We start from the raw sequence: 57671 nt of genomic DNA, 5'->3' as shown, positions 1-57671 counted from the left end.
AGCGCCACGTACTCTCGCGCTATCAAAGGCACGGAACATACGCGAAACATGACTCCACCCGGCGCAGTAAACTCGAAGGATTCCACCTCCGGATCGGCCGTAACTTCAAGGCCATAGTTGATCAATCGTTCCGCAAGCTCCTTTATATTCCGCGTTACGAGGGTCATCACGAGATTAGGCGAGCTAACTGCTTCTACATCGTCCGAGTACTCAACCAATAGCTGACTTTGATAATTGAACGTATAGTAAACGGTCCGGGGACGCCGTACGCGATGGACCACACAACCGAGGACTTCCGTAAAGAACCGGTTGCATTTGCGGCGCAATTTAGCGTTCAAACGAAGTTTGTAAGGGGGGTACATGCCAAGGTTGAGAGGAACTTCACCCCACTTGTCGCGCACCTTGGGCCGCGAGTTCTGCTCCGATTCCTGCAATATCTCATCCATTGTCTTGCCAGGTGGTATAGGCTCGTCGCACTTGCCTGCCGGAAGAATTCTAATAGTCACTTCGTCCCCGGGTTGGAGGTCCGAACTCAAATAATCCCGATGTAAACTTGACGCACTATATCCCTCAACATCCTCAAGACGAGAAACGTGAAAACGCAAATGCCGCTCCTGGAAATCCGGATTTCTCTGCCGGTTGATCGCGAGCGCATCGGGGCTACAGTGGAAGTAGTTAACATCTGCAAAGAGCATACCCGGCACGTCCAAGTCCGCCGTGCACTTTCGCTCTCCGTTCAGAAACACCTCGAAACGCATCGTTCTTCTCCCGTGCTGCGATTCGCATGATAGCACGCCGTGTGCTTCCCCACTTTGCACGCGGCATCGATTATCCGGCATGATCGGGACGCACACCAATTACTACGGAGCCAGCCATGCCAAACCGAGCGGTGTCCCGCAGAACGTTTCTGGCCCATGCGACGATGACAGGCACCAGCCTCACCATCCTAACCATGCTTGGTCAGCGTGCCGGCGCACAGACAAAAAGCGCATTCCCAAAGGCCATCATCTGGGGCATGCTGCCGGAGGCGCTGTCCGACGAAGACAAAATCAAACTTGCCAAAGCGTGCGGCTTCGACGGTATCGAAATGCCGCCCTTGCCCCCGGACGACCACGCGAAGGAATTGGCCGGTCTCGCCAAAAAACACGGCATCAAAATGCACTCCGTCATTTACGGCGGTTGGAGCGCGCCGATGTCCCACCCCGACCCGGCGAAAGTCGACCAGGGCAAGGCAGAGATTGAGAACGCGTTGCAGCTCGCGAAGATTCTCGGTGCGGACAATATTCTCCTCGTGCCTGCCGTCGTGAACGAAGAAGTTCGCTACATCGAAGCCTACGAACGCTCGCAAAAAAACATCAGGACGTTGCTTCCCCTTGCGAAGGAATTGAATATCGTTATCGCCATCGAGGAAGTCTGGAATGAATTCCTCCTCAGCCCCATCGAATTCGCAAAGTATATCGATGAATTCAACGACGCCATCGTCCGCGCCTACTTCGACGTCGGCAACATCGTCGCCTTCGGTTATCCGCAGGACTGGATTCGTACGCTGGGCAAACGCATCGTCAAGGTCCACTTGAAGGACTTCAAGAAGAAAGAGCGCGAGTGGGTCAACCTCGGCGACGGCAGCGTAAACTGGCCGGAGGTGCGCAAGGCGTTCGGTGAGGTCGGTTTCAAAGACTTCTGCACCGCCGAACTCGCGAGCGGCGACGAGGCATACCACAAAGACCTCTCGGGCCGAATAGATCGATTACTCGCGTAAACTCGCCGCCGCATCCGCATTCGTGCGATGATGCTGCGGCGGCCCGAACCGGCCGCGCGATGTTTGGAGTCGTACTTCCCTTCTTTCGGGCAATGGGCAACTCGCAATGTGCGGCATTCTCGGCTATGTGGGCCATAGATTAGACAATGCGGCGCTCAACCGCGCCATTCAATCCATGCGCCACCGCGGGCCCGACGGCTCGGGTTCGTTTCGAGACGACGCCGCCGGTGTCGGCCTGGGCCACGCCCGCCTGTCCATCATTGACCTCGGAACGGGCGCGCAACCCCTCTTCTCCGAAGACCACGACATCGCCCTCGTGTGCAACGGCGAAATCTACGACTTCGAACGCATTCGCAATGACTTGAGCGCAAAAGGGCACACCTTTCGCACGGGAAGCGATTCCGAAGTCATCATCCACTTGTATCAGGAGTATGGCGATGCGTTCGTGGAACACTTGCGTGGCGAGTTTGCATTCCTCCTATACGACTCCGCCGGCCAGAAGCTCGTCGCGGTCCGCGACCGGTTCGGAATTAAACCTCTCTTTTTTCACGCGACCACGGGGAACTATCTCTTCGCGTCGGAAGCGAAAGCAATCTTCGCGACCGGCGTCGTAAAGCCGCGCATCGACGTGCTCGCCATTCGGGACTATTTCTGTGGCGTCATACCCGATTCGATCTTCGAGGGGATTGCCATAGTTCCGCCCGGTTGTATGATGACGGTCGATCTCAAAACGAAGTCTCATCGGATTGAACCGTACTGGGACCTCTATCTTCCTCGCGACGCCGAACTCGTCTCCGAGCGTTCGGTCCCAGAACATGCAGCCGCGGTCCGCACTGCGTTCGACGAGGCCGTGCGTCTGCGCCTGCGCGCGGACGTGCCGGTCGGCGTGTACCTCAGCGGGGGAATCGACTCCGCGATCGTCGCCGCCACGGCGGCCAGGCATTTCCCGGGAAGAGTCAAGGTTTTCAACATCGAATTTCCCGGCGACCACGCATGGAACGAGTATCAGGTCGCGAAGAACATGGCGGAGAAAATTGGCGCGGAGTTCCATTCGGTACGCTGCGATTCGGATACGCTCCTCCAAAACATGGTGGATTGCCTCTGGATTACGGAGCTTCCCTTCGCGAATTTTCACGGCGTGGGCAAGTACCTGTTGTCGCGCCTCGCGCGCGAACACGTTACGGTCGTCTTGACCGGCGAAGGATCGGACGAGTTATTCCTCGGCTACGTCTGCTTTCAGGAAAACAAGGGCGGCATGTCACACCACATCGCCGATCGCCTCAAAAGGCAGCCGGTCCGCTCCGCGCGCAAGCTGCAATACGTCATCGATGCTCTTGGCTTTATGCCGATGCCCGAACACAGTGAAACGCTTGCCCCTGCGCGGCTGCGGTTTCTCGCCAGAATGTTCGGCCGCGGCGTCCGCTCGAGACTTTCCGAGACCCACCCCGTGGACATGCTCAAGCGGCGCATCGACCGTAAACAGACAGACGGCAACAGCCACGCGCGCCAGGTGCAGTACTACTGGATAAAATCCATGTTGGCGCCATATCTATTGTGCATGCTCGGAGACCGTGCGGAGATGGGCCATTCCATTGAGGGGCGCACGCCATTCCTCGATCACCACCTCTTCGAGTTGACGCGGACAATTCCCGACGGCGTGAAAATTCACGATGGAATCGAGAAGCACGTCCTTCGCGAAGCGTTTCGCGACGATCTCACCAACGAACTGTATCATCGGGCAAAATGGCCGTACTCCGCGCCGCCAATGCGAATTCAAATGGGTCAGAACCCAATCCTCGACGCGCTGTTAAACAAATACTTGTCGAAGAAGTCGATTGAACTCGCCGGGATTTTTAGCTATACCGCGGTGCGCAGTATGCTTGCGATCGCACGGTGGTTGCCGTTCGAAGTCGAGGTCGTGCGCAACACCCATTCGGCGCTGCTGCTCATACTTACCGTGCAGATACTCGACGACCTGTTTGTCCAGAATTTCGAGGCATCCTATGAAACGTACCGGCGATCAGTCACACTCCCGGAACTCGAACCCGCACATGCATAGCATCTCGCGCAGATCGTTTCTTGGCGGCGCCATCGCCGCGGCCGCTGCAACGAACATTGCTGGCGGACAAGCCCCCACCCCTCCGAACATTGTATTTATTCTCGCGGACGACATCGGCTCCGGTGACTTGGGATGCTACGGCGCGGCAAAGGTGAAGACACCAAACCTGGACCGCATCGCGCACGAAGGCGTGAAATGCACCGACGCCCACTCCCCCGCCGCCGTGTGCACGCCGACGCGATACGGTTTCATCACCGGGCAGTACGCGTGGCGCAACCCGATGGGCGATCACATCCTCAGCGGTGTCGCGCCGCTGGCCGTGCCCACAAAGATGCCGACCATCGCATCGGTACTAAAGAACGCGGGCTACGCAACCGGCATCGTCGGTAAATGGCATCTGGGATTCGGCACCGAAACAGACCCCGTCGACTACAACAAGGAAGTTGCTCCCGGCCCGCTCGACATCGGATTCGACTACGCATTCGTGATTCCCGCTACGGGCGATCGCGTGCCCTGCGTATACGTCGAGAACCGGCGTGTCGCGGGTCTTGATCCCACCGATCCGATTCGAGTCAGCTACGGCGAGAAAATCGGTAACGATCCTACCGGACTCGACCATCCCGAACTGCTGAAAATCAAGGCCGACAAAAGCCACTCGCAAACCATCGTGAACGGCGTCAGCCGCATCGGCTACATGTCAGGCGGCAACGGCGCACGCTGGGTGGACGAAGACATGGCTGATACGATCACCGGCAAGGCCGTATCGTTTATCGAGCGCAACAAGGCCAAATCATTCTTCCTGTACTTCGCGACACACGACATTCACGAGCCGATGGTCCCGCACCCGCGGTTCCGCGGCACGAGCGAATGCGGGTGGCGTGGTGATGTAATCCACCAATTGGACTGGAGCGTCGGTCAAATCCTCGATACGCTCGACCGCCTCGGCCTCGCCGAAAATACACTCGTCGTCTTTTCCAGCGATAACGGCGGCGCGATAAAGGACACCTATGACGACGGCACCAATGCGTTGCACGCGCTCCAACCACCAAACGGCGCGTTGCGCGGGCAGAAGGGCGAGTTGTACGAAGGCGGGCATCGCGTGCCGTTTTTGGCCCGCTGGCCGGGACACATCAAACCCGAGTCGACGTCATCGGCAACCTTCGCCCTCGTCGACATGATTGCGACTTTTTCCGCCGTGGCCGGGCGCACGCTCCCACGGAACGCAGGCCCAGACAGCTTCAATGTGCTGCCCGCTCTCCTCGACGATCCGGCTGCCAACGCCGTACGCGATCATCTGGTAATGCAGTCGAACGCATCCCACACGCTTGCGATTCGCAAGGGGCCGTGGAAACTCATCGTCCATCGTCCGCCCAAAGCACCGGACAAACCGTCATTTGTATTGTTCAATCTGGATGACGACCCGTCTGAGTCGAACGATTTGGCGAAGATCAATCCAGAGAAAGTGTCCGAGTTAAACACATTATTGGAATCCATCAAAGCCAACGGCCACAGCCGGCCATCGTACTCAGGTTAGGACTCGGGGGAAGAATTCGTGGACAAAATCACACGCCGATCCTTTGTCGCACAGACCGCCGCGGGAGCGGCCACCGCCAGTGCCATCGCCCACGCACGGCCAGCGGAGCGACGCCCCAACGTCCTCTGGATTACCTGCGAAGACATGTCGCCCCATCTCGGCTGCTACGGTGATAGCTACGCCAATACGCCCAACCTCGACGCATTCGCGCGCGAAGGCCTTCGCTACACGCATGCGTTTTCCGTCTCCGGCGTGTGCGCTCCCAGCCGCTCGTGTCTCATCACCGGCATGTACCCCACCACCCTCGGCACCTGTCACATGCGATGCGACAACACGCCGCCGGACCATGTGCGATGTTTCCCGGCATACTTGCGCCGTGCGGGATATTACTGCACGAACAACGTCAAGACGGACTACAACTTCGCCGTGCCACGGGATGCGTGGGACGCAAACAGCAAAGATGCGCACTGGCGAAATCGGAAAGACCCGGACCAACCGTTCTTCGCGGTGTTTAACTCCACCGTCACGCACGAATCGCAGATCGGCAATCTGAACAGCATCCCGAAAGCGCTCGAAGCACGCATCCCAGGCGGCCTGCACGATCCCGCAAAGGCCGCGCTTCCCCCCTTCTATCCCGACACCGAACTCATCCGAAAACACTGGGCCCACATGTACGACTGCGTCTCCGCGATGGATGTGTGGGCGGGCGATCTATTGACGCAACTCAAAGAAGACGGCCTGGCCGAAAACACCGTCGTCTTCTTCTTCGGCGATCACGGCGACGGCATCCCGCGCGCAAAGCGGTGGATGTATGACTCGGGACTTCGCGTGCCGCTACTCGTGCGCTGGCCCAAACACCTCAGGCCGGAAACCACCACAGACCGCTTGGTCAGCTTCGTCGACTTCGCGCCAACCGTGCTGTCTCTTGCCGGCGTCAATCAGCCGGAACACATGCAAGGCAGCGCCTTCCTCGGCAAGCACGAAGGAAAGCCACGCAAGTACATCTACGCTGCGCGCGACCGCATGGACGAACGCTACGATATCATTCGCGCCGTGCGCGACAAGCGGTATAAGTACATTCGAAACTACGAACCCACCAAACCCTACGACCAATATCTCTCCTACTGCGAGAGCTGGCCGATCATGCAGGAATTGCGGCGCGTTGAGGCCGCGAACGGCCTTGACGAAAACCAGAAACTGTTCTTTCGCGATACCAAACCCGTCGAGGAGTTTTTCGACACCGAAAACGATCCATACGAACTTCACAACCTCGCAGACGACCCGACGCATGCGAGGAAACTTTCCGAACTGCGCAAAGCTATGGATGCTTGGCTCGACGAGGAAAGCGATCTGGGACTCGTCCCCGAATCGGAACTGCACCGCTTTCTGCCCGCGGCACAGCCAGACCTACGCGACAACAACCATCCCGAATACGACACACCGAACGGCGTGATCGTCTCTGTTTTCGGGAGCGAGTTGAACGACTACATTCACGATCTCAACGGTCCGAAGAAACTGCTACGCTATCGCGCCATTGCGTCCATCGCGATTGCCGGCCCCACTGCGGCGAACACGTTGCTCGCCGCGCTCACGGACTCGGACGTATGCGTCGCCTACTGGGCCGCCCTCGGGTTGGCGAATCTGCGAACGGCAAACGCCGCAACGCTCGACGCGTTAACCGCCGCGCTGGACCACGACTCCGTCACCGTGCGTGTCGCTGCGGCTCGCGCGCTCGCGGAACTTGGAGCGCCCGATCGGGCGATCCCGGTCGCACTGCGCGCCATGGACGAACCGAACGTATTTGTGCGCCTCGCCGCATGCCAGGTACTCGAGCGCATCGATCCCAAAACGGACACGATGCTCGCCGCATTACGTGCCGCTTCGGAAAACCCGGAAGACCCGCGCAACTACCCGTCGCGCGTCGCCCGTCACGCACTTGGGTTACCCGCTGTGCGGCGTTGATGCGCGATGCCGCACAGACAGACGTCGTGACGAAGAAGAACGTGTTCTTCCGCGCCGAAGGAAGGAAACGGCATATGGACTGTGGGCGAGACCCAAGAGGGCGACACTTCCTTACATGCGCCACCGTCATGAAGGGCGGACACGACGCGTGCATTCGGTTCTAGGTCAGTTCAAGCTTGGATGCGCCGCTCGGGGAGAGGACATTCCCCGGTTACGCGGGCCCGGCTCGCAGTCAATGCGTAGTCCCTCGACGCGAAATCGGCTACAGTCCCGTTACCTTCCCCCTGTTCTCGACCGGGTTACGAGCAAGGCAAGCGGTACGGACAGACTTGAACCGCCTTAGCGGTACTGGCGTCCGTCCGGAATAGGCGGCTCGATCTGCGGCGGCGGCGGCGTGTAATTGGCGTCCATGCACGCGCGCATCTTCTCCACCACATCCGGGTGGTCGGCAGATACATCGCGCGATTCGCCAATATCGGACTTCAAATCGTACAATTCCAACTTCGCGTCCCGCTTCGGTAAGACGAGTTTCCACTCGTCCATGCGCACGGCCCGGCTGCCGGAATCCAAATCCCAATACATGAACTCGCGCTTTTCCTGCACGCCACCGCGCCTCGCACCCAGCAATGCTGGCGCAACGGAAATCCCGTCAATATCGCTCGGCGGCAGGGAACGATCGCCTGCCAACTCGGCGAAGGTCGGCATGATGTCGGCGAAATGTATGGGCAAATCGTTGTCGACACCGGCAGTAATGGTTCCCGTCCACCGCGCTATGGCTGGTACCCGGATTCCGCCTTCGTAGAGCTCGTATTTGCGGCCACGCAATGGCCCGCTCGCCTCAAAGAACTCCCCATTCGTCATCGAGTAGGAATCGGGGCCGTTGTCCGACGTAAACAGTACAAGCGTATCGTCGCGCAGTTTCAACTCGTCGAGAAGCCCCACCAGCTTGCCAACGCTCTTGTCCAGATGCGATATCATCGCCGCCATCGTCGCCTTGGGTTCCTTCGGGAAGGCGTATCCCTCGCGCCAGCGGAACTCCGGCCGTTGTTCGTCGAATTTTCCTGCGTACTCCTTCAACGACGATTTTGGCACCGCCCACTCATGGTGTGGAATGGTGGACGAGACGAAACAGAAGAATGGCCCCTCGCGCGATTCGCGAATGAAGTCGAGCGCGCGATCGAGAATCACATCCGGCGTGTATTGTTCGCGCTTGCCGTCAACGTTGCCCGGCAAAGCAAACCGAGCATCGTTGTGCCAGAGGTAGTCCGTATAATAGAAATGCGCGTGCTTCTGGTGCAGATATCCGAAGAACTCGTCGAATCCTTGCTTGTTCGGGACCCCGGGCGTATCCGCATCGCCAAGCCCCCACTTTCCGAACAGCCCCGTTCGATACCCTGCGCGCTTCAACACTTCCGCGACGGTAACGTCCTCGTCGCGCAACGATATGCCGCCGCTATTCCCGCGCACGGGCGTATGCCCGGAGTGGTAGCCCGTCATTAACACGCTGCGCGACGGGGCGCACTGCGAGCACCCCGCGTACGCTTGCGTAAACCGCATTCCATCTTGGGCGAGTTGATCGATGTGCGGCGTGCGAATGTGCTTCTGCCCGTAGCAGCCGAGGTGTCCATACCCCAGGTCGTCTGCCAAGATAAGCACGATGTTCGGGGGCTTTGCCTCCGCGGGCGACGCATATCCCCGTGTCGATGCCAATGTCGCGGCGCTCGCCCCCAGTCGGCCCAAAAAAGAACGCCGTGTAATCATCGAGAATGCGCTCCTTCTGTAACCGCCGCTAGACGGAGCCCGCCGGCGATTGCGGTGATCTGTACGCGCGACGCGCTGACAATGCAAGCCACGTCAGGGCGGCGATGCAGAACATAAAGACGATCGCGTTGGGCGTTCGTCCCGTCCATTTTTCCCACGGCCACGGAAACCGGAAGAATGCGTAATTCAACAGGAAGTAAACCCACGCGCAGAACAGCAACGCACCACGGGCGAATTCGGACGCATTTCGATTGCGGTTGAATGCGCGTCCATACCATGCCACCGCCACAATCGCCAATGCCATCGGAACGATTACGTACAGAAGCCACCCGCTGACGATGGATATCGCTCCTTCCTCGTATCCGAGATTGCGCAGCGTCTTGCCCGCAATGGGCATCAGCGTAACGGGAAATATCGCAAAGTATGGCCACAGACGCCCGCCCGCGATTGCCATCAGCGGTATCACACCCATAACGAGTCCGAGGTCATAGACAGTTCCGATTAACTCTATCGGAATCCAGAATTCCGATAGTACGAGCAATGCACAGTGGACGATAAGCAATGTCCACTCCCACGGCAGCGTCATCCACTCGTCGCGATCGTACTCGATTAGCCGAATTCGATTTCGGTGCAGCCACGTTCCAAACCCGAGCATCGCGCCCATGACCAGACCAAACGTCGTCTCCATGAAGTTCCAATAATTCAGAATCGGCCAAATTCCTTCCTTCATCGACTCGGCGTTCCACGCGTGATAAGCCTGAATGCATTGTCCCAACGGGAACCCCAGCGCGCCACCCAAAACGCCCCACAACCCCAGGCGCCACCCCATTCCGTCCTTTCGCAGCACGCGCGTATAAAACATGACAAAGAGGAAGGCGAACCAGATTCCGCCCCACGCTTCGTATCGCGGTTCGGGATCGGCCTTGTTCGGGTACCAGTCCCACGTCGCGGAAAAATACAGCGCGGGCAAGCGTTTGCTTTCCGGGTCGAACGGCGAATTCAGGAGCCATACACCCGCCCAGTACGCAGCGAGGCTCAACAACATTGCGACAAGCATTTCGATCGCCGTGTAGCGCGTGCCGCCGAGTCCCATCCCAAGAAAAAGTCCGCAGAACCCAATCCACACGCTGCCCTTAATTGCGAGACCAATCATTCCCCACGTAAACGCGGACCAATTGCCGATCAACTCGGGATTCTGCGTCAGGCCAACCGTCTGCCCGTACGTCTCCGTGCCGCCAAACCCCATCGCGATCGTTCCAAGCGCAACCGCGCGCGCAACGTCCAGCGCTCGCGCATTGCGGCACAATGTCAGTGCAATTACGAGACACACGAGAACGCCGGCGATCATCGCGCCGGTTTCGTGTCCATACTGGCCGCGTATCCCCCACCCCATCCCGCCGGCAAGCGACGCACAGACCACCGTCGGCCACCACGGTATGCCCGTACTTTGCTTACCCGCGATTTCGCTAGTGTTCACCCGATGCCCTCCCGACCTCTTCATGCAATCCTACTGATTCATTTCATCTGAGATTCCGCAAGGGCGTCGTACCGCGCCGTCTCGATGAGCCACGCGTCTCTGCGCTCGTTGAGACGTGGCAGTACCTTTCCTCCCGATCCATCTCGTCTTGATCGACCACCGCCCCGACTCCCGATGTCTTCACCCTTTTGAAATTTCAACCTGAAATTTGAGATTCCTCCTCCCACGGCGCCGCCCGATGCACAATCAAATGCAGACCGTATGAACCACTAGACCGGATTACCCCCCTCGTATTCAATATCCCACCGATCCAGGACACGATCAAGGCACAACCACATCGTCCTGCAGATGCACTGGCATTGCTCCTTTGGCCAGTGGCCGCGACAAGCGAGCATTGGTATGATTGACGAATCAGTTGCGAACTGAGTTAGGGGGATTTCTCATGGCCCGCATCGCCACGACCTTAATTGCCGCATTACTTTTTGCAGACGCTAACGCATTCGCGCAATGGCCTGCGTCCGTCAAAAACGTTGTCGTGTTCAAGGAAACCGAAAAGTTCGCCGGCTGGCCCGCAAACAACGGCATGTGGGCCTGGGGTAATGAAATGGTCGTCGGGTTCGTCGTGGGTACATTCGACAACGACAAGATTGGCGGCCACCCCATCAAGCCCCCGCAGACGCAACGCCAGGCGCGTACGCTCGACGGCGGCGAATCGTGGACTATCGAGAAGCCGTCGTTCCTCAACGACGATGAGAAGGAAACCGAGCCGACTGCATTACACGAAGCGATTGATTTCACGCATCCGGACTTCGCCTTCAAGTTCCGATCGCAGAACGCCGCTTTCTACTTCAGCACGGACCGCTGCAAGACATGGAACGGGCCCTTCTCCTTTCCCACCTTTGACCGGCCCGGCCTGCTCGCGCGCACCGACTACATCGTGAACGGTAAACACGACATGTTTGTGTTCCTCACGTCGCCGAAAGACGATGGCAAGGAGGGGTGGCCCTATTGCGCGCGCACGCGCGATGGCGGCCTTACATGGCAGCACGTCGGATGGATTGGCAAACAGCCGCCCGTGAACACGTACGGCTACGCGATTATGCCGTCCACCGTCCGCCTCGCAAGCGGCGCATTCCTCTCCATCATCCGCCACGGCGGACAATTCGATGGGAAAAAATCGTGGTGGCTCGACGCCTACCTCTCGCCGGACGAGGGCAAGTCGTGGTACCTGCTCGACAAACCCAAAATCGACAACGCGGGAAATCCCGCCAGCCTCATCCGGCTTGCCGACGGCCGGCTCGCGCTGATCTACGGCTGGCGCCACGCCCCCTACGGTGTCCGCGCAATCCTCTCCAGCGACGAAGGCCAAACCTGGAGCAACGAAATCATCGTGCGCCACGACGGCGCCCGCTGGGACCTCGGCTATCCACGCAGCGCCCAACGCCCTGACGGAAAAATTGTCACCTGCACCTACTACAACGACGCCACCGCAAAGGAACGCTACATCGCCGCGACCATCTGGGACCCGGCAATGCAGGAAGAGTGATGGCGCACGCATTCACTATTCGGTTATGAGCACCTCCCGCGCTCGACGCGCGATTCCATGGCCATAATCTCACGAGGTGTGCAAGTATGGCGAGTCATGTTCGAACGGAATGGGAGCAAAGATTGGACGTGCAAACAATCGGTCGCAGAGCATTTCTTACACATAGTGCGCTCACCACACTGGGCGTGGGCATGCTCGGCTGCGCGCACCGCAACGTTCCGGATCGCGGAGGCGACAATGCCAAGCAGCGCGTCCGCGTACACGTCGCGAACAAGAATCATCCACTCGTTGCCCGCACCGCCGCGATTCTGAAGGACCGCATCGAGCAGCGCTCTTCGGCCCACGTAATCGAGTCAACCGGCGATCCGGGTCTCATCCTGACGGTTGATGACGCACTATCCGCTGAGTCATTTCGCATCGATGCCCACGATACCGCGATCCGCGTCTGCGGCGGATCGCCATCGGGCCTGCTGTACGGCGTCGGAAAATTTCTGCGCACGTCAGAGTATGCGGGCGGAGAGTTCAATGCGTCCGCATGGCGCGGGACTTCCTCGCCCCGTGGTTCGCTTCGCGGCATGTATTTCGCCTCGCACTTCCACAATTGGTACCACCAGGCGTCTCCGCCTGAAATCGCGCGTTACATGGAAGACTTGGCGCTGTGGGGCGTGAATGCCGTCAAGGTAATCTTCCCGATGATCAACCTGCACGACTGGGACGATCCCCAGGCCGCCTCCGCGATGGAAATGCTGCGCACGTACGCGAAAACCGCCCACGAGTTGGGCATCCAGTTCGCCACCGGCGTAAACAACACCATGTTCATCGGCGCCCCGAAAGAAATCCGCGCGACGCCCCTGCCGGACCCCACACGCCGCCGCGGCAACAGCGGACATCCAATTTGCCCAAGCGTTCCGGAAGGCCATGCGTACCTCATGCGCAACGCGCGTCGTTTGTACGAGGAACTCTCGGACGTCGGACTTGACATCGTCGTGTTCTGGCCCTACGACGAGGGCGGGTGCGCGTGCGCGAAGTGCGCGCCGTGGGGATCGAACGGCTATCTCAATATCTCGCGCGACTTCGCGGAACTCGGCCGCAATTATTTCCCCAATCTAAAATCGGTCCTCAGCACATGGATGTTCGATACGCCGCCCGAAGGCGAATGGCAAGGTCTGGCGGACAGTCTCGCCAAAGGAAACGAATGGCTCGATTACATCCTCGCCGATTCTCACGAAGACTTCCCGCGCTATCCGCTGGACCACGGCGTGCCCGGCAACCTGCCCCTGCTCAACTTCCCCGAGATCAGTATGTGGGGCAACTCGCCGTGGGGAGGCGTCGGCGCCAATCCGCTGCCTTCGCGCTATCAACGTCTGTGGGACCAGGTAAAGGACGTGGTCCAAGGCGGGTTCCCGTACAGCGAGGGCATCTACGAAGACATGAACAAGGCCGTCGTCGCGCAATTCTATTGGGACCCCGATCGGACCTCGCGCGACACATTGGCGGAATACATCGCGTACGAATTCGGTCCGGGCGTAACCGAAGATGTGCAGGTCATCGTCGCGGATTTAGAACTCGCCGCGAGCGCGTCGTATCAAAAGAAGCCGGTCGACACGGCCGCCGTGCTGCGAGCCGCACAGCTCGCGGAAAACGTGCACGGCCGTCTGCCCGATTGGGCCAAACGCAACTGGCGCTGGGAAATCCTCCACCTCCGCACAATCCTCGATCGCGAACGGTTCGCAGGCGGCGGCCTCGAATCTCCCGCCGCGGACGCCGCGATGCTGCGGCTGGTCGAGCTTTACCACTGCGAGATTGAAACCGACGATCCGTATCACCACCGTGTGCGCCCACCCTTGAAACGCGCCGTCGATCGCCAGGGAAGACGCTAAACGAAGGAGGACCCTCGAACCGTGAGAATGAGACTTGCCCGCGCACTACTGCTCGCAAGCGCCACGACGGGCCTGTTCGCCGCGCACGCCGCCACGCCACGCCCCGAGCCGCCAGCACGCGATCCCCACACGCCGGGATACGTCGAGGCAACCGAACTGCCCGACGGCGCGGTCCCTCCCGTCAATGCAAATGGCAATTTCATCATCGGCCCCACGCACAATCCCGCGCCGGAGATGATCGTCCGCGACGATGTTCCACACGGCACGATTCACGAACTCGTCATGCGATCGACCGACAGCAAAATCTATCCCGGCATCGCGCGCGACAAAGATACCTTCGGCGCGCCCGATCCCGACAACCCCGCGAAGCTCATCGTCACCACGAGCCGCCCCGCGCCGTACACGCGCAAAGTCGCCGTATACGTCCCGCAACAATACGTGTTGGGCGCCGAAGCGCCGTTCATCATCGGTGCGGACGGCCCCGATCCGCTTTTGTTTACCGCGCTCGACAATCTAATCGCGCAAGCGCGCGTCCCGGTCATGATCGCCATCTCGATTGGCAACGGCAGTGGCGACGCCCAAGGCAGCCAACGCGGCCTCGAATACGACACCATGTCCGGCAACTACGCGGAATTCGTCGAGACCGAAGTGTTGCCGCTTGTCGAAGCCAGGTGCAATGTGATACTCACGAAAGACCCCAACGGCCGCGCCACGATGGGCTGCAGTTCCGGCGGCGCCTGCGCTATGATCATGGCCTGGTACCGGCCCGATCTATACCGCCGCGTGCTCTCGTTCTCCGGCACCTTCGTGAATCAGCAATGGCCGTACAACCCCGACACGCCACACGGCGCATGGGGCTTCCACGAAACCATCATCCCGAACAGCCCCGTCAAACCGCTCCGCATTTGGATGCACGTCGGCGACAAGGACCTGCTCAATCCCAACATCATGCGCGACGATATGCACGACTGGGTCCTCGCCAACGAACGCATGGCCAAAGCCCTCGCCGGCAAAGGGTACGCGTACCAGTTCACCTTCGCCCGCAACGCCAGACATTGCGAGCGTAGTGTAAAAGAGCAACTGCTCCCTCAAGCGCTCGAGTATGTTTGGCAGGGGTACCCATTGACCAAACCGTAGGGCGCCATGCACCGGCAACGCGCACGTCCCGACCCTATGTGGCTGTATAACTACAATGTAGTTGTGAACGGGCGCCCGCTTGCCAAAATGCTCGCGCGCTCGTACGATCGGATGGAAACTCCGGCTATACTGTTCATTAACCTCGGGGAGCCTTTTGGATCATGTCAACCAGTCGGCGCCAGTTTATCGCCGGAACGCTGACTGCCGCTGCTCTCGGCTCGTTCGCCCCGGGCCGTGCGGCAAATACCAAGCCTCGCATCAAGATCGGCGCGTGTGACTGGTCCATAGGTATGACGGCAAACCCGGCGGCGCTTGATATAGCCAAGACGATTGGCCTCGACGGGGTGCAAGTAAGTCTTGGAAACCTGGCCAACGACATGCACCTTCGCCGCACCGAAATGCAGGACCAATACAAAGCCGCAGTCGCGACGACGGGCATCGAAGTGTTGTCGCTTGCCATCGGCGAACTAAACAACATTCCATACAAAAGCGATCCGCGCACGATCGCCTGGGTCAGCGACAGCATCGACGTTTGCGGGGCGCTGGGTTGCCGCGTGGTGCTGCTCGCGTTCTTTCACCACGGCGACCTTCGCAATGACCCCGCCGGCACGGACGAAACCGTGCGGCGCCTTAGGGACGTCGCTCCCAAAGCCGAGAAGAAGGGCGTCGTCCTCGGCATCGAAAGTTGGCTCAGCGCCGAAGACCATATGCGCATCATTGACCGCGTCGGCTCGCCGTCGGTCAAGGTCTATTACGACGTCGCCAACTCGACCGAGCGTGGCTACGACATCGACAAGGAAATCCGTTGGCTTGGCAAACAAGGGCAAATATGCGAGTTCCACATGAAGGAAGACGGCTCGCTGCTCGGCGAGGGTCGCGTCGATTTCGCCAAAGTCCGCGCCGCGATTGACGACATCGGTTACTCGGGCCCGGTGCAAATTGAAGGCGCCGTCCCGCCCGGCGGCGACGTCATCGAGAGCTACATCGCGAATCGCAAGTATCTGCAACGCACCTTCGCGCCGGCCGAAACGTCAACGAATTGACGGTCGATCCTCTTGCATTGGAATCTCGCTGCTTGAATACTACTACTGATTGGCGCGGAGGGTATGCAGATGCGCATTCGAATCGTATTGCTTTGCTGCCTGGTTTCGGCCGGTTGCGCCACCAACGACAATGCACGATCGGCGGAGGTTGTTCGCCTGCGGTTTGTACCGGGATCGCCGCCAACGAACGGGCTTGAATCCTCGCGCGGGGCCGTATGGACCTCGTTCTCCGAGTGGCCCGGTTCCAGGGGCGAAACCATCATGCTCATGGGTTCGGCCGCCATCGGGGACAAGTTTCCGGTTGCCCACCGCAACGGCCCCGGTCTGTTTGAGATATTGCTGAAGGATGGCGACGACAGTCACGTCGTTCTCGACATCATCTCGAGAATGGAAACCACGTCCATCGATCTGCGAAGGGACGACTCCGCCAAGGTGCTGGTTGCCGGAACGGAATATACGATTTCCTATCCGTCGCAGGAAGTAGCGGCAAGCGAGGGCAAATCGACTACCAACAAAGCCACGATTTTTGTAGCGACGCCCAAACCGAAACAGTCCCCCGCATAACCCGTCCTACTTTCCGGCGAAGTCGCGATATTCCCGGCGCTCCGACTCGAACGCCCGCGACGTACAGTACACTTTCACTTCCTTTGGTTGCAGGCGGACGATGATCTCGCCGCCCGAAACGCGGTGGGTTTCGTCTCCGTAGAGCAGCATCACGTCGCGTCCGTCTATTGCACTTAAGCCCGAGATTTCGACGCCCATCCGCGCGACACCGTCTTCGTTCACGATCGCGATAAGCCAGTCCTCGCCGGATCGCCGCACAATCATGTGAACACCCAGGCCGGTTCGCTCGTCGGTCAGTTCGATCAGTTCGAGTTTCACACCGGCTTCGTCCTGCGCGACCAGGAAGGAGTTGAGCGCGGCCAATTCCGATACCAGCGAATAAATCGACCAACGGCACGCATCGGATTTCAGATAGTGCGAGCCCCAGTACATAATGCCTCGCGCACCGTGAGCAATAACGTCGTATGCCATGAACCGCGATTCGGCAAATGCCGGGTACGCGTTGCCGCGGTCGGCATACTCCGCGCCGAGTTCGTCCCACGAAAACGCCTGCAGCACCATCCACACCGGTTTGCCCTTGGCAATCTGCATCCAACGGTCTGTCGCGCTGCCCATGCGTTCGATATTCCGATCCGATGTCTTCACCGGATAGATATCGCAGCCCACGACATCGATGAACGGCAGGTACTGCCGCACAAATCTTGCATCGCTGCGGAGCGCCTCGTTCATCCACACGGGCCTGCGCTTTCCGTCAATCGAACGGATCAACTCGGCGGAGGCGCGCATATTCGGAATAATCCTTGCCGCTTCGGACTCGGAGTATTCGATTGCGCGCGGCGTCTGCTCCCACCATTCATTGGCGTTTTCGTATACCCCCATCGACTTGTGCAGGCCGCTGAATGCGGTAAAGTTCCAGACCACCTCGTCCGGGCCCTCCCACACCGCGAGCGCCGGGTGGTCCACCAGTTCGGCAACCTGCCTGCGCAACTCATCAGTCACGCCGGTGTGCAGCGGAAGCGGAACCCAGCCCAGCATGCCCACCGCCTCGACCCGATCCAGGTCCGCCCGTGAACCACAGCGGATGATGTTGGCGCTGGCGTCAGCCATCGCGCGCAGGCCCGCATCGTCCCCCGGCAGTTCGTAGAAACCAATCGGGAACAGGGCCTTCCCATCTTTTACGAGGAATCCGCCGAAATCCGAGTCAGCGGACGCCGCAACGGAAATCAACACCCCCACAAGCGAGACGAAGAAAGTAATACGATGACGCATAAGCCCCCTTACGCGGGTTCCACCCGGTCGCCGGACATTAGCGTAATACCCTTCAATCCGGCAAGTATAGATAGGGGGTGGCGGCGGAGAAAACTATTGACAAAACGCCGCGCCGTTGGTAATCTATTGACAAGCTCGGCGGGCCAATGCTGCGCCGTGCGATGGCACTCGACTTGGTTGAACCGCCTTAGGAGGTCGTTCTGGTATGAAGCACATTAGGCAAATCTCGAAGCAAACTCCCCGTAGCGCGGCCGTCTGGCAGGATGTCCTATGCACGGTTGCAGCAACGGTGGTGGGCCTACTCACGGTCAAGGGCGGCGGCATTCCCCTGCTCACGTGGGTTGACGACAAGTGCCAACCGAGCACCTTGCTCGAGTCGTAAATCCGTACGAGTTCGTTCGACGCCCTTGACACCGCAGGCATGCGCTTGTGGTGTCTTTTGTTTTGTTTGGTGCCAGAGTGATTGGGTATCGAACGCGTCTATTATGTCTTGCATTTCTGTCAATAATTTACTATACTTCCACGGGAAGTCATAGGACATTCGGAGCGCATCGTGATCCAACAGATCCGCGCCAAACAGGAACGTGTCATCGAGGCCGTGCGTCGCGGACTCGAAGGTTTGGCTGCTGTCGAGTTTATCCAGCAAAGCGGATATGCCATGACGCCCGCGGGGATCGTAAAGCACCTGCGTGCGATGGGCGGACGCGGGCACATCCAGGACCTCATTCATGAGGGCATGTCCAATTTCGAGATTTTGCAGGGCTGCTTTCCGGAAGACGACCTGAGCCACATGAAACCGGTACCGCCGTCACAAGAGGAGTTATTTGCGCATGGCGGAAGCTCCTCGCTGCACCCAATCGCGCCCCACCCCACCAACATATACGAGTTGAGGAAAATGGCCATCAAAGTACCCGCCGATCTCTACGAAGCAATACGGCTGGCCTCAAAAGCCGAAGGTAAGAGCCAGAACGATCTCATCGTCGACGTGCTCACCACCGCGCTCTCCCGCGTTCCGTTGCACGGAGGCGAAGAGCATCCTGCCAGCGACTACGACTAACGCGTTTTCAAAATCGATACTGCGGCCACGCAAACGGTTTTGCGGTCCCGGTTCCCGAACCTGAACACTCCTTTCCGTCCACGCGCGTATCGCGAATCCGCTTTCCTTTGACCCTGCCTCGGGTAGATCATATTGGGGGCCGATAGGCGAGGAGGGTCTGTCATGTTTCTATACCTCATGCAACACGGCGATGCCGTCGCCAAGGACGTAAATCCCGACCGTCCGCTAAGCGAACAGGGCAGGGCTCATGTAGAACGCGTAGCGAGATGTGTTGCCGCAGCCGGGGTGCAAATTCCTCAGGTGTGGCACAGCGGCAAGACGCGCGCGCGCGAAACGGCGGAAATCTTGGCCCGTGCAACGGGCGGGACTGTTGAAGAGCGCGATCGACTGCGGCCGGACGACGATATTCGGTCCGCGCTGAAGCAGATCGCGCAGGCAAAGTGCGATGTGGCGATCGCAGGCCACCTCCCCCATCTTTCATTGCTGGCTGCCGAGCTATTGCGCGCAAAAGGTGGCCACAATCCGATTCAATTTCAACGCGGCGGAATCGTCGCGCTCGAATGCGCCGGCGAAGAACAGTGGCGCGTGCGTTGGATGATTGTGCCGGAACTGCTGCGCGATTGACGCGGCGCGGCCGCCTCAGCCCTGTTGTGCGAGTTGAAGCATTGTGGCCGATACATTCTGCAACGCGACAACATGGTGCGCGGCGCCACGGGCGATGGCTTCCTTGGGCATGCCGAACACTATGCTCGTCGCTTCGTCCTGTGCAATGGTCAGCGCGCCCTGCTCCTTCATTTTGAGCATTCCATCCGCGCCGTCAGCGCCCATACCCGTCAACAATACGCCCACGGCGTTCTTGCCTGCATACTTCGCGACGGACTTGAACAACACGTCTACCGACGGACGATGGCGCGAAACGAGCGGCCCCTGCTTCACGTTCACGCAGTAGACCGCGCCGTTGCGGCGGAGCAGCATGTGGTAGTTGCCCGGCGCAACGAGCACCCGGCCGGGCACGACGGTGTCGTTGTCTTCAGCTTCCTTGACTTCCATGGCGCAGAGTTCGTTCAGGCGGTTCGCGAACGAGCGCGTGAAGTGTTCCGGCATGTGCTGCACGACGACGATGCCCGGCGCATCGGGCGGCAAACTGGTCAGTATCGTAGTCAGCGCATCGGTACCGCCCGTCGACGCTCCGATGGCGATGACTTTGTGCGTCGTGCGCGACATCGAGAGCCGTTGCGGTACACCCGCGCCCGGCGCCTTCCCTTCGCGCTTGGCGACAATCACGCGCGCGGAAGCTTTTATCTTGTCGACAAGTGCGACCGACATGTCCCCGACCGTATACGAGGCGCCCGGCTTGCACATGACCTCGACCGCGCCGGCATCCAAGGCTTCGAGCGCCAAGTCGCCGCCCTTGGGAGTGAGCGAAGACACGACAATGACGGGCATCGGATGATGGCGCATCAGTTTGCGCAAAAACGTCAGCCCGTCCATACGCGGCATTTCGATGTCCAGGGTTATGACGTCGGGCGCTAACGCCACGATCTTGTCGCGGGCAACGTAGGGATCGGGTGCGGTACCCACCACTTCAATGTCGGGGTCGCGCGCAAGCTCGCGCGATAGAATCTCTCGAACGAGCGCAGAATCGTCTACCACGAGTACACGAATTCGCTTGCCCATCGAGAAAGTTGAGGCAGCGGTTTGACTCACGGCGGAACCTCTTATCTTTTATGCCTCCAATTGGACGCGCATTCGCACTGGCCGTCCGTCTATGGAGAACTGGGCTGCGCTCTCATCGCGCGACAACGCATCCCAGTCCGCGCCGTCCATGGGAGAAATACTTGGAATTGTGAGGTTAAACACCGGCCTGTCGCCGGCCATCGCGGTCAGGATGTGTCCGCACGTGACATTCATCAGCTCCCGCAAGGCGTCGTCGCCGTATTTCTGGGCGTTGTCGGCCTGCGGTTCGAGGCCAAGCAGGTTTCCGGCCATCTCCAATCCGAGCGAACGGCCAATAGCCATCTCAATTGCGCCGTTGCGTTCCCCGGAGAACGCGATCCGCACCAGGACGGCGTCGTGCGGCATTCCCGGAGGGGACACACCCTCGTCCGGGTCCGCGAACATGAACGTCAGCGATTCCAGCATTTGCGGGAACACGTCGTTCACGACGTCCTTGAGATTAGTGTTCATCGTTCACCCCCAACAACTCGATAAACACTTCGCGAAACTTTTCAGGCGTAAACGGCTTGCGGATATAGGCGCGAACCCCTTTTGCCTTGAGTTCTTCAATTCGCGTACTGCTTCCTTCGGTCGACACAACGACAATTGGAATACCTTTGAGATCGTCGTCCGCGCTCATGTGTTCGATTAGTTGCACGCCGGACATCACCGGCATATTGATATCGGTCAGGACGAGATCGATCCAGTTGTGCTTCAGCACGTCAAGCGCTTCTTGCCCGTCTGCCGCCGTGAACAACTCCTTGAGCGGAACATCCGCCATTCGCATGGTCTTCTCGATGATTGCCCGGACGGTCTCCGAATCGTCGACGACCAGAACGCTTACTGACATAGTGAGTCCCCCCTATCTAATTGAAGATCGCGCATATCTCTTCAAGCGAACTCAGCACGTCGCTCGCTACGATTTCGAGAACGTCTGGAACAACCTTGAGCCGATCCAGCGACTCGATGCACACGGAATAGTTCATGCCGTCCGTGGACGACGACGTACCGCAAATCCGCGCAACGTGTTCGCCGACGTGGACGAGGTCCACAACCGTCTTGTCCTCGTGCGGAAAGCGGTTGGGGGCGTGGTGCCAGCGCACCGCATCGACTACGATTTGCGGTAACTTCCAGTATTCGAGCAGCGCCGCCCCCACCTCGGCGTGGTCCGTGCCCAGTACCTGTTGTTCCGCCATCTCGAAAGAGATGCTCTCGCGATACGCCTTTAACACGATCGGCGCCGAGTTGACCTCGAGATACGTGCCCAGGACGATCTTGCCGAGATCGTGCAGCAGCCCCGCCGTATAGGTCGCATCGGGTACGCGCATGCTCAACCGTTTGGGCAAGTACTCGACGGCCAGGGCGGTCGCCGCGCTGTGGCGCAACAAACCGTTGCGCGGAAGATCGTACCCGCGAATTTCCTTTTGCGCGATCGGCGCGACCGCCGAGGTCATCGCAATTTGAAACACGCGCTTGAACCCAAGCCGGACAACGGCCTCGCGAACGCTATTGATCGCGCTGCCGGTCCCAAAATGCGCCGAGTTGGCGAGGCGCAGCAAATTGGTCACGAGACCGGGATCGTATTCCACCGTCCGCTGCACGTCCTCGATTTGCGTTTCCGGATTGTTGGCCAGCGCCAGCATTTGCGTCGCGGACGTCGGAAGCGACGTAATCGACGAAACGCGCGCCAGAATCTCCTCGCGTTGGCTCATAGCTCGCGCTCCGTTCCGCCGGACCGGATCGTCGTCTTCCCGTTCGAGATACACAGGGTCATCGTTCGCGCAATGGTCCCGCCAACGTCCTCCGCCGCAATTAGGATTTCGTTTTTCCACAATACCTTGCGTAGGACCGTATAGTTGCGCTCGCCGATTTTGAACATTCCATTGTCGTTGAGCGGCGACGCCGCGCCGGCAACCTTCGCGATCATGCGCTTGCGCGTTCCACCCTTGTCCAACAACGACTGAATCAATGCGGGGACGCCGGTGTCCGTGAACATCTGCGGGTTCTGCTGCGCCTTCGTCGGGTCGAGCCGCGATAACGGCAACATGCAATGTATAAGCCCGCCGACGCCGGCGTCCGGGTCGAAGAGCGCCACACCGATGCACGACCCGAGCGAATACGTGACCAGCGTATCGCCGGGGTTCTTGGAGACTTTCATTTCGGATATCCCAACGGTCAGTTGCATGGAGAATTCTCCCCGCCTCCCAGCCTTGGCCGTTTCCATTGTACGTTGCTGCTCCTTCTCATTTGACATACACCGATGGCCGGACTGGTCTAAATCCCGTGTCCAATCCGGTGAGGCTCTCCGCGTGACCAACCATCAAGTACCCGCCTGGCTTCAACAATCTGTGTATCTCGGACACGAGCCGCGTACGCACGTCGCTATCGAAGTAGATCATCACATTGCGGCAAAACACTGCGTCAAACGGCCCGCGCATGGGAAACGGCGGTGCAGACAGGTTGAGGCGTCGAAACACAAGGAGCGTGCGAAGCGTGTCCCTCGCTTCGAACACGGCCTGCCCATTTTCGCGAACCTCCTCGAAGTATTTGTGCCGCAAATCGTGCCTTACCCCGGACATGCGGTTTCCGTCGTAGCGCCCCTCTTGGCACTTCTGCAAAACCCGAGTCGATATGTCCGTTGCCAGTATCTTCACGTCAACACCCAGACTGCCAATGGCTTCGTTGACGGTGATCGCCAACGTGTACGGCTCTTCCCCCGTCGATGCGGCGGCGCACCAAATACGAAACCGGCGCTGTCCCTGCGCTTTCCACGCAGCAAGCATCCGGGTCAACATGTCGAAGTGAATCGGTTCGCGGAAAAAGCTCGTATAGTTTGTCGAGATTGCATCGATAAACCGAACCAATTCGGCGCCCGTCGTGTCCTTCACGACGGCGTTGTAATACGCTTCTTGCGACTCGATATTCAACGCGCACATGCGTTTCGCAATGCGGGCGGAAACGAGTGCTTCTTTCTGGTCGCCGAGTGCTATTCCGCATTTTTGATAGATCAGTGACCGAAACTTGTCGAAGGTCTTTCGTTCCACGCGAGTCTACATCCAGTCCACATCGTGCTATGCGTACCAATCCCCCGTCCTGACATTCGTTGTCTTCAACACCGCCAACTCCCCCGTGCCCGTGTCGAAGACAATCTTCCTGCCCAACGGTCCGCCGGTGTCTTCCGCCAATATGGTGATTTGCCTGCGGGACAACGCCTCGCGGGCCGCCGCGACATTGCGCTCGCCCAGCGTTGGGGATCGCTCCCCCTCCGGCGCGCCGCCGCCCAGTATGTGCGCAACCACGTTGGCCTTCTCGCACCCGGCGTCCTCCATCAACTTGACGAGCGCGGTAATGCCCGCGTTGCCGTACACGGGCGTCGCTTCGCCTTTGTCTTGTGCGGCAGGTTTGATGAAGTGGTTCATCCCACCGCATTTGTTCCGTTTGTCCCACAAGCATACCGCAACACAACTGCCGACGACGGCCCGAAGCAAGGTCGCTCTCTTGCTGAAATACACGTAGCCGGGCTCCACGTAGTAGGTATGTCGTTTTATTAAGTGCATGTCGAACCGAGCGCGCGCTGCATGAACTTCCAGTTACGACGCCTTGGCCAGCACCTCCTGAATTTTCGAAACGATGGTAGTCGATTCGAACGGTTTGATGATGTAGTTGTTGGCGCCGGCTTTGAGGGCCTGAATCACTCGGCTCTTTTCCGCTTCCGTCGTCACCATGATGATCGGCATCGTCTTGCCCGCTGCTCGAATCGCGCGGACCGCGTCGATACCGAGCATGTTGGGCATGTTCCAGTCCATCAATACCAGGTTGTAGTCAGCCGCCATCACCGCCTCGACGGCCTCCTTGCCGTCCGAGGCCTGGTCGACCTCCGTAATGTCCGCGCGCCCCAGTGCTCCGATGAGTACCTTGCGCATGACTGCGGAATCGTCGACTACCAATGCTTTCATCCGATGTATCCCCTCACATAGGTGTGGTTTCGAACGTCACGCGCAGATTGAAACTGCCCAATTCGCTCTTGAATGGCACTTCGAGCCACACCGACTTCGATGGGTACTGCACGTCATAGCGCTCGCCATGCACCACCGTCGGCAAACTCAGGTCGAGCGGAGTGTCCGCGTTCGCATTCAACTTTGCCTTCGCGCTTCCCGCCACCATGTTCACGACTTCGGCCACGCCGTCCGAGACGGTATCGTCCAGTTGATTCACCGGCGCGCCGAGCATTCTGCCGACGATCGCCAGCGCCGTAGATTCCGGAAACCCGATTGACACTGTGCCGCGCGTCGGCCCGCTGATTCCAATGATCGCGAGTATGTGGTTCGGATGCGCGCCGCCGTCGGTAACGCCAATGGGGCCGCGCTCCACGGTCCCTTTCAGCATCGTTTGAAAAAGCTCGTAGACCGCCTCGATGAACGGGTTGATATGTCTGGCTTGCATGTACTCCTCTCCACCGCGTTCGCGAACACGGTCAGACTAAGCGTGCGCCGCTTCGTCAAGGTTCGCCAGCTCCCCCCACGAAAGTACCTTGTCGATGTCGAGCAGTATGACTACTTTGGACGCAACCTTTCCGATCCCGAGAATGAACTCTGTCCGAATGCCGGACCCAAACTGGGGCGCCGGCTCGATTTGATCGCCGGTAATCGCCACTACCTCGGCGACGGCGTCGACGATGATTCCCATCGTGATTTTCTGGGCCGCGCCCGACACCTGCACGACGATAATGCACGTCATGCCAGTGTCATCGATCCGCTCCATCTCGAACTTGGCCCGCAGTTCAATGACGGGAACGACCTTTCCGCGCAAATTGACTACGCCACGAACGAAGTTCGGCGTCCGCGGCACTTTCGTCACGGGCATCATTCCGATGATTTCCCGCACTTTCAGAATTTCGATGCCATACACTTCCGGGCCGAGGCAAAACGTCAAGTACTGGCCCGCACGATCGTGCGCCGCCACGTGGCCGCCCGCGGCAACGGGTGCGTCTGCAACTGCATTCGTCATAACATCGTCCTCCAGTCCCGCGTGGTCACGGCCACAACTGTTGATATCGCCGGGGCCATTCCGTCACGCCGCGGAACCGCATGCCTGCATTCCAAGCGCCCCAGCCCCGTTCTGTGCCATACGAACAACTCCGCCCACGTCGACAATTAGCCCGACCGTTCCGTCCCCCATAATTGCACCACCGGCGATTCCGTCAATTCCCTTCATCGCGTCGCCAAGCGACTTGATGACGATCTGCCGCTGACCCAGCAGTTCATCTATCATGAGGCCCACCTGCCTGCCCTCGTCTTCCAGGATCAACACGAGAGCGTTCAGCGGATCGGTCTCGGCGCCCTCGATCTCGAACAGGCGATGCAATCGGAACAGGGGAATGTGCCTGCCCTGTAGCGTCAACATTTCGACGCGATCCACCACTGTGTTGAGGTGCTCCGGATTTGGTTTGATCGATCGATGCACCGAAAGCGTCGGTACGATGTATCGCTCGCGCCCGACACGAATGACCATTCCGTCAATGATCGCAAGTGTCAACGGCAGGCGTATGCTGAATTTGCTGCCAACGCCGGGTGTGCTCTGTATGTCGATCTGCCCGCGCAACGATTCGACGTTACGGCGCACCACATCCATACCCACGCCCCTGCCGGAGACGTCGGTAATTTGTTTCGCCGTCGAGAATCCTGGTTCGAAAATCAGACCGAAAACCTCGCGATCGGACAGAGCGTCTCCATCGCGCACGAGCCCACGCTCCCTGCCTTTTGCGAGAATAACTTCGCGATCGAGACCGCGCCCGTCGTCTTCGACCTCGATGTATATGCTGCCTCCTTTATGAAACGCCCGGAGCGTCACATGGCCGGTTTCGGTCTTGCCCACTCCCACACGTTCCTCGGGCGTCGCTTCGAGGCCGTGGTCGACAGCGTTCCGCACCATGTGAACCAGCGGATCACCGATCTTGTCCACAACCGTCTTGTCAAGCTCGGTATCCTCGCCTTCCGTAACAAACTCAACGAACTTCCCCGATTTCTTGGCAAGGTCCCGGACGAGCCGCGACATCTTATGAAACGTCGCGCGCACCGGGACCATTCGCAGCGATGTACCGATTTCCTGAAGTTCGCGCGTAATCTTGTCCAACTGATTGACTCGGCGCGCGAGCTGTTGCGATGTGACCTTCGACAGCTCCGTCGACTGCGAGACCATCGATTCGGCTATCACCAATTCGCCGATCAGATCGACCAGTTTGTCCAGACGCTCCGCATCCACCTTGACCGGCTCGCGTACGTCAACCACCGGCTGCTGTTGACGTTGGCCGCGAAGGGCCCGCGCCACTACTTTTGCGGACACGTCGCCGGCCCGAACAAGTGTCGCCCCAATCGGCTCCGGCGCGGCATTGTGTTGTTTTCCGATGGCTCGGTATATGTCGTCCGTTCGCGCCATCCCGCTCGCAACGAGGATCTCGCCCAGACGCCGCGTATAGCCTTCGCGCTTTTGAATCTCCAGAGCTTGGTTTAGCTGCGCCCTCGAAATCACGATCTCGCGGACCAATAATTCGCCCAATGGCGGCGCCTCGGCTCGCACCTGCGCCGCCAACGCCGATTCCACCGTCGAGCGCGTCGCATTTCCCGCGCTCTCCAGAATTTCGCCAACCCGCTTTCGCTGCCCCTTCGCCGCTATGGCGTCGCCGGACTGAAGCGCCGGATGCCCCGTTACGGCAGCATGCAGGCGCGCCACCAACGCGCCCACTCCATCTTCGGAAGCCAGTACTGCACCCGATGAAAGCGCACAGTCGACATTCGCGACCAACCGCTTCATCATGTCCACGGCATCGAATGTTAGGTCGATATAGTTGCCTTGGAGGTCTAGTTCTCCTTTGCGCGCCTTGTCAAGCAGGTTCTCCGCCTCGTGGGACAACGATTGAATCTGTTCGAGCGCGAGAAAGCCCGCCACACCTTTTATCGTATGGAACGCGCGGAATACCGCATTAATGGCGTCGCTGTCTCGCGGGTCGGTCTCGACGTTCAACAAATGTATGTCCGCGTTGTCGAGGTGTTCGCGCGCCTCCGCCACAAACTCGCGCAGCAAGTCCGGGTCAGTTTCCGATGGATGCTCGACGCGCGCTTGCGTTTGCAGTTCGCCGTCATGCGTTTCGATCGGTTCGGTCCCAAACCGCGTCAAGAACGGTTCCGGACTCCCGGCGTCGTCCCCCTTGCCTTCGCACGCGGCAATGCTGCGTCGCACCCACTCGATTGCATCGAGAATCCCACCGGGTAATTGATCGCCCCCGGCGCGATCGATCGCGTCCTCCGTTGCACGGAGCGCCGCTGACATTTGGTTAAGCCCAACAAACGCCGCCTCCGCTTGAAGCGTATGTATCGCGCGCCGGACCTGGCTCACGATTCGGGACGCTGGGTGCCTTTCCGCTTGGACGATGAGCGGTTCAATCTCCGAGAGCGTGTTCTTGGCATGGCTAATGAACTCTGGCAAAAGCGAGCGGTCCGATACGGTGCCGGTTGTCTGACTCTTTCCCCGCGTTGCGGGGTCAGCCCCTGTCTGTTGGGCGCCGGCGCCAAGCAGTTCGGCCGGGAATCGCGCATCCGAAGCGGAGCAGCCGTCGCGGGCAACGTGTTGAATCGCACTCAGGCATTGAATAATGGTGTCCGCGGCGGCCGCGGGCTCTGGCACCTCTCCCAAAACAAGGCGCTCGATCAGTTCGCATGCCCCACGCAATGCACTCGCAGGTGCCGTCAGATTGCACCGATCTGCCCACGCCGCGAGTTCCAAAAATTCGTCATGCGCTTTGGCGAAGATATCGATGTCGGACGCATCGGCAAGTAGAAGCGCCTCGGATAGTACCTCTATTCGTGCAAGTAGTTTAGAATTATCCACTTAAGCAGGTTAGCCTTTGTTAAGACTCCGAGCGCTCACCATACGGACAGGCATTACTTTCCCTAAGCATTAGCACAAAAACCACAATATCATGCGGGGTTTTCGGTGTCAACTTATATTTCGTATGCGATCAAAACTTTGAACACAATATGTTGTGTTTGATCACACGCGGCAATGCGGATCGCGGTGCGCGGGGAGTCAGCGCCGGGAGAACGAACTTCGGTTGGGCAATGCGAGTCTTAAGACTTAAATGGGTACGTTAGCCCATTAGCGCACGGCGGGAGGATTCTTCACGCGATCGGCCTGTATCGACAGGAACCTATGGAACTTCATGTGACGCAACGGATAGTGCACGTCTTTGCTGTTTGCGTGAAAATGTCCGGATTAGACGCCAGTGTCGACAAGCGACTGCCCGGCAACCAACTTTGAGAGCTGGGACTTCAGTTCCTGCCGTAAGACCGGACTGGCCCCAACGTGGATTGCCTCCACGTTGCCGGTCTTGCCGATGAGCACCGTTTGCGGGATCGGATCGACGAGGTAGTGTTGCGCGGCGGTTTTTTCCACGTCCAGGGCGACGTTGGCGGTCAGCTTGAGCTCCTGAAAGAATCTCCGCACATCTTCCGATTCCTCACCGAGATTCACGGCAATAAAGACGACGCCCTTGTCCTTGAATGAATCGGTCACGTCCACGAGCACCGGCATCGAACGCACACATGGCCCACACCACGTCGCCCAGAAATCCAGCACGATCACGTTCTTGCCGAGGTATTCGCTCAAGTCGATCGGTTTGCCGTCGAGACCGTTCAGTGTGAACGAAGGTGCGGCCTTTCCGAGCAGCGCTGCCGCCGGCAGCTTCTCGTCCATACCGAACAGCGCGTCGAATGAAGCTGCCTTCGTGGAAGTGGCCGGCGCCGAAAAAACGAACCGTTCCGGAGGAATGGGGTCGTTGGCAGTCCAACCGGTGAACGTAATATTCAGATCAAGCTTGATCTTGTCGTCGCCGATCAGCTTGGCCCAATCCGGCGTCATTCGCGCAAGAAACGGCCGTTCGCCGGCAGCGATCCAAAGATCGACTTCCATTTCTTCTTGAACGAGCCGGATTCGATGGTGCTGCTTTCCCTCGATCGCCTCCTCGCCGACGTAGCTCGCCTGCGAGACGCCGTCCAGAATTGCCGCGGCGGGATCCTGTCCCATCAGTTCGCCAATAATCGAATTGAATTCGGTCAGGTTGCTCAGAGCGCCCCATTCGAGCGAATCGGCGATGCTGTCCGGAGCGGTTTCCACGACGTACTTGTTCAACTCGGGGATAGATATCGCCAATTCCTTTCCGTTCGAGACGAGATCGACGCCCTCTTTGCTCTTACCCTGCACAAAGGAGATTCGATTCGGCCGCTCGATGGCGACGGCGAAATCGAGCTCGATTCCGCTCTTCCTCTCGTTCATCTCGCGGTCCAACTTCACCGAATACGAGAAGGTCGTGGTCGTGAGCGATTTGTAATATGCGGACATGGCGTTCACCACGTCGCGCACCTTGGGGTCGATGCCGGCCGCAGGCTGCGCGCCGGATTCAAACGCACACGCGATCGCAAACGTGAACAATACCGCCCGCATTCGGGAAGCAATCATCAGGATCTCCTCGTGGAGTGTATTCAGAACGGATTCAGGATCGCGTCATTCGATCGAAGCCGACCCGGTAGACGTACTGCCTGTTGGTGTCACTCTAAAACAAAAACGACGGCGGTCAGGACAGTCGTCCAGAGGCCGTTCTTGTGACCTTCGGCGCTCTGGCAGATGTTGCGGGTTTTGAAGATATGGCCGCTGGCCTTATAAATCTGTTTGCGCTCATCCCAGGCCGCGTCCGGGTCGAACTCGATTCCCAACGTCGTCGCAAGCATTGTAGCCGCAAGGTCTTCGGCATATTCACCGGCGATTGCGCTTTTCTGTCCGTACGCATGGTGTTCCGAAATGTAGCCGTAGTGCGCCTCGTTCTTCGGCTGGGCGAGCCCTACCGCGGCCGAGATCAACCGGTTCGGTTCGCACGTGTCGCTCCGCGACATGACGCAGAACACGATCTGGCCCGGCGACAGGTACTTGAGTCCCTGCTTCTTCGGAATAATCTTGCAGTTGGGCGGGAAAATACTGGACACATAGACCAGATTGAACTTCTCGATTCCCGCGTCGCGCAGCGCACTCTCGAACGACGCCAAATGCTCCTTGTGCGTGCCGACGCCGCGCACAAAAAAAGCCCGCTTCGGCACCATGCTCGAGTAAAGCAGGCTGTTTGACCCGTATTCAACGGCCTTGTCGGCTTTCGCCATTCCTAGCTGTCCTCCGCCATACAACGACTGCGCCCCCACCGGTGCAAATCGGCGCGTAGTATAATGACGGCGTTGGCGCGGCGCAACTCCAATCGCGCCAGTGTGCAGCCGCGGGCGCACTGCGGGCCGGACGAAAGACTAATAGCGAGTTTCGGAAACCTGGGGCGACAGGGTTGCGCGATCCGTCGAAGCTGCGATGGCCGATCTGGGAACGATGAGCAACTTGCGCTCCTTCGGCGCATCGAGTCCGGCGAGCCTCGGGAGCGCGAGCGTGAACGGTTCCGCGCCGCCGCTCGAGAAGGTAAGGCTGCGCCGACGAACATTGGGGGACGGACCCTCGACAACAATCAATAGCCGCTCGCTGTCGCCGATGCACGTCAATCGGTGTCCATACTTCGCGACCGCGTCAAGGAGCGCGTCGTTGAACTTGGCTACACGCTCCGAGTCATAGGCCGGAACCGAACCAGCCGGAAGCGTGATGTCAAAAGAAATATCTTCTGCCGGCCCCGAGAGTCCCGTCGACGAAATCGCTACGCGACGTTTACGATCAAGTTCATCCATACGTATTGTTTTTTCAACGACACTGTCGGTCACCCCGGATTTCGGCCCGCCGTTTTCGGTCCGAGCCGTCCAAATCTCTCGGCGCACCGCGTCGGCGTCTAGAGGGAGACCGTGAGCGCCACCGTCGGCCTTCGAGTACTTTTCCCAGAGGTCGGAAGGAGGCGCGGGAGGCTCTACGGACTCGGTTTGGGGCTCAGGTTCGAATATCGGAAATGAAACAGGCACGTGCATGAGCACCCCCACAGTGGGCAAATACTCGCCTCGAATCCCAGTTCCGAGGGCCGCGCGGAGTCCGGCAGGACCCGCGATCCACTCTCCAAGTCCAGCGTCCGAGAGGCTCTCCTCGATGATCTTGGCAAAAATATCAGGTTGTCGCGTTGATGCTGTTTCCTCCTGGGCATGTGCTTTTAAAATGACGCTCATAAGTAAAATTGATCGGATCAAGAATGCGACTACTTGTCTCGCTGTTTGACCAGGATTCTGAAACGCTTGTCTATGCATGATTAGACGCCTCCTTAAGAAGTAACTCGCAAAAGTGATTTGTAGGAACACCGATAGAACGCTAAACTTCCACTAGGACACTAAGCGGAAACCCGTGTTTCCTCGTTCAGGAATTCGCCCGTGCGATTATCGCGATGATGTCAAATGTATTAAACTGACTATGTCGTGATATCTTGTCGCCGATTCAGCCTGTTGCGATTGGACGAGATTCAACGCTGTCTCACGGAGTTCAGTTTCGAGCGCCGACACGGTATCCGCCAACTGTCCAATCTCGCGGCTCTTTGCTGATTGCTCTAAAATGAAATGGCCCTCGATCTCCGCGATCTTCGCGCTCAGCTCGCGAGGACTAAGCTCGCCACCCGTTGAGCCGAACTCAATCGACGCGTCGCCCCACTCGAGCCGAACGCCGGCCACGGAGAGGCTAAGCAGAAGGAGGGATGCAGCCACGCACAGCCAGCCGATTCGCTCGGCGGTCGATGAAAAACGTTCCCTACGCTTGGAACTTGGCTGGCTTGATGCGACGGATCTCAGGAAGGGCGCATCTAGTCTAGGGGCGGAAACGTCTTCATTCGACCAGGCCCGCACCTGGGTAACGACATTATCGAGACCTTCCTCGGCTTCCGGTGGGGGGCTCGCGGACGAGAGATCATTGTCCAAACCATGCTTTGTCATAGCTTTATGCAGCTCCTAGTAAGTCCGGATTCTTCCATTTGTTTCCGTAGTCTCCGGAGGAGTGCGGACATCCGCGACTTCACCGTGGACTCCGGGGTTGCGGTTACGAGTGCGATTTCGCCATAAGTCAGCCCAAGCTGGAACCTCATAAGCAACAGTTCCTTTTCGGGGGCTGGAAGGGTGTCGAGCGTTTCACGAAGTGTTATTGATTGTTCGCTTTCGATGGCGCGGTTTAGCGCGCTGGATTCCCCGCTAAAGTGCAATCCCGCGGCGCCATCCAGCGTCGCAATCCGGCTGTTCAGGATTTGGCGGCGGGCTACGTGAGTCCGTGCAAGATTCGTCGCGATTCGGGTAACCCACGTTGCGAACGCGTACGAATCATCATAAGTCGATGCACTGCGCCAAACGCGGATCAGCGTCTCCTGACGTAGATCGCACGCTACCTGTACGTCGCCGGTCAGTTTTGTCAGATACTTCACCAGGCGCTGATCCCACCGAAAAGCAAGCGTTTCGAACGCGGTCGCGTCTCCCCGGTCGCGAACGGCGATCATCAGGGCCGTATCTGTCGGATCTGCAGGCAATGGGCTCTCCCGCTCGAACGTCCTCCCTATATACTCCGATACCGGGCATTTCGACGAACGCGAGCGCCAATCTGGATGACAGTGCGATTCCACCGTCTAACGTTGACCGAGCCGCGCGGGCGGCATGGGACGCACACCGGAAACATGATAAACTATTGTCTTTGAAGGAAATTCGGGATACCGTCGCCCGTGTTATCCCGGGGCGCACAGGTTCGCAGGCACCCGTTGTGGCGCTACTCGGTCGTGTGGCGCAAACCGTAGACTGGGAATATGACGACTCCGAAGGCATACATACAGACTTTTGGCTGCCAGATGAACGAGCACGACTCGCACCGCATGGTCGAGGTGCTGGCGCGTAGCGGGTACTCCCTGACCGAGGAGGTAGACGAAGCCTCGCTCGTGATCCTCAACACCTGTTCCGTGCGCCAGAACCCCGAGAACAAGGTATACAGTCTGCTCGGGCGGCTGCGCCGACTGAAGCGAAATGGTAGAGATGTCATCATTGGCGTCGGCGGATGCGTGGCGCAACAGGAGGGCGAAAGAATTCTTGAGCGTGAGCGCTGCGTGGACATAGTGTTCGGGCCGGACAACTACTTCCGCTTGCCGGAGATGATCGCGCAGGTCCGCCGGGGCGAGCGCGTGCTGATGACCAAGTGGCTCCCCCGCGCCGCGAACCGGGTACAGAATTTTGTGCCCGAGGAATGGGTCGAGGCGGGGCACGTCGACGGGTGCAAGGCATATGTCTCGATTACCAAGGGTTGCGACAATTTCTGCACGTTCTGCGTGGTGCCGTATACGCGCGGGCGCGAAGTTAGCCGCGAGGCGGACAACATACTGCGCGAAGTGCGCGACCTCGTAAACCGGGGCGCCAAGGAAATCTGGCTCTTGGGCCAGAACGTGAATTCGTATCGCGCCCACGGCGTGGGCTTCTATGAATTGTTGGATATGGTGTCCCGGGTGGAAGGATTGAAGCGCGTCCGGTTCACATCGCCGCACCCGAACGATTGGAACAACCGGCTCTCGGACTTGATGGCCGAACGGAAGACTATCTGCAACCACCTGCATCTGCCGTTTCAGGCGGGCAGTGATCGCGTGCTCGAAGCAATGAACCGGAACCATACAATCGCGCAGTACCTCGATAAGGTTCGGTACATGCGCTCGATCAATCCCAAGATCGAACTGACGACGGACCTGATCGTGGGTTTCTCGTCGGAAACGGACACGGAATTCGAGGAGACACTGCGCGTCCTGGAGGAGGTGCAGTTCAGCCAGATATTTCCGTTCAAGTATTCGCCGCGACCCGGCACGAAAGCAGAGAAATGGGTGGACGATGTCCCGCGCGAAGTGAAGGAAGACCGGCTGGCACGCGTCATCGCGCTGCAAGGGCAAATCACCGATGCCCGCATGGCGGCCTATGTCGGTACGGAACAGGACGTGCTCATCGACGCGGCAAACCCGCGTCATCGCGGCGCTATGAACGGGCGAACGGACGGTTTTCGCCCCGTGACGGTACACGACTGCGACGCAGATATCGGCGATCTGGTGTCGGTGCGCATTTCTGACTACAAACAGCACTGGCTGGATGCGCAGTCATTGGCCGAGGCGATGGCATAAACGCGCGCGCGGATTGCCGCACTTCAAACCGGCCGTCGCCGCAAGTAGATGATGACTCCCGATTCGATAGACGAAAATGTCAAGGCGGGCGTTTATTCCGTCCGGCACGGGATTGGCGTATGGGTGCGCGACACGCACACGTTAATTCGTTTTGAGGGGAAGGATGTCGCGACATGGCTCCAGTCACAGACGTCGAATGACGTCGCGGCGCTGCAGTCCGGGCTGGGGCACGCGAACACAATCCTAGATCGCAAGGGACGCTTGCAGGCGCATTTCACCTTGCATCGCTGGGACGACGAGTACTGGCTGGTCGTGGAGAAGCAGCAAGCCCCGCGCCTGATTGACCAGCTCGATTCGCATCTGTTCATCGAAGATGTCCGCATGGCGGACGCGGGGGACGAAGTCGAGCAGGTACTCGTGCAGGGTCCACGCGTGGTGTACTTCTTGTCAACCTTGCTGGACACCGATAAGGCCACCGCCTCCGAGTTGCTGCCTGCAGAGAAGTATGGGTGCCATCCCATCGAATTGTGCGGGTTCCAGGTGCTCGCGTTCCGAATCTCCGAGACCGGTGAGGATGGCTATCTCTTCGTCACGCAACTCGGCGAGGCGCGTCCGTTGCTCGATAGACTGCTGGAAGCAGGAAGACCATTCGGCGTTTGCGAAGTTGACGATGACGCACGCGAGGTACTGCGCATCGAGGCGGGCATTCCACGGTTCGGAATCGACATGGATACCTCGAACCGCCTGCCCGAGACAACGCTCGAGCGCGAGGCGGTCAGTTATGAGAAAGGATGCTACCTCGGCCAAGAGGTCATCGCGAAACTGCGCGCCTACAGTTCAGTGAAGATGGCGTTGGTCGGGCTCGAACTCGAGGCGGGCGAGTTTCCTCCCTTCGATTCGACATTCTATTTTGGGGGATCCGGGATTGGCGTGCTGAAAAGTGCCGCCCACTCCCCCACTCTCGAAAGGACGATCGCGCTGGCTTATCTGGACCGCGACCGCCGCGCGCCCGGTTCAGTGATAGAACTGCACGCGCAAGACGGAAAGCCGTTCACGGCTCGCGTCGTCGTGCTGCCCTTCTACGCGGCGCCAACTCGGGAGGAACGCGCGCGCGCCGCGTACGAGGACGCCTTGCAGCGCTTCGAACGTGACGCGCATGACGAGGACGATTCGGCCATCGCTCTGCTGCGTGAGGCGGTGCTCCTCTCCCCCGCGTTCGAGGATGCGTACGAGGCGCTCGGCGTGATCCTCAACCGGCACCATCGCGTGGACGAAGCGATCCGCTACATGCGGATTCTCGCGCGCCTGAATCCCGATTCGGTCATGGCGCATACGAACCTCTCCGTGTTCTATGTCGCCAAGGGAATGATTCCCGAAGCCGAGGACGAAAAGGCGAAAGCGGCGGTGCTTCAAATGAGACACGCGCGGAACGCGCGCGAGGCCGAGGAAATCGCGGCGTCGGAACGTCAACGCATCCGGCGCGAGGCGCTTGAACGAATCGCCATGTTCAAGGAAGTGCTCGAGTTCGATCCCGACGATCCGCTCGCAACGTTTGGCACGGGCATGGCCTATATCCAGTTGGACGACTATGAGAACGCAGTACCGCACCTCGAGCGCGCGACGCAAGTGCAGAAGGACTATTCAGTCGCATACCTGAATCTTGGAAAGTGTTTCGAGTTTCTGAACCGCACGTCGGACGCGCGCGGCGCGTACAAGGCAGGGATCGAGTGTGCCGCCCGCAAAGGCGATTTAATGCCCTTACGAGAGATGGAGCGACGATTGAAAGCGTTAACGGATGCGTCGTTTGGGGAGCAAGTAACGTCCCCCTGAATCACCCGTCAAACACGGACGAAGACCACCGGCTGCACGCTTCGGCACAATAGATAGACGAAATATATCGCACCGCCGCTCACCGCGCGAGCACGCCTTTAACATTTCCTCCGAGATAGGTTTGCAGGCGCGACTCGAAGAAGTCGCGGGTCTTCGCCAGGTCCTCGCGCAGGTTGATGGAAGGCGACCATGTTATAAATCGCCGCAGTTTTGCGTTCGAGATGGACACGTCGCCTACGTCCATCTGCGCCCAGTCTTTCGGCCACGGCACGTGTTTCACGCTGCCGTTTCCGATGACATCGACCACCATGTCGGCAAAATCGGAAATGCTGTGTTCCACGTCGCCTGCGGCAAACAAGACTTCGCCTTCGGTCTTCGGTTGGAGCGCCACCTCGATCAGGGCGTCGATGCAATCGTCGACATACAGCACATTACGCCGCTGCGTGCCCTCGCCGTAGATGGTCAATTCCTTGCCCTGAAGCGCCAACCCAATAAAGAAATTGATCACGCCGCCGTCGCTGCTGCGGATATTCGCGCGCGGCCCGAATATGTTCGCAAGCCGGACTACGGACGTCCGGAGGCCGTGGGCGCGGTGGTAGATAAGGTGGTATTTCTCCGCCACACTCTTGTTCGCGCTGTAGATGTCGAGCGGAAACTCGGGGTGGCGTTCGTCCATCACCTCGTGCACGCGTGGGCCGCACTGCGTGCTGGTACCCACATAGACCACGCGGGCCTTCAGATTGTCGCGCCGGACGGACTCCAACACATTCATGGTACCCACGCAGTTGATCTGAATGTCGAGATAGGGGTCGCGCATCGAGTAGGCGTGCGAGGTGTGGCCCGCGCAGTTGAAGATAACGTCCTGATCGCGAATGGCGCGGGCAATCAGATTTGTATCGCGAATGTCATTGATAATGACCCGGATTCCAGGATGGCCATCGAGATTGGCAATGTTGCCGCCGCCGTGGTCCATAAGCGAATCGTACACGGTGACGTGCGCGCCTTCTTCGACGCAACGCAAAGCCAGGTTACTGCCGATGAATCCCAGCCCGCCGAGGACCAGAACGTGTTTGTCGTGCAATCGCGTACTCATGACCGCACCCTCCCCCCAGTTAGGTGACCACCACGTTGCTGTCGTCACCTTCATTGTACCCCAATCGGCGGAAAAATGGGCGGGCCTCGGTCGGACGCGGCCGGACGCCATCGAACGAAAAACGGCTCGCGCTAACTGCGGAAGGCGGGTGGCGCGGTGACGCTGCGGCGGCGCGCAAACATACTGTACTTAATGGCGCGGTAAAGGAAGAGCGGGTTACCGATGAGGTACCGGCGCCAAAGTTTCGAGGGTTCGTTCATCAGCCGGTGCAGCCATTGGAGGCCGTGCCGGCGGAAGAATGGAGACGCTTCCTTCATCGTGCCGGCGTAGATACGAATGGTACCCGCGCCTATCCCCCACACGATGGCGTCCGGGCAGCAGCGGCGCGCAAGTTCGCACGTTCGTTCGGTGCGCGGCGTGCTCATGCCCACGAAAATGAAGTCAACCTTGCCGAGGGAATGGAACAGCGCGGCGTACTCCGCTTCAGCGAGGAACCCCGAATATGACTTTATCACGGTGCAGTGTTTCGACGCGGCGTTGATGCGTTGTGCCGCATGCTCCGCTTCGGCCTGTGTAAGACCAATGAGGACGGCCGTGCTTGGGCGCATCGTTGTGCATTGCAGAAACGCGCGAAACGCCTCGGTCATGTTGCAGCGCTCGGGAACAAATGCGTTCCACAGGCGCGAGAACCACACAATCGACATCCCGTCCGCGGTGACGATGCGCGCATTGTTTAGCGAATCGCGCAACGTGGCGTCGTTGCACGCCACGTTGTAGATATGCGCATTCACGCAGAGAATGGATCGCGGCTGATCGTAGCGGTGCGCCAGCAAGGATTGAATCTCCGCAAGTAACTGCGGGATCGTGTGCGTCGAACACTTGACGCCGCCCATGCTGAATTCGTAGGGAGGCGATGTCGCTTCCGCGCTCACTGCACCACCTGCGGTTGCCGGGTCTTCGCGCTTTCCGGCGACTCGGTGCGCTCGCCGACTTTGGCGGCGGATTTATACGCCATCATCAGATTGACATAGTACTGTTGCGCCGTGTACATGCGCATCGCCTTTGCGCGGCCGGAGACTCCCATGCGGCGGCAGAGTTCACCATCCTTCCACAGGATCGACATGCACCGCGCGAGTTCCTGCGAATCGCCCGCGGTGAACAGAAATCCGGTCACGCCATGGTCAACCAGTTCGGGCAATGCGCCGGCGTTCGCCGCAATGACCGGGATGCCCAGCATCATCGCTTCGGCGACAACGAGTCCAAACGCCTCGAACCAACGGCTTGGCACGACCACGAAGCGCGCGCCGGCGTAGAACTCGGTCAGCGCGGCCCCGCTCAGGTGCCCGCGCCAGTGGACATTGGGCGCCACCGACTGCGGGAAGTGCGCGCCGTGCCCGGCGATGTGCAGCGGCATGCCCGCGCGCCACGCCGCTTCCATCAGGGTGTCGAGTCCCTTTTCCGGCGCGACACGCCCAACGAACGCCGCGTACGTACCAGCGCCAGGATTCGTGGTAGTCCGCGTCATGCGCACCATGTTCGGCACGACCCGCAGCTTATCGGATGGCAATCCGGAATCGATCATGCGTTGCTTGATGAAATGGCTTGGCGCTAGAAACAGGTTTACGTTTTCCTCGAAAAGGCGGAACGATTTCGCAACGCCCGCGCGCAGCGCGAACGCGGCGCTCTCGAACCGGTTCTCGCGGCAGTTCCGCGTAAAGCACGAGAGCGTCGATCCACGGGTACACCGATCGCACGGTTCGCCGTGGCTGATGTGCGTCGACACCGGGCACGTGACCCGGAAGTCGTGACAGGTCATGACGACCGGCACGCCCGCGTCCCGGCAGTCACGCAACACCCACGGCGAGTGCGCGGGGTACACTTCATGCACGTGCACGAGGTCCGGAGCAAAATTCTTGAGGATTTCCCGCATCTCCCGGCGCGCGTCGCGCGAATAGATTCCCCGCGCGCAGGCCTTGGCCCGGCCAAGGAACGTACCATCGAAGCTCGCGCTGTCGCTGGTCATCATGTAGACGTCGTGACCGCTCTTGCGCAGCACCTCGCCGGTGACCTTTGCCATGAAGTCAGAGCCGCCGCCGAAGCGGTGCCAATTCATGATTTGAACTACGCGCATGAGAATTCCTTATCCAACGGGCTGATCAAACATTCGGCGCTCGCCGCGAAAATCGAACCTCGAACCATGCGATGCGGCTTCGACACGCACCGGGAACATCACGAGCGCGGCGACCCGCTTCGCGTAGGCCATGGCGCGCGCTATACGGCACCGGCCCGCAATCGCCGCAGCGTCGCGCCCAAGCAATCGCGCGTAGACCATCGCGGGCGCGTGAACAAAGTTGGCCTGTGCGAGACGGGCGATCGCAATCAAACTGGGGCGCAACGCGCCCCATTCGCGCACATCACGCACCGCAAAGCAATCGCCGCCCCGCATTGCAGACCACGTGAGGTAGCCCATCTCGAGGCGGTACGGCGGAATGATATGGCGTACGACGGCATGCGGTGTGAACCAGCACGTCTGTCCGGAGGCGCGCAGGCGCATGAGCAGGTCCGTGTCCTCGCCGCCCTGCGTCAACGCCTCGTCGAACCCGCCTACCTTCAACACGAGGTCGCGCCGCACAAGAAGGTTCCCGGTGCACAGCAGCGAATCGCGCGTGCACGGGTGCAGTTCGCCGACCGGAGCAATCTCTCCCAGTATCAGCCGCGTTTGCATGGGAAGCGAGCGGAGCACGTCGTCATGGAGTTCCAGCGTACGCGCGCCGCCAACGCAGGAGGCGCCGGTCTTCCCTTGTGCAAACCACAAGTTCCACAGCCACACGCCGTCCGCGATCTGATCGTCGTCCGTGAATGCGATCCACTCGCCGCGGGCCGCGTCTACCCCGCGGTTACGCGCAGCCGAAATGCCCCGTCCCGACTCGCGAATATAGCTGACCCGCCGATCCGTACAACGGTTCGCCTCGCGCACGATTTCGCCGGTGTTGTCGGTCGACCCGTCATCCACAACGACAATCTCGAACTCGATTCCCGCCGGGCATTGCTGCACTGCAAGCGACTTCAGCGCACGCTCGAGCATGGCCGCGCGGTTATAGGTGCAAACCACGACGCTTATGTCTACTCGCTTGTTCATACGTTTTCGTCTGCGTCTCGGCGTTACCAAGGTCTTCCCTATACAGCGGCTTTCAAGCGCGTCGCGCGCGCCTGCGAATACGCCAGCACCGGGGCGCGCCCAATCGAGTGGTAGTCGAAGCCGAGCATCTTGACCAAATCCGTCGAGAAAATGTTGCGGCCGTCGAAGATTACGGGGGCTTTCATCAAGGACTTCATACGATCGAAATCGGGATTCTTGAAGTACGACCATTCCGTAACGATCAGGAGCGCATCGCAACCCTGCAACGCGCTGTAACTGTCCTCGGCATAGGTCACTCCCGCGCGCGGACCCAGATAGCGCTGCGTTTCGCGGACGGCCTTCGGATCGTAAGCGTGGACTTCCGCGCCCGCCTTTAGCAGCGCGTCAATCAACAAAAGCGATGGCGCTTCGCGCACGTCGTCCGTTTCTGGCTTGAACGACAGGCCCCAAATAGCGAACCGCTTGCCGGTAAGATCGTTGTCGTAGTACGACTCGATCTTTCGGACCAGTGTCGTCTTCTGCGACTGATTCACCTCCTCGACCGACTTCAAAAGCCGCGGCTCGTGTCCGGCGCTGCGCGCGGTGCTCACCAATGCCTGCACGTCCTTTGGGAAACACGAACCGCCGTACCCGATTCCTGGGAAAATGAACTGGTATCCAATGCGGCTGTCCGCGCCGATGCCGTTGCGAACGTCCTCGACGTTTGCGCCGACGCGCTCGCAGATCGTTGCGATCTCGTTGATGAACGATATCTTCATGGCGAGCATCGCGTTCGCCGCATACTTCGTCATTTCGGACGACGTAGTATCCATAGTCAGCACCGGGTGCCCGTCGCGAATGAAACTCGCGTACAACTCTTTCATCAGAACCTCGGTCCTGCAGTCGCCACATCCGATGACGATGCGGTCTGGATTCATGAAATCATCGATGGCGCAACCCTCGCGGAGGAACTCGGGATTCGACACGACATCAAAGTCAAATCGCACCTTGCGTTCGCGCAACGTAGCTTCGATTGTGTTGCGCACTTTTTCGGCGGTGCCGACGGGAACCGTAGACTTGTTTACGACAATCTTGTAGCCGTTGATGTAGTCGCCAACCGACTTCGCCGCGGCGAGCACGTGCTTGAGGTCGGCGGTGCCGTCTTCCAACGGCGGCGTTCCGACCGCGATGAAGACGAACAACGCCTTCTCGATCGCCGCCTTCAAGTCTGTCGTAAACGACAGGCGCCCCTGTTCCACATTGAGCGCAACCATCTCATCCAAACCCGGCTCATAAATCGGAATGCGCCCGAACCGCAACGCCTCGACTTTCGCGGCGTCAATATCGACACACGTGACATCGTGCCCCACTTCGCTGAAACAGGTGCCCGTAACGAGTCCCACGTAGCCGGTGCCAATGACGGCAATCTTCATGTGAAATGTCCTTTCCTATCGCCGGAGGCCGGCGCCATTTGCAGGTTGATGGACCAAGAGAGGCGTGCCGGACTTTGCGGGTTCGACCCGCGCGCCCAAGCGCCCCTCGACCAGTGCGTAGTACCAGTTTTCAAGCCCGATAATGAGCTTGTCCCACGCGAAGACCTTATTTGCCACATCGCGCGCGTACATCCCCACGCGCACGCAGCGTTCGCCGTCGGCGAGGTAGTCGCGGGCGGCCGCCGCCATCCCCTCGGGAGTCTCTTCGCAAAGACTGCCGATCGGATAGCGCTCGAACAGCCATTTCACTTCGCCAACCGGATTCGAGATTGTCGGCCGACCAATGCACATGTAGTCGCCGATCTTGTTCGGCCATCGTCCGACGTTGCTGACCTTCTGCGTGTACGGCATGAGGAACACGTCCGCAGCAGCGAGATAGGTCGGAAGGTCTTTGTAGGCGACCGGCCCAACCGCTTTGACGCCCTTCAGCGACTCGCGATTGGACAACATACCTTTGACGTCGCGCTCGGAGGGGCCGACAAGCAGCAGGACCGTGCGCGGATCGGTAAGACGGAGAATCTCGTACGCCTTCACGGCCATCGGAAGGTCGATGAGCACGTCCAAGCCGGAAAAACAAACGACCGGCGCATCCTCGGCGATGCCGAGCATGCGGCGGCTTTGCGACTGATCCGGGACCTTCGCAAACGCGCGGACGTTTGCCCCGCCGGGAATGACAATGCAGCGTTCGCGATCGACGCCGAGGCTCACCGCGCGTTCCATCAGCGCGTGGCTAATCGCAGTCAAACCATCGAGCTTATTGCGATAGTATTCCTCAAAGAACACCTCGACACCCGAGAAGAGCCACTGATACCAAAGCGGACGGCGTTCTTTGATAAGGCCGCCGTGTCCCCACCAGTCGATCCAATCGCTCACGATCGGAATCTTCTTCTCTCGCGCATAAGCCAGCGCGGGGAGGACTACGGCGAGGCGTGTATCCAGACAATGGATTAGATCGTACTTCTTGTTTTCGCGTCGCAGGAAGCTCAGGCGGCGCCACGCACACACGGGATCCCACCCCTGGCGCAGTGCGCCCACGAGGAGATCGGGGCTCTCGATAATGCGAAAGTTCTCGACCTTCTCGATCTTTGTACGGAGCATCTCCCGATTGGCATGGCACATGACGTCCACGTCGTGTCCGCGCGCGGCGAGTTCGCTCGCCCACGGGTGCGCGCGAAAGTTGATCTTGAACCGCCGGTGGTTGCTCACCAGCAGGATGCGCAATGGACGCTTGTTGCCCCTCGGTGTCATGCGGGTATTGCCACCTGTTGCGGCGCATGGTTCTCGACGTTGGCCGTATAGACCTCTTCAAGGATGTGCGGCACGTTGTACGTGATGCGCCAGTCCGGGTAGTGGGATTCGAATTTCTGGAGACCGGAAATCCACCAGATGTGGTCGCCAATCCGGTTCTCGTCGAGGTAGATTGTGTCCATGCGCTTGCCGCTGATCCCTTCGCAGAGCGCAATCGCTTCGCGCATCGAGCAGTTGCTGTACCGCCCGCCTCCGATGTTGTAGACCTCGCCCGTGCGCGGACGTTTGTAGAACTCGTAGAAGGCCTGAATGAGGTCGTAGCTGTGGATGTTGTCCCGGACCTGTTTACCCTTGTACCCGTAGATACGGTACGTGCGCCCGGTGACACAGCACTTCATCAGGTAGGCGAGGAAACCGTGCAGTTCGGCGCCGGAATGCCCCGGCCCCGTCAGGCATCCGCCGCGAAACACCGCGGTCTTCATTTTGAAATAGCGTCCATACTCTTGGACCATGACATCCGCGGCGACTTTCGACGCGCCGAACACGGAATGAGTGCAGTTGTCGATTGACATCGATTCCGTAATGCCGCCCTCGTACTCGTGTCCGTCGGCGATTTCCCAGCGGTGTTCGAGTTCGCGGAGCGGCAGCGTGTTCGGGCGATCGCCGTATACTTTGTTTGTGGATGTGAAGATAAGTACGGCATCGGCCGCGAACTGCCGCGTGCATTCGAGCAGGTTCAGCGTACCCATCGCGTTGACGCCAAAGTCAACCAACGGCGCCCGCGCCGCCCAATCGTGCGACGGCTGCGCGGCGGTATGGACGACTAGGGCTATGTCGCTGCCGTATTGCTCGAAAATGAGCCGCATCGCCGCGGTATCGCGAATGTCCGCGGCATAGTGCTTGTAGTTCAGGAGCGTCGACTTGAGTTGGTCAACAGACCACGATGTCGACGCCTCCTCGCCGAAGAACTCGGCGCGCATATTGTTGTCGATGCCGACGATATAGAACCCACGCTTACTGAAAAAGCGCGCGGCCTCCGCGCCGATGAGCCCACCGGACCCCGTGACTATTGCTACTTTCATTCCTGGTCCTCCTCTGTTCGCTTTGGCTGCTACGCGCTCTTTGCCATTTCACCGGCGGCAACCGGCGCAGTCTTCGATTCAAGCGCCTGCGAGTAAACGCTCATCAGGCGCGTGTAATAGGTCTGTTCGCTGTACTCGCGCTCGACTTTGCGGCGCCCCGCAAGGCCCATCGCGCGGCACGCGCCGGGCGCATTCCACAACCGTTCGACATGCGCAGCCAGCGCCGCGACGTCGCCCGCCGCGAAGTGCAGGCCGGTCACTTCGTCGTCGACGATTTCCGCAAGGCCGGCCATGTTTGTCGCGATGACCGGCAACGCGTAGCTCATCGCCTCCGCGGCAACCAGCCCGAACGCCTCGTACCACCGGCTCGGAACCACTACCATGCGCGCTCCAGCGTAAAAATCCGTCAGGGCCTCGCGCGAAAGTTGCCCAACAAACGTCACGTTGGGCGGCGCAAGTATTCGCAGGATGCTGTCGAGAGGACCTTCTCCCGCGATTCGTACGGGAATGTTCGGCAGGCGCTTCGCCGCGAGCAATAGCGTCTCGATGCCTTTCTCCTCGCTCAAGCGCCCCGCAAGCGCGACATAGGCGCCGTCCGCGGGATTGGCCTGCTTCCCGGGGATCGGAACGACATTGGGTACGACGCGGATGCGGTCCGCCGGAAAACCCGCCGCCACCAGCCTCGATTTCACGAAATGACTCGGCGGCACGAAGACACTGACGCAACTCGTAAAGAGGCCGCCGTGGCGCGCGAGTGTGTTGCGCGCGGCGAAGGCGATGCTTTCAAGCACGTTGCCGCGGCAGTTGGTAAGCGCGCACCAGTATTCCCTGCCCCCGCTACACTTTGTGCAGATCTTGCCGTTTCGCATTAGCACACCGTTGGGACATTCGAGCCGGTAATTGGGACAACGCATGACGACCGGAACGCCCTCTTCCACGCAGGCTTCCAATACGGACGGCGAGATGAGCGGGTACAGATTGTGCACATGCACTACGTCCGGACGGCCGTCACGTAGCGCGGCGCGCACTTCGCGCTTGGCCGCGGCCGAATACGCACTCGACGCAAATGCCCGGAGTTTTGACGCGGTGCCGGAGATATCGGAACTGCGCCGCTCGAATGTCGTGACAGTGTGGCCGTTCGCGCGGAGGATCGCGCCGATGCGCTCGAACATTACATCTTCGCCGCCGCGGAACCGGTAATAATTGTGAATGTGCAGGACGCGCATCAGTGGGCCCTCTTCGTGACGGCGCGACACACCGCGTCCACTTGACGCGCGGCGGTGTCGAATGAGCAGTGTTCGCACGCGTACTCCATAATGCGGTCGGGAGCGTACGCGGACAGGTTCGCGAGCATTTGCTCGAGCACGGCGCGAAACGCCGCGTGTTCGCCGCACGAAAAGACTTCCCCCGTAACGCCCGGCTGAACGTATTCGCGCAAACTGCCTACGCCACTGGCGAGCACAGGACGGCCATATGCGTACGCCATGAACTTGATTCCGCTCTGGCTGCCTTCAAGGTAGGGAAGCAGCACAACGTCGGCCGCCTTGAACAGGAATTCCATCTCGGAATCCGGCGCCGCGCCAAACTTCGCGTCGATACGCATCGGGCCCCGGTGCGTGCGCGCCATGCGCTCAATCAGGTCCTGGTACGACCGCTCCGGCGCATGTCCCCGGACAAGCAGGGTCAACTTTTCCGCGTGATAGTCGCCAAGCGACTCGATGACAAAATGCGTGCCTTTGTAATAGCGCTGAAGCCCGAAGCACAGCAGGACCCGCTCGTCCTCCGCAATCCCGAGGTGTTCCCGCGCGGCCGCCTTCGTGATCGTCTGTGTCTCGTGCGGATGATAGGTGCCGTGCGCAACAACGTGGACCCGGTCTGTGTCCACGTCAAACTCGTCGACCAGCCGTTCCTTGATTGCCTGTCCATGCACAACGATCGCGTCTACGAGTGCGCGGTAAACAATCCAATAGATGATGCGGTACCTGATCGTATCGGCGTCGTGCGGCAGCACGTTATGCGCCGTGTACACAATGCGCTTGCCGAGAAGTCGAAAGAGCGGATACATCAACATGCAGCGCAGCAATGGACGGCCAATGCTGACATCGTAGAGAATCTCCCCCTTTGTAGACGCGACGCATCCAATCAACTTCGCGTAGTACGCAACCAGTTTCGAGAATTCGCGTATCGGGTTTCTGTCGCGTTTGTCGCTGCCGCGCAGGTTTAGCAGCGCGACATTTGGATGGTACTCCTGCCCTTCGTGCATGTCGCCGCCGATGATACGCACGGCGTGGCCCAGACGGGCATGCGCGTTTGCGACTTCGCGCACGTAGTCAGGCTGGAACCCGCTCGCAAGAATCAGACGTGCGTGCCCTTCCGTGCTCGCCTGCGCGTCGGATTGCGCTTGATATGAAAGTACCGAACTCATGCGTGCCCCCTTGGAAATGGAACGATTCGGCCGGAAGGCTCGAAAACGCGCGGGCAACTGAATTTGCCGCTTTCAAAATGACTTACCCTGGCGCGCAACGGTTCCGGCAACGCTTGAAACCCAAAGTAGGACAATGTCAAGAACTGCACGAAGGTCTGCATGGTGGGAACCAGCAACGTCGATTCCGTCATGCCACCGACAATGCCGAGCAGGAGCAGTCCGCCAAGAAATGCAAAGCGCGCGTCGCGCGTCGCCCGGAAGTATTTCACGGAACGCGCCATGCCAATGATTTGGATCAATGCATACGTGCTGACGCCGACAATGCCAAGCCCCATGAGCACTTCGAGGAATACGTTGTGGCATTCGGCGATGGGCCAGCCCTGGCGCGCGGTAATCTCGCGAATATGCGCTACGGTGAAGAAACTTCCGTAGCCATATCCCTGCAATGGACGCGCCGCCGCGTACTCGATGAGTTGCTCCCAAAGCGGCAGGCGCCCCGTCAGCGCCATTGCACCGTCGAGGTCCTGGTCGCTGCGGCCCAGGAGAATTCCCTTCTGCAATGCCGGCAGTAACGAGCCGCCTGCTAGTAGGACTGCCGTCAGCGCACCGGTGATTGCCGCGGAACACGCAAACATGAACCGTGGCGAGCCCGCGTACACGAGAACGAGATAGAGCGCCAGCGTGACGAGAAAACTCAAAAGCGACGTGCGCGACTTCGTCATTACGAGGAAGAAGAACGCGAACGCCGCCAGGGCCGCATACAGCCCGCGCCAGCGCTTCTCGGTTTGGAGCGCCGCAATCGCGGCGAGCACAATAAACGAGCAGTTGACGCCCTGGTTGTTCGGATGAATCGTGCCGGCGAAACGGTAGCGGTCCGCCGTGGGTGTGAAGGAGCCAAGCGCAATCTCGGACGCAATGCCCGCGAAGAGATAACAGGTCGAGCTGAACAGGACCAGAAACAACATTTCGCGCGGGTTCATTCGGCAGGCTACGCCAAGCGCGCCGAACGAAAGCGTCGCGATAACAACGATGCGGCGCGCCGTCAGCGCCCATTCATCGGCCCAGAAGATGCTCATGAGCAGCCAACCGACAAAGAAGACCATGAGACCCGCGAGGAAACCGTTGATCTGCAGCGGGCGGCGTCCGGGCATGGCAATCATCAATAGGCCAAATCCGCCGACCATCAAGAATCCAATCTGGCGTTTCGCGTTGCCCTGCGCCGCGTCTTTCTGCAGGGTGTCCTCGGACGGAAGATAGTCGTCATGGATCGAGTACGAACGCACCGGGTCATGTAGCGCAACGAAGAACGCCACCGTCAGAAGAATGAACATGAACCACGGGAGGCGTTGGGCCTCGGGCGCAGGGCGCAGTGTCAGCGAGTCAGTCATGCGGCCTCCCTCGCCAAACGGCCGCTCGCATTGGCAAATGCGGCAGACCTGATCGCCGTAGCTGCGGAGTTTGTGATGAGTTGCGCCGCTGCCGCGCCAACTGGGCCGCTCCAGCGAACAAGTGCAACGCCGATCAAGAGGAAACTGGCCAGCGCAATGAAGTTCACGTAGAAATCGATACGGGCAAGCTCGAGCGCAAACAACCCCCGCGACACTACGAAGCCAACCGTGAGCACGGCTGCATTAAGCGATAGCAGGACTACCAGCAAGCCGTTTCCCGCATACTTTGCGCCGTAAACGAGCGTGACAAGCGAGTCGCCGGCAATCGCCATCGCACCGGTGAAGACCAACAGCATCCCGCAGAACGCGATCGCCGAGTCCCGCACGACACGTTGAAGACGCCGCACTCCCCCATCCGCTCGCGCGTGCATGATGCGAGGGCCGAGGTAGTTCTGGACGCCAAGCATCAGCGGATTGATCAGGGTCATAACGCCGAGTGCGGCCGCCCATGTGCCGGCCATCGCCGCTCCATGAAAGCCGGCGACAATCCACGCATAGAGATTCATGCTCAGCGCCCACGCGACGCCGCTGGCAAGCAGCCATTTACCGGCGGTCCAATTCCGCGCGAAGTCCTCCGCGATGGCGCTTCGCGTAACAATGCGTTCGTGGCGCGTCACGATGAACCAATGGAATGCGGTGACCGCGGAGGACATGCCAAGCACGAGGAACGCGGACCAGCTATGAAGCGCACCCGTCAGATACAACGCAACCAAACCTACGATCTGGAGCGCCGCAAGCAAGACGTCCAACAGCAGCGCCTTTGCATACGCCAGCCGCGCAAAGCAGTTCTGCCGCACATAATCGCGGAGCAGCAGGAAAGCGAGTGCGGCCCCCAGCGCGCTGATGGTTTGCGCGAGCGCCGGATTGTGTCCGAAGCATGACAACCCCGAAATTAAGACCAGCGCCGAGACGACCGCCGCAAACGCGCACTGGTGCGCAAACGAGCTGCCGGCAAAGCGCCGGCCGTCGTCGCCCGTCAGCCGCGGATATCGAATCATGAACGGTGTCGCGATAAGCGAGGCCTGAACGGCCATCAGCACAGTGAGCAAGCTGAATCCGACCGTGTACAGCCCGAATTCTTCTTTGGTGCACACCCGGCCAATCAGCACCCCCGTTACAAACGTGGTGGCGCTGGCGACAACCTGGTCCGCGACGCTCAATACGCTATTCGGCACGCGGCGCGGCGCACGCGCAAGGACGCGTTCGGTCCATCCCGCGCAACGGGAAATGCGAAGCCCTATGTCGGCCGCTCGGCCCATGCTCGTCGTACTCGCTTCGTTTGGGAACTAGTGCGCGCCGCGTTGCAGCAACACGGCGGGAATCGTGCGGAGAATCAGGGAAACGTCCAGCCAGAAGGAGCACTTCTGGATGTACTCAAGATCGAGGCGTACCCAGCGATCGAAATCGCGGTCGTGACGGGCGGTGACCTGCCAGATGCACGTCAGCCCCGGCTTGACGTCCAGGCGGCGCCAGTGCCACACGGAATAGCCGTCCTCCTCGTTGACCGGAAGCGGGCGCGGCCCGACGATGCTCATGTCGCCGAGCAACACGTTAAAGAGTTGCGGCAGTTCGTCCAGGCTGGTCTTGCGAATCACCTTGCCGATTGCGGTCACGCGCGGGTCGTTTGTCATTTTGAATGCAACACCGCTGCGCTCGTTGAACTTCATGAGATCGGCTTTGCGCGCTTCGGCGTCGGTTGCCATGCTGCGGAACTTGAACAGGTGAAATGTCTTTCCACCCATGCCGCCGCGCTTCTGCTTGAAAAAGACCGGGCCTTTCGACGTTGCCTTTATCGCGATCGCAATTGCAATCATGAGCGGCGCGAATAGCGCGAGCCCCAAAAGCGCCCCAATGACGTCCATCGCGCGCTTCCACATGGGAAACGGTCGCGCAAACAACGCATGACCGTTTTCCGACGACACGTTCTCCGCCTGCGGAAATTCAAGGGAGTTCCACGGTGGCAGGGTCTCCTGCGCGAGTTCGTAGTTATGAGACATGGTGGAGCCTCATCTTGATCGGGCTGCTCGCAACCGAATGCCGCCCACGGAGCGCGCGCGAACCGAGATTCGTGCGTTCGTCATCGGGATACTCGTAGACTGCAAATGTCAGCTTCGGCGCGGGAAGGGACTCGATGCCCGCCTCCGCAAGCTTGCGCCGAAAAATGAACTCGAGCGGTTCAAGAATATTTGTCGCGCCGGCCTTCGTGGTGTACGGAAGAATGGCGGCGATCTGGTCGCCGTAGTATCCCTTGGCGTCGCACACGCGCGTACGTTCGAGCAGCGCAGCGGCCAGGGCCCGCTCCGCCGCGTGCATCGATTCGTCGCTCTGCGAAAATTGGATGTTGAACACGATGAGCACGAACGGCTGCCCCGACCGATCGGTGCGCGACCGTTCGAGACAGAGTTGCTCTTCAAACGCCTCGCTGTTCAGCAAGCCCGTCGCCTGCGCCTTCTCCTCCTCGCGAACGCGCGCCATCAAGCGATAGAGGCGCACCAAGGCCGAATCCGTTTGTGGTTTAGCAACCATGCCTACATCTCCCCGTGCAGAAGTGAGCGTTAGAGCTTTCGGTAAACGAAATCAGGAATCTCGTAGCGACGATTGTTCAGCGCGACTCCCAGGACATTGCCTTGCTGGGCCGTTAGCTGCGTGACCGCGTGACGAAGCACTTGCCAGCGCACGCCGCCTGCATTGACGATGACGACCGTTCCATCGGCAAGGGGCGCCACCAGGCCGGCGTCCATCCCTTTTCCAATGGCCGGCGTATCGATGAATATCCAGTCGTAGCGCTTTCGCATGAGCCGCAGCGTATTGAGCACGCGGGGCGACGCCAGCAACGCCGGCAGCGTCTCGCGCTTCGCGTTGAGCTGGCTGATCGCGATGGGCGGCTCGTTTATTCGGTAAACGATATCGTTGATGGAACGCGCACTGTACGAGATATTCTCCCACCCGCGCGTCAGGCCGCTTTCGAACAGCTTGCGCGCGCACCCGGAATGACACGTCGCCAGGACGAGGACACGTCTCCCAAGCTTCGTCGCCCCCACGCGCGCCATCTCCATGACATACGTCGCGCTGGCTTCGTCGTCGCCAAGACCGGCAAACGAAACGATCTTGCCGCCCCGGTTTTCGATCAACGCGTCGATTCGCGTATAGAGTCCGATCAACTTCTCTTCAAATCCCTCCGCCGTTGGCGGCAAAGAGACGTTAAAGTTGATCTCGGTGATCGGTTCGTCAATCGGCGCGACGCCGGCGAACTCGAGCGCTTCGTAGATTCGGCTCATTCAGACACCTCTTCCTGCAGGGCGATTGCGCCGTTCGCCGCTGGTACGATGGTCGCTGTGCCAGCCGCGTTCAGCGCCGGCGTTTCCGGAATGGGCGCCAGCGCGGCGGCGTGCGCGACTTCGCGAATGCCGGCCGTGGCGGCCTCCGTCTGCGACGGACTCCAGAACATCGGGACGGCGAAGCACGCCGAGGCAATCGCCGCGCCCGCGCACGCAGCGCCAACCCAACGCAGGTTTGGCATCGCGCGGCCGCCCTTGAACTCGCGGATGACTTCGCGGGCAATTCTCGGCGTGATGGGCTTGCACTGATAGCCAAGCCCGCTGACCAGCGCGTTGTCGCACATGATGTTGATCGAGCGCGGATACCCTTCCGCGGCTTTGACAATGGCCTTCATCGCCTGAGGCGTAAAGACGGCGTCGGGCTTGCCGCCCGCGTGTGAAACGCGATGGCGAATGTATTCGATGCCTTCCTTGGGCGTCAGCGCGCGGAGCTTGGCGCGCACCGCGATGCGCTGCCGAATCTGGCGCATCGAGTAGTCGGCCAGCTTCACATCCAATTCCGGCTGACCCACGAGGACCATCTGCATGAGCTTGTAGTCCATGGTTTCGAGATTCGAAATCAGGCGCAGTTTCTCAAGCGTCTGGTTCGGCATGTGCTGCGCTTCGTCAATGATGAGCACGACGCGTTTGTCTTTGCCCACTTCATGCACCAGCGAGCGCATCAGGTAGTGCAGCATCCAGCGCTCCGACTTGCCGCGTCCGTCAATACCCAGTTCGTGGAGAAGGTGCACCAACAACGCCTCGAACGTAAGGTTCGGATTGAACATGAAGATGGGACGAATACGCGTCCGGCGGATGCGCTCGAGATAGGCGCGCAGGATTGTGGTCTTGCCTGTGCCGACTTCACCGGTCATCGCGACAAAGCCGAGGCCCTTTTCCACGCCATACACGACCGCAGCAAGCGCTTCCTTGTGGCTCGGACTCATGAAGAAGAAGTCCGGGTCCGGCGTAATGTGGAACGGTTCCTTGTTGAACCCGTAGTAACTTAAATACATGCTTTGAACTCCTTTTTCGACACGGTGACAAGCACCGGCACACCGACCCAACGCTCCACTTGCTGGGGCGTATTGACGGAGTCATCGAAGTAATCGAACACGAAAGCAAACGTGATGCCCGCGAACATCGCGAGAAAAACACCGAGAAAGAGATTCAGCAGCTTGTTCGGCTTCACTGGGTCCATGGGAAGCGTCGCCGGTTGGACGACGCTGACATTCGAGACCTTGTCGATGTCAAGCGCCGACGAAATGCGCGCGCGCTGGAGGCTGTCGCGATACTGCTCGTAGTCCTTTTCCGCGAGGGCCACTTCGCGCTCGAGCGTCTGTAGTTCGATCTCCTGGCTCGCCAGCGTCGCCAGTTGCGCGCGCTGCTTGTCGAGTTCCCGGGAGATCGATGCCTGTTGCGCGTCGAGAGCGACGTGTTGTGCACGCTCGTTTACTAACGCAAGTTGGACTTGCTGGTACGTCTCGTCGACGCCGGTGGTAATTTCCGTGTGCGTTTCGTTTTCCTTCTTCAAGGCCGCTTCCGCTTCCTTGATCTGTTGCCGCACGTCGATCAAGGGCCGGTGCGTCTCCGGATAGCGCGCGGAGAGATCGGTTTCCTTGAGCCGAAGATCGAGCAGCTTCTCCTTTAAGGCGTCCGCCGCGTAGTTCGTTACCCCCGTGGTGCGGCTGATCTCGAGCGTCTTCGACCGTCCCTCGAGCGACGCCTCAAGTGCGTGGATGCGCTTTTCGGACGCCATGCCGTCGGCCTGTGCACTGGAGAGTTGCTCCTCCAATCCTGCGATCTGGTTCAGCAGGACTTCCTTCTGCCGTTCAATCGTCGTAATGCCGTTTTCGCGGCGAAACGTGTCGAGCGTTTGTTCGCGCGAGGCGAGTTCGTTGCGAAGCGATTCAGTCTGCTCTTCGAAGAACCGCGGCGTCGCCTGAGCGGCGTGCACGCGAATGTGTTCCTCCAGATAGAACTGAAGCAGCGCGTCCAACGCGCTCTGCGCAAGCGGCCGGCTCGGCGCGTCGAACGTGACGTTGATTATTTCGGTCTTTGCTTCGACGGACACGTCAAGGTTTTCCATGAAGGCCTTCACCGCCTGTTCGCGTGGCGTAAGCGGCGTCTTCAAATCGAGCGCAACCATGAGGCCGGCGCCGGTCTCTTCCGCTTCGCGCACTTCACGGCGAATTTTTCGCAAGTCCCGCTGGGCGTCGGCCATCGCCGCGACTGGCGGCTGAACGTCAAGCAACTCGTCCGGCTTTTCGAGGAAGGTCTCGGCGCCGAGTTTGTCAACGACCTTCTCGGCGATCGCACGGCTGTGAAGAATTGAAACCTCGGAATTCACCTCATTCACCCGATCGCGCGACGGGTACAGCGTCGGGCCGGATACGGTCGGGTCTACGGACAAGTTCTCGCGCCCGAGTCGAATCAACAGCTTCGCTTCCGAGCGGTACACCTCTTGAACAAGGTAGGTGTACAACACGACCATCCCGAAGACCACGGCGGACACCGACGCAATCTTCACCTTGTGGCGGAACACGAGATACAACATGTCCCGCAGCGAGTTGTTCATTACCTGGTTGATTGGATTGCTCCCATGCGCTGGACCGCGCCTTGGTTGATTTGCGTCGCCGTGGACAACAACTGCGAACCGAAATTGTTGTTCGAGTAACTCGGTTCGTTCAGGTCATACTGAAAGCCCCAATGGACGGATCGCGGTATGATCCGGTTTACGTACTGCTCGACGAACTGGTCCACTTGATCGATATTGGTGGGGGGCACGAACACCATATCGTAAGGTTCGAGCAGAAATGGCTCGCTCTCGGGCTCCTCGAGTGCCTTGCGAAGATCGAGCGTCGTCGCGAACTGTTGGCCCTCGCGTTGACGCACGACCACAACCGTTCGCTTCTTCGCACTCTCCTTCAGGAACCCGCCGGACTGCATGATCGCCTCCAGCGCCGTTAACCGCCCGTTGATCATGACCAGACCGGGGTTTTGTACTTCGCCGGTAACATAGACCCGGTGACTATCGAGTGAATTGACGACTACCGAGATTTCCGGCTCGATGAGCTTGTCCTCGTAGAGGCCGAGAAGGTCGCTGCGCAGTTCGTCCGGTGTCCGGCCCTGCGCTTGTACGTCACCCACGAGTTGGAGCGATATTTTTCCGTCCGGCCGGATGCTCTGTTTCTCCTCGTTCAGTTCAGGCCAATATAGGAATTTCACCTGCAATACATCGCCGGGTTGCAGCACGACTTTCGGCTCTGCCGCGACAGGAAACGATTCCGACGGTGGAGGCGTCGTGATGCAACCGGACATCGCGGCGACAACACAGAGTGCCGCTACGAGTTCAATTAGGGATGCCCGCGAAACGCGCGGGTACGCGTTCCGCGGGTCTGGAGAGACACCGGGATAGGTATCGTTCGTAATGTGTTTCGCGATCGCAAACAAAGGATTGAATCCCTCGCGTACGGTTGCCGTCTCAGCGTGGTGGGCCGGTGTGGGAATTCCCGCTGCCCCAGGACATTCGAATCGCATCGGTCACCTTCTCCATTCCATGGCGCCCCTGCTAAGCGCCGGTTCCGTCTTAGTAAGAAGCGTGCCAGCGACGCGCGGCGGATGAAGCGACTCGGGGAAATGACGCAGGACTGTTGGGGGGCGCAATGCGCTCGACACCTCATACCGTAGGTGCGGGCTGTTGCATCATCTCAGAACTGGTGGGCGGCTCTTCGCGACCTCGGACGCAATGCCTCGCAGCCGGAAATTCCTAGCTATCAGTCGCTTCGGAGAGGTCCGCGAATAGAATCGCGTGTAATGTCCCGCGCTTCGTTGCCGCACGCGCATTCCGTGGGAGTAACGTGGAGGGACCTCGAAACTGTCTCGCACCGCCGTGGGAATGCGTCGAAGTCAAACCTGTGCAGGGAGCACGTGGATGGAGTCTTCATAGCGCGATACGTGAGGCTAATGCGAAAACGAGCGCGGTGCTGACGGAGCACATTGACGAAAACCTGTCAATCCGTCAAAAAAACCAACCGCGCTGCCGCAGCTCGGCGCCGCAGGTCAGCGCCAAACAAACCAGATGAAAATGTACGCGGGTACGACAGCGGCAATGGTGAACGGAATGGAGATTCTCAACCAGTGCGCGAGGCTCACGGGATGTCCCTCTTTTCGGATGAGTCCCGTCGCGACAATGTTGGCCGACGCCCCGACGGGCGTGACGTTTCCGCCGAGGCTCGCGCCGATGAGCAGTCCAAACATGAAGAGCTCCGGCGGCACGCCAACCTCCCGCGCAAGTTTGTCGGCAACAGGAAGCATGGCCGCGAGGAACGGGACATTGTCAACGAAAGCGGAGACGATCACGGAGATGAACACGATGAGCGTATAGCCGACGAAGACATTGGCGCCGACCTGTTCCGCAAGCCACTTCGCCAGCGCGTCCGTCCATCCGGCCTCGGTAAGACTACCCACGATGATGAAGATCGCCATGAGAAAGACGGTCGTGTCCCAGTCGAGACCTTTGACGGTGGCGCGCACACTTCCTTGGTTCGCGGTCGCGTGCCAGGCCAGCGCGGCGACGCCGTAGACCATGCAAATGACGCCCGCCGCGTAACTAAAGCCCGTGTCAAAGAACGAAGACGCAGCAAGCGCGATGATGAGAGTGACCAGCATTCCGGTAGGAAGCCACGATTTCACGTTCTCTACCGCAACGAGTTCTTGCTTCTCCTTGTGCCTGAAGAACACGAAGTACAGCACCACGAACGATACAATCGCCCCCAGCTCGACGGCGAAGAAGATGCTGGGTTTCCCCTTGTAGACGAAGAAGTCGACAAAGGTCATCTTCGCGTAGCCGCCCAGAAGCATGCTCGGCGGATCGCCGATGAGCGTCGCGGTGCCCTGTAGATTGCTGCATATCGCGATGCCGATCATCATGTTGATCGGAACAATGTTCAGCTTCTTCGCGAGCGTAAGCGCAATCGGCGCGACAATGAGAACGGTCGCAACGTTTTCGATAAACACGGACAAAAAACTCGTGAGCATGCAAATGAACAACAACGCCCACGCCGTGTTCGGGGCCTTGTTGACGATTGCCTCCGCGAAGTATGCAGGGGCCCTGCTTTCGATGAAGGCCTCGGCGAGCATCAGCGTTCCCACGAAGATGCCCATGACGTTCCAATTGATGGCGGTAAACGCCTGCCATCCAGTGAGGCAACCGGTCAACAGCAGCAGGGTCGCCGCAACGGAAGCGACCACGCTGCGCCAGGTCGGAAGGATGAAGAAGAACGTGTACGCGGCGATGAAGATTGCGAGCGCGATGTAACTGGTCACGTTAAACAAAATCCTTCGGGCGGATATCGAAGCGCTTCACCGAATCCGCCTCCCCCCAACTCTCGGATTCGCGATCGGCAGCACTCGCGGCGCGCCGCATGGGAACTCGATTTTACCGGCAACGTTTTCGCGATTGCGAATTGCCCGCAGTTTTGCGGTGACAATCGCGCAGCGCCCAAAAATGTCACGGCATGACGCCGCGTGTTCCAATTTGTGCAGCAATCGATGCACTCTCCTTCGTCACAAAAGTCACGCAACATCAATTCTGCCAACACCTTCCAGTTCGTGACCAAAATCTGGCACGCGGTTTGCCTTTGTATCCTCTGGTTTTGTTTCGAGGGATTCGGTCCGGCTCATCGGGCCGGGCCGTGGAAGTAACACTTTGGAGGGTACT

52 protein-coding genes (1 of these 52 running past the window's edge) are annotated in these 57671 nt (G+C 59.5%); 14 read left to right on the top strand and 38 right to left on the bottom strand.

Features of this window, described 5'->3' with window-relative positions:
* On the bottom strand, positions 1-758 hold the 5' portion of the coding sequence (locus HUU46_04015) for a VOC family protein (protein NUM52789.1). 16 nt of this gene lie to the left of the window's left edge; the window shows 758 of its 774 coding nt (coding positions 1-758); it begins with the start codon at positions 756-758; its stop codon lies beyond the left edge, outside the window.
* A gap of 116 nt (positions 759-874) precedes the next feature.
* Here HUU46_04015 and HUU46_04010 point away from each other — a divergent pair, with 116 nt between their 5' ends.
* From HUU46_04010 to HUU46_03995, 4 genes are all read left to right on the top strand, one after another.
* Positions 875-1759: a sugar phosphate isomerase/epimerase gene (locus HUU46_04010; GenBank protein NUM52788.1), complete on the top strand. Its 885-nt coding sequence runs from the start codon at positions 875-877 to the stop codon at positions 1757-1759.
* A gap of 106 nt (positions 1760-1865) precedes the next feature.
* Entirely contained in the window at positions 1866-3818 is a 1953-nt protein-coding gene (asnB, locus tag HUU46_04005; protein ID NUM52787.1) for an asparagine synthase (glutamine-hydrolyzing), read from the top strand.
* Entirely contained in the window at positions 3811-5352 is a 1542-nt protein-coding gene (locus HUU46_04000; GenBank protein ID NUM52786.1) for an arylsulfatase, read from the top strand. The genes asnB and HUU46_04000 overlap by 8 nt, the downstream gene beginning before the upstream one ends.
* Positions 5353-5370: 18 nt before the next feature.
* Complete coding sequence (locus HUU46_03995) at positions 5371-7314, top strand: sulfatase (GenBank protein ID NUM52785.1); 1944 nt, start codon at positions 5371-5373, stop codon at positions 7312-7314.
* A 339-nt stretch (positions 7315-7653) separates the two neighbouring features.
* Here the strand turns inward: HUU46_03995 and HUU46_03990 are convergent, their stop codons facing one another.
* Complete coding sequence (locus HUU46_03990) at positions 7654-9024, bottom strand: arylsulfatase (GenBank protein ID NUM52784.1); 1371 nt, start codon at positions 9022-9024, stop codon at positions 7654-7656.
* A 79-nt stretch (positions 9025-9103) separates the two neighbouring features.
* Positions 9104-10552, bottom strand: a complete 1449-nt coding sequence (locus HUU46_03985) for a hypothetical protein (GenBank protein ID NUM52783.1) — start codon at positions 10550-10552, stop codon at positions 9104-9106.
* A 442-nt stretch (positions 10553-10994) separates the two neighbouring features.
* On the opposite strand from HUU46_03985, the gene HUU46_03980 reads away from it, so the two are divergent.
* The 5 genes from HUU46_03980 (at position 10995) to HUU46_03960 (ending at position 16722) form a co-directional block, all read left to right on the top strand.
* Complete coding sequence (locus tag HUU46_03980; protein ID NUM52782.1) at positions 10995-12098, top strand: exo-alpha-sialidase; 1104 nt, start codon at positions 10995-10997, stop codon at positions 12096-12098.
* Between the two features lie 128 nt (positions 12099-12226).
* Positions 12227-13978, top strand: a complete 1752-nt coding sequence (locus HUU46_03975; GenBank protein ID NUM52781.1) for a hypothetical protein — start codon at positions 12227-12229, stop codon at positions 13976-13978.
* 27 nt (positions 13979-14005) lie between these two features.
* Complete coding sequence (locus tag HUU46_03970) at positions 14006-15115, top strand: esterase family protein (protein ID NUM52780.1); 1110 nt, start codon at positions 14006-14008, stop codon at positions 15113-15115.
* A 161-nt stretch (positions 15116-15276) separates the two neighbouring features.
* Positions 15277-16158 (top strand): sugar phosphate isomerase/epimerase, encoded by an 882-nt coding sequence (locus HUU46_03965; protein ID NUM52779.1) that lies wholly within the window; start codon positions 15277-15279, stop codon positions 16156-16158.
* Between the two features lie 69 nt (positions 16159-16227).
* Entirely contained in the window at positions 16228-16722 is a 495-nt protein-coding gene (locus HUU46_03960) for a hypothetical protein (protein NUM52778.1), read from the top strand.
* Positions 16723-16728: 6 nt separating this feature from the next.
* Here HUU46_03960 and HUU46_03955 read toward each other — a convergent pair whose 3' ends face one another.
* On the bottom strand, positions 16729-17991 hold the full coding sequence (locus HUU46_03955) for a hypothetical protein (protein ID NUM52777.1): 1263 nt from the start codon (positions 17989-17991) through the stop codon (positions 16729-16731).
* A gap of 205 nt (positions 17992-18196) precedes the next feature.
* Between HUU46_03955 and HUU46_03950 the strand changes: the two genes are divergently transcribed.
* The 3 genes from HUU46_03950 (at position 18197) to sixA (ending at position 19672) form a co-directional block, all read left to right on the top strand.
* A complete protein-coding gene (locus tag HUU46_03950; protein ID NUM52776.1) occupies positions 18197-18373 on the top strand; it encodes a hypothetical protein in 177 nt (58 codons plus the stop codon).
* Between the two features lie 171 nt (positions 18374-18544).
* Complete coding sequence (locus tag HUU46_03945; GenBank protein ID NUM52775.1) at positions 18545-19048, top strand: hypothetical protein; 504 nt, start codon at positions 18545-18547, stop codon at positions 19046-19048.
* Between the two features lie 162 nt (positions 19049-19210).
* Complete coding sequence (sixA, locus tag HUU46_03940; GenBank protein NUM52774.1) at positions 19211-19672, top strand: phosphohistidine phosphatase SixA; 462 nt, start codon at positions 19211-19213, stop codon at positions 19670-19672.
* 15 nt (positions 19673-19687) lie between these two features.
* On the opposite strand, the gene HUU46_03935 is transcribed toward sixA, so the two are convergent.
* From HUU46_03935 to HUU46_03860, 16 genes are all read right to left on the bottom strand, one after another.
* Positions 19688-20725: a chemotaxis response regulator protein-glutamate methylesterase gene (locus tag HUU46_03935; protein ID NUM52773.1), complete on the bottom strand. Its 1038-nt coding sequence runs from the start codon at positions 20723-20725 to the stop codon at positions 19688-19690.
* Positions 20726-20773: 48 nt separating this feature from the next.
* A complete protein-coding gene (locus HUU46_03930; GenBank protein NUM52772.1) occupies positions 20774-21235 on the bottom strand; it encodes a chemotaxis protein CheX in 462 nt (153 codons plus the stop codon).
* Positions 21225-21614: a response regulator gene (locus HUU46_03925; GenBank protein ID NUM52771.1), complete on the bottom strand. Its 390-nt coding sequence runs from the start codon at positions 21612-21614 to the stop codon at positions 21225-21227. The genes HUU46_03930 and HUU46_03925 overlap by 11 nt, the downstream gene beginning before the upstream one ends.
* A 16-nt stretch (positions 21615-21630) precedes the next feature.
* Complete coding sequence (locus tag HUU46_03920; GenBank protein NUM52770.1) at positions 21631-22476, bottom strand: HDOD domain-containing protein; 846 nt, start codon at positions 22474-22476, stop codon at positions 21631-21633.
* Positions 22473-22949, bottom strand: coding sequence for a chemotaxis protein CheD (locus HUU46_03915; GenBank protein NUM52769.1), 477 nt, complete (start codon positions 22947-22949; stop codon positions 22473-22475). Before HUU46_03915 ends, HUU46_03920 begins: the two co-directional genes overlap by 4 nt.
* A 58-nt stretch (positions 22950-23007) precedes the next feature.
* Positions 23008-23808, bottom strand: coding sequence for a methyltransferase domain-containing protein (locus HUU46_03910; GenBank protein ID NUM52768.1), 801 nt, complete (start codon positions 23806-23808; stop codon positions 23008-23010).
* A gap of 27 nt (positions 23809-23835) precedes the next feature.
* Positions 23836-24183, bottom strand: a complete 348-nt coding sequence (locus HUU46_03905) for a chemotaxis protein CheD (GenBank protein ID NUM52767.1) — start codon at positions 24181-24183, stop codon at positions 23836-23838.
* A 171-nt stretch (positions 24184-24354) separates the two neighbouring features.
* On the bottom strand, positions 24355-24720 hold the full coding sequence (locus HUU46_03900) for a response regulator (protein NUM52766.1): 366 nt from the start codon (positions 24718-24720) through the stop codon (positions 24355-24357).
* A 13-nt stretch (positions 24721-24733) separates the two neighbouring features.
* Positions 24734-25207 carry a chemotaxis protein CheX gene (locus HUU46_03895; GenBank protein ID NUM52765.1) on the bottom strand — a complete coding sequence of 158 codons (474 nt, stop codon included), beginning with the start codon at positions 25205-25207 and terminating at the stop codon, positions 24734-24736.
* Between the two features lie 36 nt (positions 25208-25243).
* A complete protein-coding gene (locus HUU46_03890) occupies positions 25244-25771 on the bottom strand; it encodes a purine-binding chemotaxis protein CheW (protein ID NUM52764.1) in 528 nt (175 codons plus the stop codon).
* A gap of 63 nt (positions 25772-25834) precedes the next feature.
* The gene (locus HUU46_03885) at positions 25835-28648 is read right to left on the bottom strand and encodes an Hpt domain-containing protein (protein ID NUM52763.1); all 2814 of its coding nucleotides are present in this window, start codon (positions 28646-28648) and stop codon (positions 25835-25837) included.
* A gap of 384 nt (positions 28649-29032) precedes the next feature.
* Positions 29033-30274: a DUF2092 domain-containing protein gene (locus HUU46_03880; protein ID NUM52762.1), complete on the bottom strand. Its 1242-nt coding sequence runs from the start codon at positions 30272-30274 to the stop codon at positions 29033-29035.
* Between the two features lie 89 nt (positions 30275-30363).
* Positions 30364-30909, bottom strand: coding sequence for an arginine decarboxylase, pyruvoyl-dependent (locus HUU46_03875; protein NUM52761.1), 546 nt, complete (start codon positions 30907-30909; stop codon positions 30364-30366).
* Positions 30910-31104: 195 nt separating this feature from the next.
* Entirely contained in the window at positions 31105-31950 is an 846-nt protein-coding gene (locus HUU46_03870; GenBank protein ID NUM52760.1) for a hypothetical protein, read from the bottom strand.
* Between the two features lie 204 nt (positions 31951-32154).
* Positions 32155-32700: a hypothetical protein gene (locus HUU46_03865; protein NUM52759.1), complete on the bottom strand. Its 546-nt coding sequence runs from the start codon at positions 32698-32700 to the stop codon at positions 32155-32157.
* On the bottom strand, positions 32697-33281 hold the full coding sequence (locus tag HUU46_03860; protein NUM52758.1) for a sigma-70 family RNA polymerase sigma factor: 585 nt from the start codon (positions 33279-33281) through the stop codon (positions 32697-32699). The genes HUU46_03865 and HUU46_03860 overlap by 4 nt, the downstream gene beginning before the upstream one ends.
* Before the next feature lie 270 nt (positions 33282-33551).
* Here HUU46_03860 and miaB point away from each other — a divergent pair, with 270 nt between their 5' ends.
* Positions 33552-34895 carry a tRNA (N6-isopentenyl adenosine(37)-C2)-methylthiotransferase MiaB gene (miaB, locus tag HUU46_03855; protein NUM52757.1) on the top strand — a complete coding sequence of 448 codons (1344 nt, stop codon included), beginning with the start codon at positions 33552-33554 and terminating at the stop codon, positions 34893-34895.
* Between the two features lie 48 nt (positions 34896-34943).
* Positions 34944-36725, top strand: coding sequence for a tetratricopeptide repeat protein (locus HUU46_03850; GenBank protein ID NUM52756.1), 1782 nt, complete (start codon positions 34944-34946; stop codon positions 36723-36725).
* 79 nt (positions 36726-36804) lie between these two features.
* Here the strand turns inward: HUU46_03850 and HUU46_03845 are convergent, their stop codons facing one another.
* The 18 genes from HUU46_03845 to HUU46_03760 form a co-directional block, all read right to left on the bottom strand.
* Positions 36805-37818, bottom strand: coding sequence for an NAD-dependent epimerase/dehydratase family protein (locus HUU46_03845; protein NUM52755.1), 1014 nt, complete (start codon positions 37816-37818; stop codon positions 36805-36807).
* Positions 37819-37949: 131 nt separating this feature from the next.
* Entirely contained in the window at positions 37950-38750 is an 801-nt protein-coding gene (locus tag HUU46_03840; GenBank protein ID NUM52754.1) for a WecB/TagA/CpsF family glycosyltransferase, read from the bottom strand.
* A complete protein-coding gene (locus HUU46_03835; GenBank protein NUM52753.1) occupies positions 38747-39949 on the bottom strand; it encodes a glycosyltransferase in 1203 nt (400 codons plus the stop codon). The genes HUU46_03840 and HUU46_03835 overlap by 4 nt, the downstream gene beginning before the upstream one ends.
* Before the next feature lie 9 nt (positions 39950-39958).
* Positions 39959-40957, bottom strand: a complete 999-nt coding sequence (locus tag HUU46_03830) for a glycosyltransferase family 2 protein (GenBank protein NUM52752.1) — start codon at positions 40955-40957, stop codon at positions 39959-39961.
* Between the two features lie 38 nt (positions 40958-40995).
* Entirely contained in the window at positions 40996-42369 is a 1374-nt protein-coding gene (locus HUU46_03825; protein ID NUM52751.1) for a UDP-glucose/GDP-mannose dehydrogenase family protein, read from the bottom strand.
* 15 nt (positions 42370-42384) lie between these two features.
* Positions 42385-43677, bottom strand: coding sequence for a glycosyltransferase (locus tag HUU46_03820; protein ID NUM52750.1), 1293 nt, complete (start codon positions 43675-43677; stop codon positions 42385-42387).
* Positions 43674-44759: an NAD-dependent epimerase/dehydratase family protein gene (locus HUU46_03815; protein NUM52749.1), complete on the bottom strand. Its 1086-nt coding sequence runs from the start codon at positions 44757-44759 to the stop codon at positions 43674-43676. Before HUU46_03815 ends, HUU46_03820 begins: the two co-directional genes overlap by 4 nt.
* 29 nt (positions 44760-44788) lie before the next feature.
* Positions 44789-45985 (bottom strand): glycosyltransferase, encoded by a 1197-nt coding sequence (locus HUU46_03810; protein ID NUM52748.1) that lies wholly within the window; start codon positions 45983-45985, stop codon positions 44789-44791.
* The gene (locus tag HUU46_03805) at positions 45985-47184 is read right to left on the bottom strand and encodes a glycosyltransferase family 4 protein (GenBank protein NUM52747.1); all 1200 of its coding nucleotides are present in this window, start codon (positions 47182-47184) and stop codon (positions 45985-45987) included. The genes HUU46_03810 and HUU46_03805 overlap by 1 nt, the downstream gene beginning before the upstream one ends.
* Positions 47181-48572, bottom strand: coding sequence for an O-antigen ligase family protein (locus tag HUU46_03800; protein NUM52746.1), 1392 nt, complete (start codon positions 48570-48572; stop codon positions 47181-47183). The genes HUU46_03805 and HUU46_03800 overlap by 4 nt, the downstream gene beginning before the upstream one ends.
* Positions 48569-49891 carry an oligosaccharide flippase family protein gene (locus tag HUU46_03795; protein NUM52745.1) on the bottom strand — a complete coding sequence of 441 codons (1323 nt, stop codon included), beginning with the start codon at positions 49889-49891 and terminating at the stop codon, positions 48569-48571. Before HUU46_03795 ends, HUU46_03800 begins: the two co-directional genes overlap by 4 nt.
* A gap of 27 nt (positions 49892-49918) precedes the next feature.
* Positions 49919-50629 (bottom strand): sugar transferase, encoded by a 711-nt coding sequence (locus HUU46_03790; protein ID NUM52744.1) that lies wholly within the window; start codon positions 50627-50629, stop codon positions 49919-49921.
* Positions 50619-51158 carry a hypothetical protein gene (locus HUU46_03785; GenBank protein NUM52743.1) on the bottom strand — a complete coding sequence of 180 codons (540 nt, stop codon included), beginning with the start codon at positions 51156-51158 and terminating at the stop codon, positions 50619-50621. Before HUU46_03785 ends, HUU46_03790 begins: the two co-directional genes overlap by 11 nt.
* A 29-nt stretch (positions 51159-51187) precedes the next feature.
* Positions 51188-51910 carry a hypothetical protein gene (locus HUU46_03780; GenBank protein ID NUM52742.1) on the bottom strand — a complete coding sequence of 241 codons (723 nt, stop codon included), beginning with the start codon at positions 51908-51910 and terminating at the stop codon, positions 51188-51190.
* Complete coding sequence (locus tag HUU46_03775; protein ID NUM52741.1) at positions 51907-52965, bottom strand: AAA family ATPase; 1059 nt, start codon at positions 52963-52965, stop codon at positions 51907-51909. Before HUU46_03775 ends, HUU46_03780 begins: the two co-directional genes overlap by 4 nt.
* A complete protein-coding gene (locus HUU46_03770; protein ID NUM52740.1) occupies positions 52956-54527 on the bottom strand; it encodes a GumC family protein in 1572 nt (523 codons plus the stop codon). The genes HUU46_03775 and HUU46_03770 overlap by 10 nt, the downstream gene beginning before the upstream one ends.
* On the bottom strand, positions 54527-55489 hold the full coding sequence (locus HUU46_03765) for a polysaccharide export protein (protein NUM52739.1): 963 nt from the start codon (positions 55487-55489) through the stop codon (positions 54527-54529). Before HUU46_03765 ends, HUU46_03770 begins: the two co-directional genes overlap by 1 nt.
* 522 nt (positions 55490-56011) lie before the next feature.
* Positions 56012-57277, bottom strand: a complete 1266-nt coding sequence (locus HUU46_03760) for an anion permease (GenBank protein NUM52738.1) — start codon at positions 57275-57277, stop codon at positions 56012-56014.
* Between the last annotated feature and the right edge of the window lie 394 nt (positions 57278-57671).

The organism is Candidatus Hydrogenedentota bacterium, from assembly GCA_013359265.1.
In the GTDB taxonomy this organism is placed as follows: domain Bacteria; phylum Hydrogenedentota; class Hydrogenedentia; order Hydrogenedentales; family SLHB01; genus JABWCD01.
This window is presented reverse-complemented; position numbering and strand designations above follow the sequence as displayed.

Bases quoted from the DNA above. Each gene is read 5' to 3' on its own strand.
- HUU46_04010 (NUM52788.1), top strand. From the start codon at position 875: ATGCCAAACCGAGCGGTGTCCCGCAGAACGTTTCTGGCCCATGCGACG.
- asnB (NUM52787.1), top strand. From the start codon at position 1,866: ATGTGCGGCATTCTCGGCTATGTGGGCCATAGATTAGACAATGCGGCG.
- HUU46_04000 (NUM52786.1), top strand. From the start codon at position 3,811: ATGCATAGCATCTCGCGCAGATCGTTTCTTGGCGGCGCCATCGCCGCG.
- HUU46_03980 (NUM52782.1), top strand. From the start codon at position 10,995: ATGGCCCGCATCGCCACGACCTTAATTGCCGCATTACTTTTTGCAGAC.
- HUU46_03970 (NUM52780.1), top strand. From the start codon at position 14,006: ATGAGACTTGCCCGCGCACTACTGCTCGCAAGCGCCACGACGGGCCTG.
- HUU46_03965 (NUM52779.1), top strand. From the start codon at position 15,277: ATGTCAACCAGTCGGCGCCAGTTTATCGCCGGAACGCTGACTGCCGCT.
- HUU46_03960 (NUM52778.1), top strand. From the start codon at position 16,228: ATGCGCATTCGAATCGTATTGCTTTGCTGCCTGGTTTCGGCCGGTTGC.
- HUU46_03955 (NUM52777.1), bottom strand. From the start codon at position 17,991: ATGCGTCATCGTATTACTTTCTTCGTCTCGCTTGTGGGGGTGTTGATT.
- HUU46_03950 (NUM52776.1), top strand. From the start codon at position 18,197: ATGAAGCACATTAGGCAAATCTCGAAGCAAACTCCCCGTAGCGCGGCC.
- sixA (NUM52774.1), top strand. From the start codon at position 19,211: ATGTTTCTATACCTCATGCAACACGGCGATGCCGTCGCCAAGGACGTA.
- HUU46_03935 (NUM52773.1), bottom strand. From the start codon at position 20,725: ATGGGCAAGCGAATTCGTGTACTCGTGGTAGACGATTCTGCGCTCGTT.
- HUU46_03930 (NUM52772.1), bottom strand. From the start codon at position 21,235: ATGAACACTAATCTCAAGGACGTCGTGAACGACGTGTTCCCGCAAATG.
- HUU46_03925 (NUM52771.1), bottom strand. From the start codon at position 21,614: ATGTCAGTAAGCGTTCTGGTCGTCGACGATTCGGAGACCGTCCGGGCA.
- HUU46_03920 (NUM52770.1), bottom strand. From the start codon at position 22,476: ATGAGCCAACGCGAGGAGATTCTGGCGCGCGTTTCGTCGATTACGTCG.
- HUU46_03915 (NUM52769.1), bottom strand. From the start codon at position 22,949: ATGCAACTGACCGTTGGGATATCCGAAATGAAAGTCTCCAAGAACCCC.
- HUU46_03905 (NUM52767.1), bottom strand. From the start codon at position 24,183: ATGAACCACTTCATCAAACCTGCCGCACAAGACAAAGGCGAAGCGACG.
- HUU46_03900 (NUM52766.1), bottom strand. From the start codon at position 24,720: ATGAAAGCATTGGTAGTCGACGATTCCGCAGTCATGCGCAAGGTACTC.
- HUU46_03895 (NUM52765.1), bottom strand. From the start codon at position 25,207: ATGCAAGCCAGACATATCAACCCGTTCATCGAGGCGGTCTACGAGCTT.
- HUU46_03890 (NUM52764.1), bottom strand. From the start codon at position 25,771: ATGACGAATGCAGTTGCAGACGCACCCGTTGCCGCGGGCGGCCACGTG.
- HUU46_03880 (NUM52762.1), bottom strand. From the start codon at position 30,274: ATGATTGCTTCCCGAATGCGGGCGGTATTGTTCACGTTTGCGATCGCG.
- HUU46_03875 (NUM52761.1), bottom strand. From the start codon at position 30,909: ATGGTGCCGAAGCGGGCTTTTTTTGTGCGCGGCGTCGGCACGCACAAG.
- HUU46_03870 (NUM52760.1), bottom strand. From the start codon at position 31,950: ATGAGCGTCATTTTAAAAGCACATGCCCAGGAGGAAACAGCATCAACG.
- HUU46_03865 (NUM52759.1), bottom strand. From the start codon at position 32,700: ATGACAAAGCATGGTTTGGACAATGATCTCTCGTCCGCGAGCCCCCCA.
- miaB (NUM52757.1), top strand. From the start codon at position 33,552: ATGACGACTCCGAAGGCATACATACAGACTTTTGGCTGCCAGATGAAC.
- HUU46_03850 (NUM52756.1), top strand. From the start codon at position 34,944: ATGATGACTCCCGATTCGATAGACGAAAATGTCAAGGCGGGCGTTTAT.
- HUU46_03845 (NUM52755.1), bottom strand. From the start codon at position 37,818: ATGAGTACGCGATTGCACGACAAACACGTTCTGGTCCTCGGCGGGCTG.
- HUU46_03835 (NUM52753.1), bottom strand. From the start codon at position 39,949: ATGCGCGTAGTTCAAATCATGAATTGGCACCGCTTCGGCGGCGGCTCT.
- HUU46_03830 (NUM52752.1), bottom strand. From the start codon at position 40,957: ATGAACAAGCGAGTAGACATAAGCGTCGTGGTTTGCACCTATAACCGC.
- HUU46_03825 (NUM52751.1), bottom strand. From the start codon at position 42,369: ATGAAGATTGCCGTCATTGGCACCGGCTACGTGGGACTCGTTACGGGC.
- HUU46_03820 (NUM52750.1), bottom strand. From the start codon at position 43,677: ATGACACCGAGGGGCAACAAGCGTCCATTGCGCATCCTGCTGGTGAGC.
- HUU46_03815 (NUM52749.1), bottom strand. From the start codon at position 44,759: ATGAAAGTAGCAATAGTCACGGGGTCCGGTGGGCTCATCGGCGCGGAG.
- HUU46_03810 (NUM52748.1), bottom strand. From the start codon at position 45,985: ATGCGCGTCCTGCACATTCACAATTATTACCGGTTCCGCGGCGGCGAA.
- HUU46_03805 (NUM52747.1), bottom strand. From the start codon at position 47,184: ATGAGTTCGGTACTTTCATATCAAGCGCAATCCGACGCGCAGGCGAGC.
- HUU46_03800 (NUM52746.1), bottom strand. From the start codon at position 48,572: ATGACTGACTCGCTGACACTGCGCCCTGCGCCCGAGGCCCAACGCCTC.
- HUU46_03795 (NUM52745.1), bottom strand. From the start codon at position 49,891: ATGGGCCGAGCGGCCGACATAGGGCTTCGCATTTCCCGTTGCGCGGGA.
- HUU46_03790 (NUM52744.1), bottom strand. From the start codon at position 50,629: ATGTCTCATAACTACGAACTCGCGCAGGAGACCCTGCCACCGTGGAAC.
- HUU46_03785 (NUM52743.1), bottom strand. From the start codon at position 51,158: ATGGTTGCTAAACCACAAACGGATTCGGCCTTGGTGCGCCTCTATCGC.
- HUU46_03780 (NUM52742.1), bottom strand. From the start codon at position 51,910: ATGAGCCGAATCTACGAAGCGCTCGAGTTCGCCGGCGTCGCGCCGATT.
- HUU46_03775 (NUM52741.1), bottom strand. From the start codon at position 52,965: ATGTATTTAAGTTACTACGGGTTCAACAAGGAACCGTTCCACATTACG.
- HUU46_03770 (NUM52740.1), bottom strand. From the start codon at position 54,527: ATGAACAACTCGCTGCGGGACATGTTGTATCTCGTGTTCCGCCACAAG.
- HUU46_03765 (NUM52739.1), bottom strand. From the start codon at position 55,489: ATGCGATTCGAATGTCCTGGGGCAGCGGGAATTCCCACACCGGCCCAC.